Annotated in this window: 51 protein-coding genes (1 of these 51 only partly in view); 24 read left to right on the top strand and 27 right to left on the bottom strand. The window is 71.9% G+C overall.

The features are described 5' to 3' along the window. Positions 1 to 252: the 3' portion of a ribosomal maturation YjgA family protein gene (locus HAV39_RS32215; protein WP_191842949.1), read on the top strand. The gene continues 141 nt to the left of window position 1, outside the view; 252 of the gene's 393 nt are visible here — the last part of the coding sequence; the start codon falls outside the window, past its left edge; the stop codon is at positions 250 to 252. A gap of 118 nt (positions 253 to 370) precedes the next feature. Here HAV39_RS32215 and HAV39_RS32210 read toward each other — a convergent pair whose 3' ends face one another. The 4 genes from HAV39_RS32210 to HAV39_RS32195 all read right to left on the bottom strand — a co-directional run bounded on the left by HAV39_RS32210 (position 371) and on the right by HAV39_RS32195 (position 2209). Continuing rightward, positions 371 to 802: a PIN domain nuclease gene (locus HAV39_RS32210; RefSeq protein ID WP_191842948.1), complete on the bottom strand. Its 432-nt coding sequence runs from the start codon at positions 800 to 802 to the stop codon at positions 371 to 373. Next, positions 799 to 1005, bottom strand: coding sequence for a type II toxin-antitoxin system VapB family antitoxin (locus HAV39_RS32205; RefSeq protein ID WP_120315611.1), 207 nt, complete (start codon positions 1003 to 1005; stop codon positions 799 to 801). Before HAV39_RS32205 ends, HAV39_RS32210 begins: the two co-directional genes overlap by 4 nt. Positions 1006 to 1085: 80 nt before the next feature. Beyond that, positions 1086 to 2051 carry a golvesin C-terminal-like domain-containing protein gene (locus HAV39_RS32200; protein ID WP_191842947.1) on the bottom strand — a complete coding sequence of 322 codons (966 nt, stop codon included), beginning with the start codon at positions 2049 to 2051 and terminating at the stop codon, positions 1086 to 1088. Then, entirely contained in the window at positions 2051 to 2209 is a 159-nt protein-coding gene (locus HAV39_RS32195; RefSeq protein ID WP_170212938.1) for a hypothetical protein, read from the bottom strand. The genes HAV39_RS32200 and HAV39_RS32195 overlap by 1 nt, the downstream gene beginning before the upstream one ends. Positions 2210 to 2485: 276 nt before the next feature. On the opposite strand from HAV39_RS32195, the gene HAV39_RS32190 reads away from it, so the two are divergent. After that, a complete protein-coding gene (locus HAV39_RS32190) occupies positions 2486 to 2887 on the top strand; it encodes a YunG family protein (protein WP_191842946.1) in 402 nt (133 codons plus the stop codon). Positions 2888 to 2909: 22 nt separating this feature from the next. Here the strand turns inward: HAV39_RS32190 and HAV39_RS32185 are convergent, their stop codons facing one another. After that, positions 2910 to 4343: a pectate lyase family protein gene (locus HAV39_RS32185; RefSeq protein WP_191842945.1), complete on the bottom strand. Its 1434-nt coding sequence runs from the start codon at positions 4341 to 4343 to the stop codon at positions 2910 to 2912. Between the two features lie 384 nt (positions 4344 to 4727). On the opposite strand from HAV39_RS32185, the gene HAV39_RS32180 reads away from it, so the two are divergent. Both HAV39_RS32180 and HAV39_RS32175 read left to right on the top strand, forming a co-directional pair. Continuing rightward, positions 4728 to 5813, top strand: a complete 1086-nt coding sequence (locus tag HAV39_RS32180; RefSeq protein WP_191843003.1) for an S-(hydroxymethyl)mycothiol dehydrogenase — start codon at positions 4728 to 4730, stop codon at positions 5811 to 5813. After that, entirely contained in the window at positions 5810 to 6445 is a 636-nt protein-coding gene (locus tag HAV39_RS32175) for an MBL fold metallo-hydrolase (protein WP_191842944.1), read from the top strand. The genes HAV39_RS32180 and HAV39_RS32175 overlap by 4 nt, the downstream gene beginning before the upstream one ends. Before the next feature lie 50 nt (positions 6446 to 6495). Here HAV39_RS32175 and HAV39_RS32170 read toward each other — a convergent pair whose 3' ends face one another. From HAV39_RS32170 to HAV39_RS32155, 4 genes are all read right to left on the bottom strand, one after another. Then, positions 6496 to 7791 carry a cellulose-binding domain-containing protein gene (locus HAV39_RS32170; RefSeq protein ID WP_239121064.1) on the bottom strand — a complete coding sequence of 432 codons (1296 nt, stop codon included), beginning with the start codon at positions 7789 to 7791 and terminating at the stop codon, positions 6496 to 6498. 218 nt (positions 7792 to 8009) lie between these two features. Beyond that, a complete protein-coding gene (locus tag HAV39_RS32165; RefSeq protein WP_191842943.1) occupies positions 8010 to 9647 on the bottom strand; it encodes an ABC-F family ATP-binding cassette domain-containing protein in 1638 nt (545 codons plus the stop codon). A 43-nt stretch (positions 9648 to 9690) separates the two neighbouring features. Next, positions 9691 to 9942: a UBP-type zinc finger domain-containing protein gene (locus tag HAV39_RS32160; RefSeq protein WP_191842942.1), complete on the bottom strand. Its 252-nt coding sequence runs from the start codon at positions 9940 to 9942 to the stop codon at positions 9691 to 9693. Positions 9943 to 9994: 52 nt separating this feature from the next. Continuing rightward, positions 9995 to 11560 (bottom strand): Na+/H+ antiporter, encoded by a 1566-nt coding sequence (locus HAV39_RS32155; RefSeq protein WP_191842941.1) that lies wholly within the window; start codon positions 11558 to 11560, stop codon positions 9995 to 9997. Between the two features lie 421 nt (positions 11561 to 11981). On the opposite strand from HAV39_RS32155, the gene HAV39_RS32150 reads away from it, so the two are divergent. The 3 genes from HAV39_RS32150 to HAV39_RS32140 all read left to right on the top strand — a co-directional run bounded on the left by HAV39_RS32150 (position 11982) and on the right by HAV39_RS32140 (position 14527). Next, positions 11982 to 12329 carry a hypothetical protein gene (locus HAV39_RS32150; protein WP_191842940.1) on the top strand — a complete coding sequence of 116 codons (348 nt, stop codon included), beginning with the start codon at positions 11982 to 11984 and terminating at the stop codon, positions 12327 to 12329. 82 nt (positions 12330 to 12411) lie between these two features. Continuing rightward, positions 12412 to 13791, top strand: a complete 1380-nt coding sequence (locus tag HAV39_RS32145) for a serine hydrolase domain-containing protein (protein ID WP_191842939.1) — start codon at positions 12412 to 12414, stop codon at positions 13789 to 13791. A 10-nt stretch (positions 13792 to 13801) separates the two neighbouring features. Next, positions 13802 to 14527 (top strand): PIG-L deacetylase family protein, encoded by a 726-nt coding sequence (locus HAV39_RS32140; protein ID WP_191842938.1) that lies wholly within the window; start codon positions 13802 to 13804, stop codon positions 14525 to 14527. Positions 14528 to 14644: 117 nt separating this feature from the next. On the opposite strand, the gene HAV39_RS32135 is transcribed toward HAV39_RS32140, so the two are convergent. Continuing rightward, positions 14645 to 15448 carry a hypothetical protein gene (locus HAV39_RS32135; RefSeq protein WP_191842937.1) on the bottom strand — a complete coding sequence of 268 codons (804 nt, stop codon included), beginning with the start codon at positions 15446 to 15448 and terminating at the stop codon, positions 14645 to 14647. Between the two features lie 189 nt (positions 15449 to 15637). On the opposite strand from HAV39_RS32135, the gene HAV39_RS32130 reads away from it, so the two are divergent. Both HAV39_RS32130 and HAV39_RS32125 read left to right on the top strand, forming a co-directional pair. Then, positions 15638 to 15832, top strand: coding sequence for a helix-turn-helix transcriptional regulator (locus tag HAV39_RS32130; RefSeq protein ID WP_191842936.1), 195 nt, complete (start codon positions 15638 to 15640; stop codon positions 15830 to 15832). Further along, positions 15819 to 16214, top strand: coding sequence for a hypothetical protein (locus tag HAV39_RS32125; protein ID WP_191842935.1), 396 nt, complete (start codon positions 15819 to 15821; stop codon positions 16212 to 16214). The genes HAV39_RS32130 and HAV39_RS32125 overlap by 14 nt, the downstream gene beginning before the upstream one ends. Positions 16215 to 16278: 64 nt before the next feature. Here the strand turns inward: HAV39_RS32125 and HAV39_RS32120 are convergent, their stop codons facing one another. The 4 genes from HAV39_RS32120 to HAV39_RS32105 form a co-directional block, all read right to left on the bottom strand. Then, a complete protein-coding gene (locus tag HAV39_RS32120) occupies positions 16279 to 17676 on the bottom strand; it encodes a GH1 family beta-glucosidase (RefSeq protein ID WP_191842934.1) in 1398 nt (465 codons plus the stop codon). Then, entirely contained in the window at positions 17673 to 18494 is an 822-nt protein-coding gene (locus HAV39_RS32115) for a carbohydrate ABC transporter permease (protein WP_191843001.1), read from the bottom strand. The genes HAV39_RS32120 and HAV39_RS32115 overlap by 4 nt, the downstream gene beginning before the upstream one ends. 95 nt (positions 18495 to 18589) lie before the next feature. Then, positions 18590 to 19489, bottom strand: a complete 900-nt coding sequence (locus tag HAV39_RS32110) for a carbohydrate ABC transporter permease (protein ID WP_120315624.1) — start codon at positions 19487 to 19489, stop codon at positions 18590 to 18592. 122 nt (positions 19490 to 19611) lie between these two features. Continuing rightward, the gene (locus HAV39_RS32105; RefSeq protein ID WP_120315625.1) at positions 19612 to 20910 is read right to left on the bottom strand and encodes an ABC transporter substrate-binding protein; all 1299 of its coding nucleotides are present in this window, start codon (positions 20908 to 20910) and stop codon (positions 19612 to 19614) included. 701 nt (positions 20911 to 21611) lie between these two features. Here HAV39_RS32105 and HAV39_RS32100 point away from each other — a divergent pair. From HAV39_RS32100 to HAV39_RS32090, 3 genes are all read left to right on the top strand, one after another. After that, on the top strand, positions 21612 to 23822 hold the full coding sequence (locus tag HAV39_RS32100; protein ID WP_191842933.1) for a discoidin domain-containing protein: 2211 nt from the start codon (positions 21612 to 21614) through the stop codon (positions 23820 to 23822). 179 nt (positions 23823 to 24001) lie between these two features. Beyond that, positions 24002 to 25204: a DUF1996 domain-containing protein gene (locus HAV39_RS32095; RefSeq protein ID WP_239121017.1), complete on the top strand. Its 1203-nt coding sequence runs from the start codon at positions 24002 to 24004 to the stop codon at positions 25202 to 25204. Positions 25205 to 25385: 181 nt separating this feature from the next. Then, positions 25386 to 25946, top strand: coding sequence for a DUF305 domain-containing protein (locus HAV39_RS32090; protein WP_191842931.1), 561 nt, complete (start codon positions 25386 to 25388; stop codon positions 25944 to 25946). A 114-nt stretch (positions 25947 to 26060) separates the two neighbouring features. Here the strand turns inward: HAV39_RS32090 and HAV39_RS32085 are convergent, their stop codons facing one another. Further along, positions 26061 to 27113, bottom strand: coding sequence for a LacI family DNA-binding transcriptional regulator (locus HAV39_RS32085; protein WP_191842930.1), 1053 nt, complete (start codon positions 27111 to 27113; stop codon positions 26061 to 26063). Between the two features lie 230 nt (positions 27114 to 27343). Between HAV39_RS32085 and HAV39_RS32080 the strand changes: the two genes are divergently transcribed. Continuing rightward, positions 27344 to 27859, top strand: coding sequence for a DUF2199 domain-containing protein (locus tag HAV39_RS32080; protein ID WP_191842929.1), 516 nt, complete (start codon positions 27344 to 27346; stop codon positions 27857 to 27859). Positions 27860 to 27981: 122 nt separating this feature from the next. Beyond that, entirely contained in the window at positions 27982 to 32877 is a 4896-nt protein-coding gene (locus tag HAV39_RS43420; protein WP_191842928.1) for a diguanylate cyclase domain-containing protein, read from the top strand. Between the two features lie 6 nt (positions 32878 to 32883). Here the strand turns inward: HAV39_RS43420 and HAV39_RS32070 are convergent, their stop codons facing one another. Together HAV39_RS32070 and HAV39_RS32065 are read right to left on the bottom strand one after the other, a co-directional pair. Then, on the bottom strand, positions 32884 to 34209 hold the full coding sequence (locus HAV39_RS32070) for a lactate 2-monooxygenase (RefSeq protein WP_191842927.1): 1326 nt from the start codon (positions 34207 to 34209) through the stop codon (positions 32884 to 32886). Positions 34210 to 34294: 85 nt separating this feature from the next. After that, positions 34295 to 35119, bottom strand: a complete 825-nt coding sequence (locus HAV39_RS32065; protein WP_191842926.1) for a hypothetical protein — start codon at positions 35117 to 35119, stop codon at positions 34295 to 34297. A gap of 123 nt (positions 35120 to 35242) precedes the next feature. Here HAV39_RS32065 and HAV39_RS32060 point away from each other — a divergent pair, with 123 nt between their 5' ends. From HAV39_RS32060 to HAV39_RS32030, 7 genes are all read left to right on the top strand, one after another. Continuing rightward, complete coding sequence (locus tag HAV39_RS32060) at positions 35243 to 35665, top strand: hypothetical protein (protein ID WP_191842925.1); 423 nt, start codon at positions 35243 to 35245, stop codon at positions 35663 to 35665. Between the two features lie 182 nt (positions 35666 to 35847). After that, on the top strand, positions 35848 to 37473 hold the full coding sequence (gene atzF, locus HAV39_RS32055) for an allophanate hydrolase (protein WP_191842924.1): 1626 nt from the start codon (positions 35848 to 35850) through the stop codon (positions 37471 to 37473). A gap of 53 nt (positions 37474 to 37526) precedes the next feature. Next, positions 37527 to 38177: a GntR family transcriptional regulator gene (locus tag HAV39_RS32050; RefSeq protein WP_191842923.1), complete on the top strand. Its 651-nt coding sequence runs from the start codon at positions 37527 to 37529 to the stop codon at positions 38175 to 38177. A gap of 84 nt (positions 38178 to 38261) precedes the next feature. Further along, positions 38262 to 38987 carry a biuret amidohydrolase gene (gene biuH / locus HAV39_RS32045; RefSeq protein ID WP_191842922.1) on the top strand — a complete coding sequence of 242 codons (726 nt, stop codon included), beginning with the start codon at positions 38262 to 38264 and terminating at the stop codon, positions 38985 to 38987. A 35-nt stretch (positions 38988 to 39022) separates the two neighbouring features. Further along, a complete protein-coding gene (locus HAV39_RS32040; RefSeq protein ID WP_239121019.1) occupies positions 39023 to 39721 on the top strand; it encodes a cysteine hydrolase family protein in 699 nt (232 codons plus the stop codon). 25 nt (positions 39722 to 39746) lie between these two features. Next, positions 39747 to 41396, top strand: a complete 1650-nt coding sequence (locus HAV39_RS32035; protein WP_191842921.1) for a regulator — start codon at positions 39747 to 39749, stop codon at positions 41394 to 41396. Positions 41397 to 41473: 77 nt separating this feature from the next. Then, positions 41474 to 41854 (top strand): AtzH-like domain-containing protein, encoded by a 381-nt coding sequence (locus HAV39_RS32030; protein WP_191842920.1) that lies wholly within the window; start codon positions 41474 to 41476, stop codon positions 41852 to 41854. A gap of 47 nt (positions 41855 to 41901) precedes the next feature. Here the strand turns inward: HAV39_RS32030 and HAV39_RS32025 are convergent, their stop codons facing one another. Continuing rightward, positions 41902 to 44772, bottom strand: a complete 2871-nt coding sequence (locus HAV39_RS32025; RefSeq protein ID WP_191842919.1) for a hypothetical protein — start codon at positions 44770 to 44772, stop codon at positions 41902 to 41904. Next, complete coding sequence (locus HAV39_RS32020; RefSeq protein ID WP_191842918.1) at positions 44759 to 46543, bottom strand: HSP90 family protein; 1785 nt, start codon at positions 46541 to 46543, stop codon at positions 44759 to 44761. Before HAV39_RS32020 ends, HAV39_RS32025 begins: the two co-directional genes overlap by 14 nt. 132 nt (positions 46544 to 46675) lie before the next feature. On the opposite strand from HAV39_RS32020, the gene HAV39_RS32015 reads away from it, so the two are divergent. Continuing rightward, positions 46676 to 47830 carry a pyridoxal phosphate-dependent aminotransferase gene (locus tag HAV39_RS32015; RefSeq protein WP_191842917.1) on the top strand — a complete coding sequence of 385 codons (1155 nt, stop codon included), beginning with the start codon at positions 46676 to 46678 and terminating at the stop codon, positions 47828 to 47830. A 37-nt stretch (positions 47831 to 47867) separates the two neighbouring features. On the opposite strand, the gene HAV39_RS32010 is transcribed toward HAV39_RS32015, so the two are convergent. From HAV39_RS32010 to HAV39_RS32000, 3 genes are all read right to left on the bottom strand, one after another. Then, a complete protein-coding gene (locus HAV39_RS32010) occupies positions 47868 to 48383 on the bottom strand; it encodes a mycothiol transferase (protein WP_191842916.1) in 516 nt (171 codons plus the stop codon). A 132-nt stretch (positions 48384 to 48515) separates the two neighbouring features. Further along, positions 48516 to 49979 (bottom strand): Re/Si-specific NAD(P)(+) transhydrogenase subunit beta, encoded by a 1464-nt coding sequence (gene pntB, locus HAV39_RS32005; protein ID WP_191842915.1) that lies wholly within the window; start codon positions 49977 to 49979, stop codon positions 48516 to 48518. Between the two features lie 4 nt (positions 49980 to 49983). Then, positions 49984 to 51582, bottom strand: coding sequence for a Re/Si-specific NAD(P)(+) transhydrogenase subunit alpha (locus HAV39_RS32000; protein WP_275413985.1), 1599 nt, complete (start codon positions 51580 to 51582; stop codon positions 49984 to 49986). A 284-nt stretch (positions 51583 to 51866) separates the two neighbouring features. On the opposite strand from HAV39_RS32000, the gene HAV39_RS31995 reads away from it, so the two are divergent. Then, entirely contained in the window at positions 51867 to 52781 is a 915-nt protein-coding gene (locus tag HAV39_RS31995; protein ID WP_191842913.1) for a DMT family transporter, read from the top strand. A gap of 139 nt (positions 52782 to 52920) precedes the next feature. Then, positions 52921 to 53181, top strand: a complete 261-nt coding sequence (locus HAV39_RS31990; RefSeq protein ID WP_191842912.1) for a hypothetical protein — start codon at positions 52921 to 52923, stop codon at positions 53179 to 53181. Here the strand turns inward: HAV39_RS31990 and HAV39_RS42995 are convergent. The 5 genes from HAV39_RS42995 to HAV39_RS31970 all read right to left on the bottom strand — a co-directional run. Beyond that, positions 53148 to 53531, bottom strand: coding sequence for a hypothetical protein (locus HAV39_RS42995; RefSeq protein ID WP_239121094.1), 384 nt, complete (start codon positions 53529 to 53531; stop codon positions 53148 to 53150). The two genes, HAV39_RS31990 and HAV39_RS42995, sit on opposite strands and share 34 nt — an antisense overlap. Next, positions 53522 to 54115 carry a hypothetical protein gene (locus HAV39_RS42990; RefSeq protein WP_239121093.1) on the bottom strand — a complete coding sequence of 198 codons (594 nt, stop codon included), beginning with the start codon at positions 54113 to 54115 and terminating at the stop codon, positions 53522 to 53524. Before HAV39_RS42990 ends, HAV39_RS42995 begins: the two co-directional genes overlap by 10 nt. A 92-nt stretch (positions 54116 to 54207) precedes the next feature. Continuing rightward, positions 54208 to 55209, bottom strand: a complete 1002-nt coding sequence (locus HAV39_RS31980) for a TIGR03842 family LLM class F420-dependent oxidoreductase (RefSeq protein ID WP_191842911.1) — start codon at positions 55207 to 55209, stop codon at positions 54208 to 54210. Between the two features lie 9 nt (positions 55210 to 55218). After that, the gene (gene hydA / locus HAV39_RS31975) at positions 55219 to 56625 is read right to left on the bottom strand and encodes a dihydropyrimidinase (RefSeq protein WP_191842910.1); all 1407 of its coding nucleotides are present in this window, start codon (positions 56623 to 56625) and stop codon (positions 55219 to 55221) included. Positions 56626 to 56639: 14 nt separating this feature from the next. Next, the coding region (locus HAV39_RS31970; RefSeq protein ID WP_280528754.1) for a nitrilase-related carbon-nitrogen hydrolase at positions 56640 to 57090 on the bottom strand (451 nt) is incomplete at its 5' end.

Below are 57090 nucleotides of genomic sequence, written 5' to 3'. Positions count from 1 at the left end.
TACGCCGGCGTGTTCCTCCTGTGGCCGCGCGCGACTCCCCCGGTCGCGGGTGCGGTCGCGATCGCGTTCTGCTGGCTGGTCGAGCTGTCGCAGCTGACCGGCGTGCCCGCGTACCTGTCGGAGCGCAGCCTGCTGGCCCGGCTGGCGCTCGGCGTCGCGTACGACCCGCTCGACATGCTCTGGTATCCGGTCGGAGTGCTGCCACTGGTCGCGGCGCACCTGCTGCTGCGCCGGCGGCGAGCGACCGCGTGACCCCGCCGGCCCGTGCCGCCCGGCCCTTTTTCATAGACGCTGGCCTATCTCATCGAAAAATCGTAGATCGTTCTCGATGAGATAGGCCAGCGTCCATTCGGGGGAGGCCTGCCTCGCGTCAGGACACCGAGCCGCGGGGCACCACCCAGCGCGTCTGCAGGCCGGACACCGCGGCGATGTGGTCGAAGTCGGAGTCGTAGTGCAGCACGATGGCGCCGTAGTGCTCGGCGATCGCCGCGGTCAGGATGTCGGGGCAGCCCGCGGCCCGGTGCTGGCTGCGCCGGGCCAGCATCGCCTGGATCTCCCGGGCCCGCCGGGCGATCTCCGGGGTCGGCGGCAGGTCGACGAAGCCCGCCGCGCGCAGCGCCGCGGTCCGCGCGTACTCGGCGGGGGTCCGGGCGGAGTAGAGGACTTCGAGGTCGACGACGACACAGGTGGCCAGCAGCCCGGCCTTGCCGAGCCGGGTCAGCTCGGCGCGCACCGGCTCGTGCCGCACGCGCGCGATGGCGCTGGTGTCGGCCAGGTAGAGCCCGGCGGGGACCCCGGTCACCGGCGGGCGCTCGCCCGGATCTCCGGGTCGGCCAGGTCGGGACTGCCCCACACCAGCGGGTCGTCGAAGACCTCGGCCCGGCGGCGGCGCTCGGCCACGAAGGCCAGCGCGGCGTTCACCGTCTCGACCTTGGTCTTGGTGCCCAGCTCCCGGGCCGCGGCGTCGAGCTTCTCGTCGTCGATGTCGATGACAGTACGTGACATGATATCAAGTATGCCGCGCTAGATATCAAGATCGCCACACGCGGCCGGTGGCGGCCGATCGACCGCCACCGGATCCCAGGTCAGACCCGGGTCACCCGGATCGCGTCGGCGATGACGTATCCGGTGCCATTGGTCCAGCGGCTGACGCCGACCTTGTTGGCGTCGCCCGCGGTGAGGTTGAAGGTGCCCAGGACGCGCCACTGCCCACCGGTCACCCGCTGGTCGACGGTCACGGTCTGGTTGCCGCCGCTGGTGACGACCACGTACGGTGCGGCGCTGTTGTAGCCCGGGTCGGCCGGCCACCACGCCTCCACGCGGTAGTTGCCCGTCTCCGGGATGGCGAACTTGTACCAGGCGGCGTCGCTGGCCGCGACCGGGTTGGCGAACCGGTAGTTCTCCCCGAACCGCTGCCCCGAGAACGCCGAGGTGCCCCAGTTGGTGCTGGCGGTGAACCGCCCCGCGGTGGTGTTGTCCACGGTGGACGTCCAGCCGCCGGTCGGCGGGTTCATCGCCCGCGCCACGTCGGCGCGCATCACGTTGAGGTCGATGGCGTACGGGTCGATCTTGCCGGTGGTGCTGGTCTCCCGGTGGCCGCGGGCGTAGCTGGAGTCGCGGCCCAGCCGCTTGAGCACCGCCGCGGTCGCCGCGATCGAGGCGTTGTACTGCGCCGCGGTCATCTGCTGGTTCACGCCGTTGTAGTCGATCTCCCAGCCGATCATCAGGGTGTTGCCGTCACCGGCCGGGATGGGGCCGCTGCCCCCCGACGCGCCCGCGTGGTTGCAGCGTCCGGCCGAGATGACGTGGAACACGCCGTGGTAGTCCACGAGCGCCTGGCACAGCGGCCCGGCCAGGTCGGACCGGCCGTTGATGCAGACGTTCAACGCCGGATGCGGGTTGCTCGCGCTCGACGTGGCTGCGGTGTGGTGCCACAGCACGCCGATCGGGTCGAAGGAACCGGGGCGCATCCGGTTGCGCCAGTCGCCCTCCTCGACGACCTGCACACCGGCCGAGCGCAGCACGTCGGCCAGCCAGGGAACGGTGGCCATCACGCCCCCTCGATCAGGTCGGCGACGCACTCGGGCGCCGGGGCGGGCTCCTCGGCGGCGTGAGCGGGACGGGCCACCAGCGCGACGGCGGCGGCGACGAGCGCGGGCACGCCGAGCAGCCGTCGGCGGCGGGCACGCAGGGATCGGATTCTGGTCACGGCACTCCTCGGGGGGTACGGAGGGACACGAGCCCAAGCTCGCGCGCACCCGGTCAGGCCTGCGTCATGCCTGGCCAGGCGGCGTGACGGCACCATATATCGGCATCACTGTCTATGTCGATACCTTGCGACATGCCATATGTTTTCGAAATTTTCCTTCACATCCGGCGCACGCGGCGACTCGCCCGCCCACAGTGGACGGCCGGGAAACCGTGCGATGGCGGAAGAGGCCGCGCGGGACGGGTGCGCGCCGGCGGGTGTGCGAGGCTGTGCCGCATGGCGATCTTCACCCTGACGCAGCTGGAGCAGGCGATACGCGCCGGTTGGGGCGTCGACACGTGCGCGCCCGAGGACGTGCCCGACTGGCACGCCGGCAATCCCGCGCGCGGTCAGTGCGGCGTCACCGCGCTGGTGGTACACGACCTGCTCGGCGGCGACCTGATGTGCGGCGAGGTCCACGTCGACGGCGTGCGCACCGACTACCACTGGTGGAACCGGCTGTCCGGCGGGCTGGAGGTCGACCTCACCCGGGAGCAGTTCCGCCCCGAGGAGATCGTGACGGCCGGCACGGCCGTCGTGCGGCCCCCGGCGATCAACCGCCTCCGCGATGAGTACGAGCTGCTGCGCAGCAGGGTTCTGGCCGCCCTGCCGGCGCCTGATCCGGGCGGGCCGGTGTAGGGCCGGCCCGCCCGGACGGGTGTCAGACCGTGATCCGGCCCGCGCCCGCACCCGCGCTCACGCCGGCCTTGACGCCACTGGCGCTGTCCAGGGTGTACGCGTACGGGATGCTCGACACGCTGCCCCCACCGCTCTCCGGGGACCCGGAGCCGGTGAAGTAGTTGTTGCGCTGCACGATCGCGCCGTCGGCGGAGTCGGCGTAACCGACCAGGGTCGGCTCGTCGACGCTCTCGAAGTAGTTGCCCTCGACGAGCACGCCGGCGCCCATGGTGGACGCGACGCCGTACTCGTTGCCCCGGTAGTAGTTGTTGTACACGTGTACCGGGTTGCCGAAGCGGACCCGTGGGTGGCGGGTGCCGGAGCCGTCGAACCAGTTGTGGTGGTAGGTCACCCGCAGGTGGCCCCGGTCCTCACTGGCGTTGTCGTCGCTGTGGCCGAGCAGCATGGACTTGTCGTGGCCGTAGACGCGGTTCCAGGAGACGGTGACGTAGTCGGAGGCCCGCTTGACGTCGACCGCGCCGTCGTACCCGTTGGTGAAGCTGTTGTGGTCGATCCAGACCCGGGTGGAGTACTGGACGTTGACCGCGTCGTCGTTCCAGTCCCGGAACGAGATGTTGCGGATGATCACGTTGCTGGCGTTGGACACGTTGAGTCCGCAGCCCGCGATGGTCGCGCCGGAGTTGCCGAGGATGGTCTTGTTCGACCCGACGGTGATCATGCCGGAGCAGGAGATCGTGCCGGAGATCCGCACCACCCGGGCGGTGCTGCCGGAGACGGCGCTGGACAGGGCCGAGGAGCTGGTGACCGTGGTGGCCGAGGCGCTGCCGCCGCCGGTGGTGCCGCCGCCCTGGGTGGCCCAGCCGACGAGCCCGGTCTGCGAGCCGCCACCGCCACCGCCGGAGCCGACCGCGACGAGCTGCCAGTGCTGGTTCCAGCCGTTGAGGTCGGCGAACTGGCTGATGATGCCGCCGTCGGCGGTGGACCACTCCCACACGTCGAGGGCTTTGCCGCTGTGCCGGTTGAGGAACTTCACGTAGCCGCTGTCGGTGTCACGCACCGCGAAGTGCTGGCGCGTGGTGCCGTTGTCGGGGTTCTGCACCAGGGGAGTGCCGTCGTTGGCGTTGGGCAGTTCCAGGAACTTGCCGCTCTGCCGCGAGCGCAGCTTGTAGTAGCCGCTGCCGGCGTCGACGAACTGCCACTGCTGCTGGTAGCCGTCGTTGCGGGCCCACTGGACGATCGGGGCGCCGTCGGCGGTGCTGAAGTTGTACAGGTCGACGGCCTTGCCGCTGTGCCGGGACACGATGACGTACCAGGCGCCAGTGTCGATGGTGACGGCCTGCGCGGGCGCCGCGACGACCGCGCCGACCGCCGCGAGCGCGAGGGTCAGCGCCGCGACGAGCGCACTTCGCAGGCGCCACGAGCGGCGGGGTGTGGTCCGTGGAGTGAGTGGGGACATCGGATGAACCTCCGAGTGTGGGGCCACGGGCGGCGTGGGCGCGCCGCTCCGCGGTTCGGTGAGCGGACACGGAAAGCGCTTTCCGTTCTCGAAGATTAGTCGCGACGTCAAACTATGTCAATCTATATGGCATGCCAGCCTGGCCGATCACATCGGACTTCTCCGATGCATACCCGTCACCGACGTGCGTCGCAGGACGGCAGCGCGGCGTGGTCGGCGGCCGGTCTCGGCCGTGATCGCATAGTCCATGATCGCGAACCTGGGAGCGGGCGCACCCGACCGCAACGGGTTTCCGAACGCCCAGGCCGGGCACGATGTCCCTGGCGTACGGGTGGCGCACGGGTAACATCCTTGCGTCTGTCCAACGTGCGCAAGGAGGCCACGGTGGTGCACGAGGTCCGCGGAGTCGTCGCCCGCTCTAAGAACGCGCCGGTGAGCATCGAAACGGTGCTGGTGCCCGATCCGGGGCCCGGGGAGGCGCTGGTGAAGGTGCAGGCCTGCGGCGTCTGCCACACCGACCTGCATTACCGGGAGGGCGGCATCAACGACGACTTCCCGTTCCTGCTCGGCCACGAGGCCGCCGGGGTGGTGGAGGCGGTCGGCGAGGGCGTGACCGAGGTCGCCCCGGGCGACTACGTCGTGCTGAACTGGCGGGCCGTGTGCGGCCAGTGCCGCGCGTGCGCGAAGGGCAAGCCGTGGTACTGCTTCGCCACGCACAACGCCAAGCAGAAGATGACGCTCGCCGACGGCACACCGCTGTCACCCGCGCTGGGCATCGGCGCCTTCATCGAGAAGACGCTGGTCGCCGCAGGGCAGTGCACCAAGGTGGACCCGGCCGCGCCGCCGGAGGTCGCGGGCCTGCTGGGCTGCGGCGTGATGGCCGGGCTGGGCGCGGTGCTGAACACGGGCGCGGTCACCCGCGGCGACACCGTCGCGGTGATCGGCTGCGGCGGCGTGGGCAACGCGGCCATCGCCGGGGCGCAGCTGGCGGGCGCGACCACGATCATCGGCGTCGACCTCGACGACCGCAAGCTGGCCTGGGCCAAGCAGCTCGGCGCGACGCACACCGTCAACGGCGGGCAGACCGACGTGGTCGAGGCCATCCGTGAACTGACCGGCGGCTTCGGCGCGGACGTGGTGGTCGACGCGGTCGGCCGCCCGGAGACCTACCGGCAGGCCTTCTACGCCCGCGACCTCGCGGGCACGGTGGTGCTGGTCGGCGTGCCCACCCCGGACATGAAGCTGGAGCTGCCGCTGCTGGACGTGTTCGGCCGCGGTGGCGCGCTCAAGTCGTCCTGGTACGGCGACTGCCTGCCCTCCCGTGACTTCCCCACCCTGCTCGCGCTGTACCTGCAGGGGCGGCTCGACCTGGCGGCGTTCGTGTCCGAGCGGATCGGGCTCGACGACGTCGAGGAGGCGTTCGCCAGGATGGGCCGCGGCGAGGTGCTGCGCTCGGTGGTGATGCTGTGACGGGCCCGGCGCGCATCGAGCGGGTGGTCACCTCCGGCACGTTCAGCCTGGACGGCGGCACGTGGGAGGTCGACAACAACGTCTGGCTGATCGGCAACGACAGCGACGTGCTGGTCGTCGACGCGGCGCACGACGCGGCCGCGATCATGGCGGCGGCCGGCGAGCGGCGCGTCGTCGCGATCGTCTGCACCCACGCGCACAACGACCACATCGACGCCGCGCCGGAGCTGGCCCGCCTGTCCGGTGCGCCGATCATGCTGCACCCCGACGACCGCAAGCTGTGGGACATGACGCATCCGGGCGTGGTGCCCGACCGGGACCTGACCGACGGCGACTGCCTGTCCGTGGCCGGGGTCGAGCTGTGGGTGCACCACACCCCCGGGCACGCGCCGGGTGCCGTGTGCCTGTACGCGCCGTCGCTGTCGGCACTGTTCTCCGGAGACACCCTGTTCCAGGGTGGGCCGGGCGCGACCGGCCGGTCCTACAGCGACTTCGGCACCATCATCGGCTCGATCCGGGACCGGCTGCTCACCCTGCCGGCGGACACCGTGGTGTACACCGGGCACGGCGACACCACCACGATCGGCGCGGAGGCCCCGCACCTGGACGAGTGGCTGGCCCGCGGCCACTGAGCGACCGCGAGACGGGGCCCGGCGGTTCGTCCGCCGGGCCCCGTTCCCGGTCAGTAACCCCAGCGGTTCTTCAGGTGCCGCCAGAAGTCGCGCAGCATCCACCGGTCGAACTCGGTGATGCTGGTGGCGCTGCCCGCCTTCATGATGAAGCAGCACTGGCCGGTGGGCGTCCAGTCGTAGAAGTCGTCCAGGCCGAAGGTGTGCCCGACTTCGTGCAGGTAGATGTGGATGTTCTCGGAGTTCACCGCGCCGGTGAAGTATTCGCTGCTCATCCGCTGGCCCCAGTCGCCGCCGGCGCCGCCGCCGAAGCCCGAGGTCAGCCAGAGCGACATGTCGTAGTGGTGCGACGCGCCGCCGGGGCAGCCGGTGTAGTTGCCGTCCTGGTGGAAGAACCGGCCGCACGGCTCCGCGCACTGCGGCGCGTTCTCCCGGATGTTGTTGACGTAGATGTCGACCGAGTCGTCGGTCCAGTCGAGGGTCGCGCGGTCGCGTACGGCCCAGCCGACCACCTTCACCGGCACCTCGGCGTACGGCCAGCCGTTGTGCCCGGCCATCACGTCCATCCACTTCTTGAACTGGCGTTGCAGCGCCGCGTGGATCTGATCGCGCATCGTCGCGCTCACCCGCGCGCTGGAGTCCCAGCGCACGCAGTAATTGATCTTTCCGCCGCCGGCCATGACCTGGTCCCAGCCGTAGTTGCGGAACGTGAGCAACTGCGGATACGTGGACTGGTAGTGCGACCACACCTCGTTGAGCGGCGTGACCAGATTGCTCGGCGGGTTCCAGCCGCTGGTGGGCGGGCTCGACGGCGACGCCGAGGGGGACGTCGACGGCCGGGGCGACGCCGAGGGTGAGACCGACGGCCGCGGGGACGCCGACGGCGACGACGGGCCGCCCGGGGTGGGCGACGCGGTGGACGGCGTGCCCGTGCAGGCGACGTTGTTCAGCGTGAACGCGGTCGGGATCGGATTGGCGGTCGTCCACGCGCCGTTGAAACCGATCGTGGTGCTCGCGTTCGTGCCGAGGCTGCCGTTGTAACCCATGTTGACGGCGGTGACCTGGCTGCCGCTCTGCGTGTACGTGGCGCTCCAGCCCTGGGTGACGGCCTGGCCGGTGGCGGGGAAGGTCCACCGCAGCGTCCACGAGGTGAGCGGGTCGCCGAGGTTCTTGATGGCGATGTCGCCGGTGAAGCCGCCGCCCCACTGGGACGGCACGGTGTAGGTGATCTGGCAGCCGGTGACGGCGGCCCTCGCCGCGGTGGCGACGAGGGTCCAGGCGGCCACCGCGGTCACCGCGATCAGGGCGACGGCTGAGGTCAGGGCATGGCGATGTCTGATGTAGCGCACGGGAATCTCCGAGGGTGCGGGCGCGTGACGCGCCGACTCTGCAGACACGTGCCGCGGATGCCCGTCGGCGGCACGTATGGACGCGGACGAGGTCCGCTCCGGCTCCCGGACACCACGATGCAGCCCGAAAAGGTTTTCGGCAACTGATGCCGGACCTATCCGGACAGTCCTTGGGTCAGGTCAGGTCGCAGGGCACCGTGACCCAGCTGCCAGGTTCGTCAGCTCGTGGTGACGCGGCCGGCCTCGACGGTGAGCATCCGGTTGGTCTGCACGGCCTGCAGCATCTGCCGGTCGTGGGTGACCAGCAGCAGCGTGCCCGTGTACGACTCCAGGGCCTGCTCCAGCTGCTCGATCGCGGCCAGGTCGAGGTGGTTGGTGGGCTCGTCGAGCACCAGCAGGTTGACCCCCGACGCCTGCAGCAGCGCCAGCGCGGCGCGGGTGCGCTCGCCCGGCGACAGGGTCGCGGCCGGGCGCAGCACGTGCGCCGCGCGCAGCCCGAACTTGGCCAGCAGGGTGCGCACGTCGCCGGGAGCCAGCGCGGGCACCGCCGACTGGAACGCGTCGACCAGCGGCTGATGACCCAGGAAACGCCCGCGGGCCTGGTCGATCTCACCGACGACGACGCCCGGCCCGAGCGAGGCGGTGCCCGCGGCGAGCGCGGCCCGGCCGAGCATGGCGCGCAGCAGGGTGGACTTGCCGGAGCCGTTGGGGCCGGTCACGGCCACTCGGTCGGCCCAGTCGATGCGCAGGTCGACCGGCCCGAGCGTGAAGTCGCCCTGGCGTACGACGGCGCTGTTGAGGGTGGCCACCACGGCGCCGGCGCGCGGCGCGGCGGCGATCTGCATGCGCAGCTCCCACTCCTTGCGCGGCTCCTCCACCTCGTCCAGCCGCTCGATCAGGCGCTCGGTCTGGCGGGCCTTGGCGGCCTGCTTCTCGGTGGACTCGGTGCGGAACGCCCGGCCCATCTTGTCGTTGTCGGGCGACTTGCGGCGCGCGTTCTTGACGCCCTTCTCCATCCAGGCGCGCTGCATGCGGGCGCGGGCGAGCAGGTCGTCCTTCTTGTCGGCGAACTCGTCGTAGGCCTCGCGGGCGTGCTGGCGGGCGACCTCGCGCTCGGCGAGGTAGGCCCGGTAGCCGCCGCCGTACTGGCGCACCTGCTGCTGGATCAGGTCCAGCTCGACGACGCGGGTGACGGTGCGGGTCAGGAACTCGCGGTCGTGGCTGACCAGCACGGTGCCCGCGCGCAGCTCGCCGAGGAAGCGTTCCAGCCGGTCCAGCCCGGCCAGGTCGAGGTCGTTGGTCGGCTCGTCCAGCAGGAAGATGTCATACCGGCTGAGCAGCAGTGACGCCATGCCCGCGCGGGCCGCCTGCCCGCCGGACAGCGCGGTCATCGGGTGGTCCAGGTCGACGTCGAGGCCCAGCTCGGCGGCGACGGCGGCGGCCCGCTCGGGCAGGTCGGCCCCGCCGAGTTCGAGCCAGCGCTCCAGGGCTTCGCCGTAGCGGTCGTCAGCCCCGTCCGCGCCTTCGGCCAGGGCCATCGCCGCGTCGTCCATCTCCTGCTGGGCCCGTGCCACGCCGGTGCGGCGGGCGAGGAAGTCGCGCACGTTCTCGGCGGGCCGCCGCTCGGGCTCCTGCGGCAGCAGGCCGACGTTGGCCGTCGGCGGGTTGAGGGTGACGGCGCCCTGTTCCGGGGCGGCCAGGCCGGCGAGCAGGCGCAGCAGGGTGGACTTGCCGGCCCCGTTCACGCCGACCAGGCCGACGACCTCACCGGGCGCGACGACCAGGTCGAGGTCGCTGAACAGGGTCCGCTCGCCGTGCCCGGCGGAAAGACCCCGGGCCACCATCGTCGCGCTCATGCCGCCGAGCGTATCCGCCGCCCCGCTCACCGCCTCGCGGACCTCAGCCCACGACCTCGTGCAGGTAGCACCAGCGCCAGCCCTCGCCCGGTTCGAACGACTGGATGACCGGGTGCCCGACCTCGTGGAAGTGGGCGGTGGCGTGCTTGTGCGGCGAGGAGTCGCAGCAGCCGATGTGCCCGCAGGTCAGGCAGCGGCGCAGGTGCACCCAGGTGGTGCCGTCGCGCAGGCACTCCTCGCATCCGTCGGCGCGGGCCGCCGGGTCGTCGGCGTTCTTCAGGTCCTCACAACTCATACCTGCTCCTCATGTCACTCGTCGAACACGTGCGCCCGCTTCGGCCCACGCGTCAGTCCATCCGTTCCAGCATCGACTCTTCCAGGTCCATGTCGCGTTGCGCCCGCACGAGCACGTCCTCCGGGATCCGGCCCGCATCCCGGGCCGAGCGGAACACGGCCCGCTCGGCCTCCAGCATCTCCCGGCGCAGCCGCACGTAGACAGCGGTTGGCGTTTCCCGGTCGGCGCCCAGCCGCTCCCACACCGCGTTGGAGCGGCGCTCGGTGAGGGCACGCAGCTTGTCCACGACGTCCGGCGAGGCGGTGTGGGCGAGGCTCTCCAGCCGCTCGCGGGCGGCCTTGCTGGCCTGCTGCTGCGCCTGCGCCTCGGCGAGGATGTCGCCGGTCCGGTCGTCGGCCTGCACCTTCAGCATCCGGGCCACCATCGGCAGGGTCATGCCCTGCAGGACCAGGGTGCCGACGATGACGGCGAACGCCAGCCATACGAACAGCGCCCGCGGGTAGGGCATGCCGCCGGCGAGCATGGTCGGCAGCGCCAGCGCGGTGGCCAGGGTGACCACGCCGCGCATGCCCGCCCAGGAGATGACGGTCGCTCCGGTGAAGTCCAGGCCGGTGCCGTGGCGGCGCACGATGGGCAGCAGCCGGACCAGGTACGCGACCGGATACATCCAGGCGAACCGGGTGACGATCACGGTCGCGAGCACCGCCAGGGTCAACCCGACCACCTGGGCGACAGGAGTGTTCAGGCCGGTCAGCACCTCCCGCAGCTGCAGCCCGACGAGCAGGAACACCAGGCCTTCCAGCATGAAGGTGATCATGCGCCAGAACGCGCCCATCTGCAGGCGCGACGCGGCCGACATCAGCGTGGGCATCCGGTGGCCCAGGTACAGACCGGCCACCACGACCGCGACCACGGCCGAGGCATGGATGAGCTCCGCCGCCACGGTCACCGTGAAGGGGGTCAGCAGCGAGATCGAGTTGTCGATCAGGGGATCGCGGGTGCGCCGGTGCAGGAACGCGGCGGTCAACGCGCCCAGCGCGCCGACCAGGATGCCGCCGCCGGCCGCCAGCATGACCTGCTCGGCCACGGCCATCGGGCCGACCGCCGTGCCGACGGCGACCACCACCGCGACCCGGAAGATCACCAGCGCGGTGGCGTCGTTGAGCAGGCTCTCGCCCTCGAGGATGGTCACCAGCCGGCGGGGCAGTCCGATGCGTTTGGCGATGGCGGTGGCCGCGACGGCGTCGGGCGGGGCCACCACCGCGCCGAGCGCGAGGCAGGCGGCCAGCGGCACCTGCGGCAGCAGCGCGTGCACGAGCAGGCCGACCGCGACAGCGGTGAACAGGACGAGGCCGATGGCGAGCAGCAGGATCGAGCGGATGTTGTGCCGGAACGCCGGCACGGAGGTCTCCAGCGCGGCGACGTACAGCAGCGGCGGCAGGACGCCGATGAGCACGACCTCGGGATCGAGCACGACGATCGGGAACCCGGGCACCAGCGCCAGGCAGAGCCCGACCACCACCAGCACGATCGGATTGAGCAGGTTGTACCGGCGCGACAGCGCGGACACCGCGACGACGACCACGGTCAGCACGACCGCCACCACGAGGGCATTCACGTGTCAGAGCCTATGGCGTGGCACGCCCGTCGACGCACATGTGTACGGTCACCGCGCCCATCGGGCGCGGCCGGGCACGAATCTCCGCTGCTGGCGGCCATGTACCGCGCACTGACCGGCCGGTAGGTAAGATTTCCCTCCCGCCAGATGGGAAACATGCGCGATCGGGCATGGGTTCACTCGATGTTCATCTTTGCTTGCCGACCGGTCAGGCGCCCCCGCGCACCGCCCGGTTACCGCCCCCGATGGGCGTTCTACCTGCCGGTCGGTAGGCGGGCTAAATGAACTCCCGGTGAAAGCACCCCTGACCTGCCGCCCGGCAAGGCGTTTGCCCAGTTCACGGCGTTGACCATGTCACCGGTGCGGAGGTTTGATCGGCAGGTTCCGCTTGATCAGCCATCTTTTGGGAGGAGGGTGTTCGATGCAGGAGACCGCTCGTGCCATCGGCCACCGGCTGCGGATCACCACCACGATGTTCAGCCTGATGCTGTTCCTGATCGCCGGGCTCACCGTCATGGCGCAACCGCAGCGGGCGTCGGCCGCGCCGCTCACCGAACCGGTTTCGGTGTCCACGCAGGAACCGGCCGCGTCCGCACTGGACGGTGGTAAGCGCTGCTGGAAGCAGACCCACCACCGCAACCACCACCGTTACGTCACGTGGAAGTGCCGACACGACAACCACCACCGCTACCACCACAAGAACAACCACCACAACAACTGGAACAACCACCACGGCAACAACCACCACGGGTACAACAACCACCGCTGAGGTGCGCCCGTCCCGGGCCGGCGGCCCCGACCGCCGGCCCACCCGTGCCCCGCGAACCCGGTCACGATGGCACGATGGCCTGATGCCTGAGATCGACCTGCTGCCGGCCACCCGCCGCGCCCTGCTGCACCGCATCGCCACCGCCCAGACCGACGGCCGCGCGCCGTCCCTGGTCGGCGCCGTCGTCCGCGACGGCGCACCGGTGTGGACGCACGGCCTGGGCCTGGTCGGCGGGCGACCCCCGACCGCCGACACGCAGTACCGCATCGGCTCGCTGACCAAGACCTTCGTCGCCGTACTGGTGCTGCGCCTGCGCGACGAGGGCCGGCTCGACCTGGCCGACGCGCTCGGCGCGCACCTGCCGACGGCCCCCGCGGACACCGCCGGGCTGACCGTCGCCCAGCTGCTCGCGCACACCGCGGGGCTGGCCTCGGAGACCCCCGCGCCGTGGTGGGAGCGCACCGACGGCAGCGTGCGCCCCGAGCTGGCCGACATCCTCGACGCCGACGGGATCAAGCACCCGGCCGGGCGGGTCTTCCACTACTCGAACCCGGGCTTCGCGCTGCTCGGCGCGCTCGTCGAGCAGCTGCGCGGCAAGCCGCTGGAGCAGGTGCTCGCCGAGGAGATCCTCGGGCCGTTGGGCATGACCCGCACCTCGCTGCTGCCGCGGGCCCCGCACGCCGACGGCTGGGCCGTGCACCCGTGGGCCGACGTGCTGCTGCCCGAGCCCGCCACCGACACCGGCCGGATGGCCCCGGCCGGCCAGCTCTGGTCCACCGCCGCGGACCTGTGCCGCTTTGCCGCGTTCCTGGCCAAGGGCGACCCGGCCGTGCTGGCCGAGGCGAGCCTGGCCCAGATGCGCACCCCGGCGTCCCCGCTCGAGGGCCCCGTCTGGGACCTGACGTACGGGCTGGGCATGCAGCTCAAGAACGACGGCGGCCGGCTGCTGGCGGGGCACACCGGCTCTCTGCCCGGGTTCCTGTGCACGCTGTGGGTCTCCCCCGCCGACGGCCTGGGCGGTGTCGTGCTGGTCAACGCCACGTCGGGGATCTCCATCGGGGCGCTGGGCGCCGATCTGGTGCGCATCACCGCCGAGCACGAGCCGCACATCCCGGACACGTGGACCCCGCTGGAGTCCTACGACCCGGCGCTGCTGGAGCTGACCGGCCCCTGGTACGTGGGACCGACCCCGGCCCTGATCCGGCTGCGCGCCGACGGCGACCTGGAGTTCGGGCCGCTGACCGGCGCCGGACGCAGCTCCCGGATGAAGGCGCAGGCCGACGGCACCTGGCTCGGGCTGGAGGGCTACTACGCGGGCGAGACGCTGCGCATCGTGCGCGACACCGCCGGCGCGGTGACCCATCTGGACCTGGGCAGCTTCGTGCTCACCCGGCAGCCGTACGGTTCGGACACGGTCCCGGGCGGCGTCGATCCACTGGGCTGGCGCGGCGGGCCCGCGTAGGGTCGGGGACATGGATCAGCTGGAGCCGATGCCGCAGGACTGGACCCGTGCGCTCGCCATCGCCGCACACCCGGACGATCTCGAATACGGGGTGTCCGGGGCGGTGGCCGGGTGGACCGCGGCAGGCAAGGACGTGCGCTACACCCTGGTCACCCGCGGCGAGGCCGGCATCGACACCATCCCGCCGGCCGAGTGCGGGCCGCTGCGCGAGGCCGAGCAGCGCGCGGCGTGCGCCGAGGTCGGCGTGTCCGAGCTGGAGTTCCTCGGCCATGCTGACGGCGTCGTCGAGTACGGCCTGGGCCTGCGCCGGGACCTGGCCGCGGCCATCCGCCGCCACACGCCCGACCTGGTGATCACGGCGAACTTCCAGGACACCTGGCCCGGCGGCGGCTGGAACTCCCCCGACCACCGCAACGTGGGCAGGGCCGTGCTGGACGCGATCGGCGACGCGGGCAACCGGTGGATCTTCCCGGAGCTGGTGGCGCAGGGGCTGGCCCCGTGGGGCGGCGTGCGCTACGTCGCCGTCGGCGGCTCGCCGCAGGCCACCCACGCCGTCGACATCACCGGCACGCTGGACCGGGCGGTCGCCTCCCTCGACGCGCACCACGCCTACCTGGCCGGGCTCGGCGACAACCCGATGGCCGACACGCGCGCCTTCCTGGAGTGGATGGCCGACCTGAACGCGCCCCGCTTCGGCGGCCGCCGCGCCGCGGCGTTCGAGCTCTATCGCATGTGACCACCCGCCCCGGACCCCGGTCAGGGATACCGCCCGCAATAGACGTCGGCCTGTCTGAACGACAATTCGGCGATCGAACTCGTCCAGACAGGCCGACGTTCATGCAAGGGGGGCGGGTCAGCGGGCTGCGGTGTCGCTGTGCCGGCCGGCGCTCGTGGGGACCGGTTGGCGGCGGGCCCGCGCCGCGGCCAGCTGCACCGGCGCGCCGGGTGCGGCCGCCAGGTCCTGCTGCTGACGGTCGTACAGGTAGACCGACATCGCGTAGCAGAACGTGATCACGCCGAGCATCTCGCACAACTCCTCGACGGACGCCGCGAGCAGATACTCCATGTACCCGGCACCCGGCGCGACGTTGCCGCTGACGTCCCGGCCGACGAACGCCCCGACGACCTCCATGCCGACCGCACCGAGCACGAACAGCACCCCGCCGCCGGCCACCAGCAGTCGCGTGCGCACCGGCAGGTGGAAGAGGAACTTCAGGTAGGAGACGCAGAAGACCAGCACGAACGGCGCGGCGACCACGATCCAGGACAGGTAGGAGGCCTTGCCCAGCTGCACCAGGCCCATCTTGCGGCTCATCTCGTGCATCTGCGTGATCTCGTCCATGGACAGGAACGCGAAGACGACCGACAGGATCCGCCAGTGCTTGGCGTACTTCTCCCCGCGCCCGCGGACGCTGTTCGCGATCTCCCACAGCACGTACGCGGTGAGCAGGAGCAGGGCGCCGGAGAACCAGGTGGGGAGGTTCTTCTCCTTGTCCACGTTGAAGAACGTGGTCCACCAGGCGAACGCGGGGATCACGTTGTGGTAACCGAGCCCGTGATAGAGGTAGTTGCCGCCGAGGCTCAGCACGTGCAGTCCGGCAACGAAGCACAGCAGGAAGCGCACGAGCGTGCGAGGAGTCGGCAGGTTGATTCTCATCACGGGCCCTATTCGACGGTGGGCCGCCCGGCGCGAGCCGGGAGGCATGGTTGCCGAATATAACGGTCCAAATCACCCAAACGACTCTTGACTTCGCAGAATTCCTGCCCTGGAACTCACGCACCGCGTCGAGAGATCAAAGTGTCAGGGGCTCTTTACAACCCGACCTGTAAAGCGTACTTTACAGCCGTGCGCAACGACATGCGCGCGCTTCGTACCGCGTGCGGGCTCTCGCAGGGCGAGCTCGGCGAGGCGCTGGGCGTGTCGCGGCAGACGGTCAACGCCATCGAGACGGGCCGCTACAACCCGACCCTCCCGCTCGCCATCTCCATCGCCAGATTCTTCGCCCGACCGGTTGAGGAGATCTTTCATGTGGACGACTAGACAGGCCAACCGCACCGCACACGCGATGGACGCCCTCAGTGTGCTGTTCCCCCTCGCCATGGGCGCCTCCGCCGCCTCGCATCAGGACTGGCTGGGGGTCGCGGTATGGACCGCGATGCTCGGTTTCATGGCGCGACGCCTGTGGCGCAGGTGGAGCAGCGGAGCCGAGGCGTCGATGCTCAGCGGCGGGGCCGCCGACGAACGCGATGCCTACATACAGCTGCGGGCCTGGGCCAACGTCGGCCAGGTCGCGCTCGGCGGTGCGTCCGTGCTGGCCCTGCTCGCGGTGCTGCGCACGGGAATGGCCTGGACGCTGTGGCCGTTGGTGGGCTTCGGAGTGGTCCAGACCGGAAGCGTGCTGTGGCTGCGGGCGCGGTCCTGAGAAACAGCACCGCCCCTGCCGCGGACCTGGTGGCGGATCGCGGCAGGGGCGGAGACGGACGCCGTCAGGTCAGGCCGTTGCGGCCGATGACCTCGGCATACCAGTGGGCGCTGTCCTTGGGCAGGCGGCGCTGGGTGTCGTAGTCGACGTGCACCAGGCCGAAGCGCTGGCCGTAGCCATACCCCCACTCGTAGTTGTCCAGCAGCGACCAGGCGAGGTATCCGCGCAGGTCGGCCCCGCCCTCGATGGCCGCATGCGCGGCCCGCAGGTGCCCGTCGAGGTACGCGATGCGCTCGCCGTCGGCCACCCGGTCGCCCTCCACCACGTCGGTGTAGGCCGCACCGTTCTCGGTGACCATCAGCGGCACGCCCGGATAGTCCGCGGCCAGGCGCAGCAGCAGCGCGGACAGGCCGGTCGGGTCCACCGGCCAGTCCATCGCCGTGACCGGCATGTTCTGGGCCAGGAACTCGATGCCCTCGCTGCCGGGGTGCGCCGGCCCGCTGTGCGCGCCGACCTGGGCCCGCACCAGCGCCGGCTGGTAGTAGTTCACGCCCAGCAGGTCGAGCGGGGCGGCGATGAGCGCCTCGTCGCCGGAGTGGATCACCTCTGCCGCGCCGAACCGCTCGAACAGCGCCAGCATGTCCTGCGGGTAGCCGCCGCGCAGCGCCGGGTCCAGGAACAGCCGGTTCTGCAACCCGTCGATGAGCCGCGCCGCCGCCTGGTCGTGCGGGTCGGCGGGGTTGCCGGGCCGTACGTCGGTCAGGTTGAGCGTCAGCGACACCTCCTGCGCCCCGGCCGCCCGCAGCGCCCGCGCCGCCAGGCCGTGCCCGAGCATCAGGTGGTGCACCGCCTCGAACGCCGCCCGGGGGTCCTGGCGGCCCGGCGCGTGCACGCCGCTGCCGTAGCCCAGGAAGGACGAGCACCACGGCTCGTTGAGCGTGGTCCAGGTGCGCACCCGGTCGCCGAGCCGCCCGATGGTCGCGGCGGCCAGGTCGGCGAGGTAGTAGGCGGTGTCGCGGTTGGTCCAGCCGCCCCGGTCCTCCAGGACCTGCGGCAGGTCCCAGTGGTAGAGGGTCACCATCGGGTCGATGCCGTGGCCGAGCAGCTCGTCGACGAGCCGGTCGTAGAAGTCCAGGCCGCGGGTGTTCGCCGGGCCGGAGCCGTCGGGCTTGATGCGCGGCCAGGCCACGGAGAACCGGTAGGTGCCCAGGCCGAGCTGCTTCATCAGCGCGACGTCGTCGCGGTAGCGGTGGTAGTGCTCGCAGGCCACGTCCCCGGAGTGGCCCTCGAACACCTTGCCCGGTGTACGCGCGAAGGTGTCCCAGATCGACGGGGTCCGCCCGTCCTCGGTCGCCGCGCCCTCGATCTGGTAGGACGCGGTGGCCGCGCCCCAGCGGAACCCGGCCGGGAAGCGCACGGGCGCGGCTCCGGTCAGCTGCGCCTGCGTGGTGGTCAGCGTCATGACTTCACCGCTCCCTGCATGATGCCGCCGATGATGTACTTGCCGAGCAGGGCGAACACGACCAGCAGCGGCACGGTCGCGATCGCGGTGCCGGTCAGCGACAGCGAGTAGTCCTGGATGTAGCCGCTGGCCAGCGTCGACAGCGCGGTCTGCACCGTCGGGTCCTCCGGAGTGAGGACCACCAGCGGCCAGAAGAAGTCGTTCCACGCCGTCATGAACGTCAGCATGCCCAGCACCGCCGCGGCCGGCTTGGAGGCCGGCAGGACCACATGCCAGAAGATCCGCAGCGTATGGCAGCCGTCGACGCGCGCGGCCTCGATCAGTTCGCTGGGCACCGCCTCGCGCAGGAACTGGGTCATGAAGAACACGCCGAACGCGGTGACCAGGCCGGGCGCGACGACGGCGTACATGGTGCCGGTCCACTCGATCTTGGCCATGAGCAGGTACAGCGGGATGATGCCGAGCTGCGTCGGGACCATCATCGTCGCGATGAGCATGACCAGCATGGCGTTGCGGCCCCGGAAGGTCAGTTTCGCGAAGGAGAACCCGGCCAGCGTCGAGAACAGCACCACGCTGATGGTGATCGAGATCGAGACGAGGAACGAGTTGGTCAGCGCCTTGGCGAAGTCGACCGTCCCGAATGCCCGTTCCAGGTTGGCGAACAGGTTCGGGCCGAGGCCGAACGGTGGCGGGACCTGGCCCAGGATGCCGTTGTCGTGCGAGGCCACGACCAGCGACCAGTACAGCGGGAAGCCGGAGAACAGGGCCAGTCCGGCCAGCGCCAGATAGGCGAGCTTGCCGGGACGCCGGTCGGCCATGAACGACCTGCGGCGACGCCGGTTCACCTGCGGCTCGGCCGCGGCGGTGGCGGCCGCACGGGCGGACGTGGTGGTCAGGGGGGACGTCGTGGCCATCAGGACCTCCGCAGGCGGCTGGTCAGGAAGTAGTTGATCGCCGCGACGATCACGATGATGCCGAACATCGCCCACGCCGCGGTCGAGGCGTAACCGAAGTCGAACCTGCTGAACGCCACCTCATAGAGGTAGAGGGAGAGCGTCTGGAACTGCCGGTCCGAACCGCCCGTGACGGACGCGCCGCCGAACAGCAGCGGCTCGGCCAGGACCTGCATGCCGCCGATCGTGGACACGATGACCGTGAAGATGATCGTCGGGCGGATCGCCGGGACCGTGATCCGGGTCAGCTGCTGGAAGCTGCTGGCTCCGTCGAGGGACGCGGCGTCGTAGAGGTCCTTGTTCACGGCCTGCATCGCGGCCAGGTAGATCAGCGCGTTGTAACCCGTCCACCGCCAGATGATCATCACGGAGATCGCGATCTGAGAGCTGGCGGTGCCGGCCTGCCAGTCGATGCGACCCAGGCCCAGCGTTTCGAGGAGCCAGTTGACCAGGCCGTAGTCCTTGCCGAAGATCTGCCCGAAGATGATCGCCACCGCGGCCACCGACGTGATGTTGGGCAGCACCGCCGTCATCCGCCAGAACGTCGGCGCCCGCAACCGCTGGTTCAGCACATGCGCCAACACCAGGGCCATCAGCAACTGGGGAACGGTCGACAGCACCCAGATCTGGGCGGTGTTACGCAACGCGTTCCAGAAGTACTCGTCGGCGAACAGATCCCGGTAGTTCTGCAGACCGAGGAACGTGTGCGTCTCCGACAGCAGGCTCCACTCGTGCAGCGACACCCACGCGGTGTACGCCAGCGGGAAGATCCCGAACGCGGCGAAAAGGAGAAAGAAGGGCACGATGTACAGGTAGGGCGAGCCCTTGACGTCCAAGCGATAGAGGAGGTTCTTCATCATCGGCACATCACTGTTCGAGTCGGCTAACGCGGATGCGTGCGAATGCGGTGAAAGGGGCCGGTTCCCCGCCAACCGCGCCCTGAAGCGGCTGTTGACGGCGGGGAACCGGCCGAGGTGTCAGGTCACAGGAGGGCGTTGACGTCCTTGACGGACTGCGTCCAGGCCTCGTCAGGCTTCTGCTTGCCCTGCTCCACACGGGTCAGACCATTCTGAATCGCCGTGTTGATGTCACCGGACTTCGGACCCATGTACTGCGGCACCATCGTCTTCACCGAGTTCGAGAAGATCTGACCCACCGGCGCGTTGTTGAAGAACGGGTTCTTGAAGTCCTTGATCACCGCGTCCTCGTACAGCGACACCGTCGACGGGAAGTTACCCAGCGCCCGGAACACCTTCGCCTGCTGCTCCGGTGCCACCAGCCACTTCGCCAGCTTCGCAGCCTCCTGCACGTTCTTGCCCTGCTTGGGCAGCGTCAGGAACGAACCACCCCAGTTACCGCCACCACCAGGAACCGCAGCGATGTCCCACTTACCCGAGGAGTCCTTGGCCTGGCTCTGGATGTAGGCCATCATCCACGACGGGCACGCGAGAGTGACGAACGAACCCTTGGCCATACCGGCGTTCCAGTCCGCCGACCACGGCGCGATCTTCGCCGACAGACCCTTGTTGATCGCGTCGATCGTCAGGTCCCACGCCTTCTTGACGCCGGGGTTGGTCTCCACGACGACCTTGTCGGCGTCGTAGATACCCACCGGCTGCTGGCCCAGGATCGAACGGTAGATGATCGTCGGCCCGTCCATCCACGAAGAGCCCTTGATGTTGGCGTTCTTGAACTTCACACCCGTGGCGATGTAGTCCTCCCACGTCGGCCACAACTTGCTCACGGCCTCACGATCGGTCGGCAGACCCGCCTTCTCGAAGATGTCCCGGCGGTAGCACATCGCCATGCCACCGACATCCGTGCCCAGACCGACGACCTCGCCCTTGGCCGAGGAACCCTGCTGCCACTTCCACGCCGGCCACTGCGACTTGATGTCCCCGCCGCCGTAATCCATCCAGTTGTAGAACTTGCCCGGATTCGCCGTGAACTGACCCGCCCAGCCCTCCTCGATCGCCTCGATGTCCGCGGCACCCGTATTCGTCGCCAGGTGCGCGGCGAGGTTCTTGTGGTGGTCCTCGGCCTTGGTGATCCGCTCCACGATCTCCACATTCGGGTTCGCGGCCATGTACTCCTTGTACAGGTCCTTGTACCCGAACTCACCGAACGTCGCGATCGTGAGCTTGACCTTCTCACCCGGCTTCGCCGGGTCGTCACTGCCACCGCAGGCCGCGGTGCCCAGCACCAGCGCGGCGGCGAGCAGCGGAGCGGCCACGGCCGCGAGACGGCGCCGTGGGCCGGCGCCGGATAGTGCTGAACGCATCGGAGCTCCTCCAGGAACAGGTATTCGGGCACGAGCACGAGCAGAAGCGCTGGTCACCTACAGTTGATCATCCAGAGAGCGCTCCCTGGTATGGCCTCTGAATTTCGTCTCATGCTGCTCGGCTGTCAAGATGCCGTTGCCGTCTCGTTACAAAGCGCGACCGCGCATCCGATCGCGACACGCCGTCCCGCCTGCGCACCCGCTGGCGCGGCCGACACGCCGAGAAGTGTCGTGACCAGGCAGTCGGAGCGGCGTTTCCGTTACCTACCATCGATCGTGCCGATTTGGCACCGGCGCCCGGACTCGCGGCAAGGTCTCCTAGCTGCCCGTCCTGACATCACCGGACGATTTCCGGAACGTTAACGGCGTTCGCCGCCGCGGCCCGTCCAGTGACCGCCATTGACATCCGAGCGGTCCTGGACGATTCTGCTCAGAGAGCGCTCCCCCACATTGTTTGTCCGACTTGACGCCCATTCGGGCACAGGTCGTTGCACGCGGCGACCCGCCGCTCAACACGGTGTCGCCATGCCGCGCAGGACCGGGCTCAGCCCCGACGCTCCGGTCCCGCCGGCGGGCGGCCGCCGCGTGCGTACCGGAAGCGCTGCCGCGGGTCACTCCGATTCGCGATCGGCGGGAGCGCCTCCGGGCCTTCCGCGAGGAGCACGGCCCTCGCGGTCTCGAGCCATCCCACAGGAGATGACATGAGATCCGTCCCGAACGCGGCAGCCCCGCCGCGCTCCGTCCCCACTCGCAGGCGCTGGTACGCCGTTCTCGCCACCCTCGGCGCGGTGCTCGCCTCGTCCTACCTGGCCGTGGTCGCCGGCTCGGCCAGCGCGGCCGATCCGCTGATCTCCCAGGGCAAGCCGGTCACCGCCTCGTCGGTCGAGAACGCCGTTTTCCCGGCCACCGCGGCGGTCGACGGCGACAACGGCACGCGCTGGTCCAGCGCGTTCTCCGACCCGCAGTGGATCCAGGTCGACCTGGGCGCGACCGCCACCGTCAGCCAGGTCGTCCTGCGCTGGGAGGCGGCGTACGCCACCGCGTTCCAGGTCCAGGTCTCGGCCACCGGCACCGGCGGCTGGACCAACATCTACAGCACCACCACCGGCACCGGCAGCGTGCAGACCCTCGCGGTCAGCGGCTCCGGCCGGTACGTGCGCGTCAACGGCACCGCCCGCGCCACCATCCACGGCTACTCGCTCTACGAGTTCCAGGTGTACGGCATCATCGGCGGCGGCGGTGGCTGCGGCACGGCCAACGCGGCTCTGGGCCGCCCGGCCAGCTCCTCCTCGCAGGAGGGCGCGTTCGCCGCGGCCAACGCCTTCGACGGCAGCACCGGCACCCGCTGGTCGAGCGCGTTCAGCGACCCGCAGTGGGTCCAGGTGGACCTGGGCAGCAGCCAGAACATCTGCGGCGTGACGCTGAACTGGGAGGGCGCCTACGCGACCGCGTTCGGGATCCAGGTCTCGAACGCGGCCACCGGCCCGTGGACGAACATCTACAGCACCACCACCGGCACCGGCGGCACGCAGACGCTGACCGTCTCCGGCACCGGCCGCTACGTGCGCATGAACGGCACCGCGCGGGCCACCGCGTGGGGCTACTCGCTCTGGGAGTTCGCGGTGCGCACCGGTGGCACGCCGAGCAACCCGCCGTCGTCGCCCCCGCCGGCATCGCCGTCGGCGTCGCCGTCGCCGTCGGCCTCTCCGCCCACCTCGCCGTCGCCCAACCCGGGCGGGGAGGTGCTGCTGTCGTACAACAAGCCTGGTTTCGCCTCCTCCTCGCAGGACGACGGCGCGTGCTGGCAGTGCTTCCCGGTGCGGGCCTTCGACCTGGACCCGGCCTCGCGCTGGGCCACCCAGGCCTGGACCGACCCGGGCTGGATCTACGTCGACCTGGGCGCGACCGCCCAGATCAAGCGGGTCGTGCTGCAGTGGGACCCGGCGTACGCCACCTCCTACCAGCTGCAGACCTCGGCTGACGCGGTGAACTGGACGACCGTCTACAGCACCACCACCAGCGCCGGGTTCAAGCAGAACATCACCGTCAACGGCACCGGCCGCTACGTGCGCATGTACGGCACGGCCCGGTCCAACGGCTACGGCTACTCGCTCTGGGAGTTCCAGGTCTACGGCACCGGCGGCGCCCCGACGACGCCCCCGGCGCAGCCGGCCAACCCGACGTTCCCGGCCACCAACCTGGTCTTCTCGGACGAGTTCAACGGCCCGGCGGGCAGCAAGCCGGACGCGTCCAAGTGGACCATCGACACCGGCACCGGCCAGAACGCCGAGCTGCAGTACTACACCAACAACAACAACGCGAACATGAACGGCTCCGGGCAGCTGGTGATGGAGGCCCGCCGCGAGGCGGCCGGCGGCATGCAGTACACGTCGCACCGGATGAACACGGGCAACAAGTTCCACTTCCAGTACGGCCGGGTCGAGGCCCGGGTGAAGGTGCCCAAGGGCAACGGCTTCTGGCCGGCGTTCTGGATGATGGGCGCCGACTTCCTGCCGCCCACGAGCCGCCCGTGGCCCTACAACGGCGAGATCGACATCATGGAGATCCTCGGCCGCGACACCACCCGCAGCTACACCACGCTGCACGCCCCCGCCTACAACGGTGGCGCCGGCTACGGCTTCGAGAAGGTGTGGGGCATCGACCTGTCGGCCGATTACCACGTCTACGCCGCGCAGTGGGACAGCAACGGGATCCGGTTCTTCGTCGACAGCACGGAGGTGTTCTACGCGAGCAAGGCAACCGTGGAGGCGACCCGCGGCCCGTGGGTCTACGACCACCCGCACTACATGATCCTGAACCTCGCCGTGGGCGGTGACTGGCCCGGCTCGCCCGACGCCAGCACGCCGTTCCCGGCTCAGATGCTGGTCGACTACGTCCGCGTCTACAAGTAGGCAGACCGCCGGCAGGGGGCCCCGCAGCCCCGCAGGGCCCCCTGCCCCCAACGGAAACCCGTCCGTCCCATTCCCGTAGGGAGCTCACCATGAATCGTCTCGCACCGATTCCTGGCCGCCGGCGGCTACGTGCCGTCGGGCTCATCGCCACTGTCACGGCCGTCCTCGCAACTTACCTGGTGACAACCACCGGTGGTGCGGCCGCCGCCGAGATCTCACTTTCCCAGGGCAAGCCGGTCACGGTCTCCTCGACCGAGAACGGCGGCACGCCCGGCTCGGCAGCGGTCGACGGCAACGCCGGCACCCGCTGGTCCAGCGCATTCTCCGACCCGCAATGGATCCGCATCGATCTCGGCAGCAGCCAGGCGATCACCCGGATCCTCCTGGACTGGGAGGGCGCGTACGCGCGCAACTTCCAGCTGCAGAGCTCCGCCGACGGCAACAACTGGAGCACGTTCCACACCACGACCAACCACAACGGGGCAGACCAGTCCCTCACCGTCAACGTGACGACGCGCTACGTCCGCCTGTACGCGACCGCGCGGGCCACCCAGTGGGGTGTCTCGCTGTGGGAGTTCCAGGTGTTCGGGGAGTCCAGCGGCGGCGGGGGCGGCGGGGGCGGCCCGATCGTCCGGGTGTCGGAGTTCCTCGCCGACTGCCCGTTCACGCACCGCCTGCCGGACGACCCGATCGTCTTCCCCGGCCTGCCCGGCGGGTCGCACATGCACGACTTCATGGGCAACACGTCCACCAACGCGTTCTCGACGTACACGAGCCTCGCCGCGGCGGGCACCAACTGCAACCCGATCGAGGACCTGTCGTCGTACTGGGTGCCCACCATGTACGTCGACAACGTGGCGGTCGCCCCGACCGGCACGACCTTCTACTACCTGGGTGAGGGCGTGCGCGACGACATCATCGCGCAGATCCAGTCCCTGCCCGTCGGCCTGCGCATCGTGGCCGGCAACGCCCAGGCCACCAGCGGCGACCAGAGCATCGCACGCTGGTCCTGCCTGCACCACAACGAGATCCCACCGGGCAAGGACTTCGTGAACTGCCCGGCCGGCTCGATGCTGGAGTCGTACCTCGACTTCCCGCAGTGCTGGGACGGCGTCAACCTCGACTCCGCCAACCACAAGAGCCACATGGCGTACCCCGTCGCCGGAGCCTGCCCGTCCACCCACCCCGTCCCGGTGCCGAAGCTGCGCCAGGTGCTCCGCTACCCGGTGACCGGCGATCCCGCCCGGATCCGCCTGTCCTCGGGCCGCGGATACACCATGCACGGCGACTTCTTCAACGCCTGGCCCGCCGCAGAGATGGACCGCCGCGTCCGCGACTGCATCCGCCCCATCATCAAGTGCGGCGCCAACGGTCGCCCCTGACCTGACCCCCCGCACCTGAAAACGACACCGGCCGGGACGGCCCCCCTCTCCCGTCCCGGCCGGTGCCGCCCCCACCCCCGCCATGCGACGATCTTGCACGGACGGTGGGGACGACACACTCCCCACAGACATTTCGACAACAGTTCGCGCAAGATCGCCGCCGGCAGCCGGGAGGTCCGCGATGAGATCAAGGGTGTACGCGTGCGCGGTGGTGTTGCTGCTCGCGGGTTGTGGCGGGGAGTCGCCGGCGCCGGTCGCGCCGGTCAGCCCGCCGGTGGTCGCCGAGGCGGGGGCGATCAGCACGGACGTCGCCTGGACGCAGCTGATGATCGCGCTGGATCAGCGCATGCTGGCGGCGCTGGAGCTGGCCCCGCAGCGCGCCGCGGACAGGGAACTGAACGCGTTCGCCGCCGACGTGGCCCGGCGGCACGAGGCGGAGGTGGTCCGGCTGCGGGAGCTGTTGCAGGCGACCGGCGCGCCGGAGACCAACCCGCACGAGGGCCACGACATGCCCGGCATGATCACCAAGGAGAACCTGGCCCTGCTCGCCGCCAAATCGGGCGCGGCGTTCGACACCATGCTGGCCGACAGCCTGCGCGCGCACTTCGAACAGTGCCGCATGCTGGCCGGCTCCGAGCAGTCCGCCGGCGCAGACCCGGCCGTCAAGGCGCTGGCCGCCTCGGTCGAGTCCACCCGCCAGACCGACCTCGACCGCCTGACCGCCCTGACCAGCCCTCGATGAACCGCCCCGGCCCGGCGATGCGCGCCGACGTCAACCGCCGCCCGGTGCCCGCCAAGGTCCTTCGCCGGGCGGTGCCCGCACGCTTCGTGGGCCGGGCTCGGCGGGGCGGGGCGGTCAGGCGGATTCGCGCTTGACCAGGCGGGGGTGGAAGATCACCGAACGCGGCTTGGGGTCGGCCTTGCCGATGCGGGCCAGCAGCAGCCGCGCCATCTCCGCCGCCATCTCCTCCAGCGGCTGGTGGATGGTGGTCAGCTGGGGCCGGCACTGCAGCGCGGCGATGCTGTTGTCGAAACCCACCACCGCCACGTCCTCCGGCACCCGGCGGCCCAGGTCGCGCAGCGCCTGCAGGGCCCCCTCGGCCATCAGGTCGTTGGCCACGAACAGCCCGTCGATCTCCGGGTGCGCCGCGAACAGCTCGCGCGCGGCCTGCTCGCCGCTGGCGCGGGTGAAGTTGCCGGCCGCCGACGGCACGTACGCATGCCCGTGCACGGCCAGCGCGGCCCGGAATCCGGCGAGGCGGTCCTGGCTCGACGGCATGTCCAGCGGACCGGAGATGGTGGCCAGGTGATGACGCCCGACCGCCAGCAGGTGCTCGGCCGCGAGCTTCGCGCCGACCTGCTGCTCGACGTCGACGTAGCTCATCGGCAGCGGCTTGCCCGGCCGGGCCGACAGCACGGCCGGGATGCCCAGGTCGCACAGCTGCTGCGGCAGCGGATCCTCGTCGCTGCTGGAGATGAGCAGGACCCCGTCGACGTGCCCCTGACGCAGGTAGCGCAACACGTGGTGGTGCGCGGGGGACTCCGCCGGCATGATCACCAGGTGGATGCCCTCGGGCCGCAGCACCTCCAGCGCCCCGGCGGTGATCCGGCCCAGGAACGGGTCCGTGAAGATCCGGTTGAGGAAGGGCTCGGCCTGCTCGGTGCGGTCGTCCGGTTCGGACACCACCAGCGCGACCGAATCGGTGCGCCGGGTGACCAGCGACCGCGCCGCGAGGTTCGGCACGTAGCCGGTGGCGTCGATCGCGCGCTGAACCAGTTCACGCAACTCGGGATCGACGGTGGACACACCATTGATCACCCGGGAGACCGTGGAGCGCGAGACCCCCGCCCATTCGGCGACCTCTTCCAGCGTCGGGGACCGCTGGCCGTCGGGTCGGCTACTCGTCATGACGTCATTTATAGCAGGTATTCCAGGGAGCGCTCTCTCCAAGGTCGTTTGTAATTCCTTTGCAGGTCAGGGATGAAATGTGCGGCATGCGCATTGGGCTGCACTAAACCGGTTGACCTTGATCACGGCAAACTGTTCCGTGGCAACCTTTTCGGCGCTCTGACGGGAAACGCGGATCCGACCGTGCGCCATGAAGGCCTTCGCGGTGCGGCACCGCCTAAAGTCGCCGAATGCGGAACATCACGGGCCACACCTGCGGATCGTGCGGCCGGCGACACGAGGACCTGCCACTGTCGTACCGCACGGCGGCGCCGGCGCACTGGACGGACATCCTGGACGACGACCCGAACAGCGAGCTGACCCCCGACCTGTGCGTCATCTCGGGCCGGCACTTCTTCATCCAGGGCAACCTCGAGATCCCGATCCTCGGCAGCGACGAGGTGTTCGCCTGGGGCGTGTGGGTGTCGCTGAGCCCGGCCAGCTTCGCCCGCACCACCGACCTGTGGGACGAGCCGGGCCGCGAAGCCGAGCCGCCGCACTTCGGCTGGCTGTCGACCGAGCTGGCCGGATATCAGGTGAGCACGCTGAACCTGAAGACGAACGTGCACACCCGGCCGGTGGGCCACAAGCCGTATGTCGAGGTCGAGCCCACCGATCACCCGCTCGCCGTGGACCAGCGCGCCGGCATCACCGTGGCCCGCGTCCAGCAGCTCGCCGAACTGCTGTGGCACGGCGGGCGGGGCTGACCGCCCGGCCGGGCGGGCCGCATGATCGTGACAAAAGCTCTATTCTGGTATCCGAGGACAATTCAGGTTATCCGGCTACTTCTCGGCGGGTCTGGGGTGTTTGACTGATTCCGGGGCGGACGATGGACATCAGCGGCGAGCATCCGGCGGGAGGCCCGCCGGTCGACGCCGATCAGGTCGAGCTGCTGTACGAAAGCGACCGGATGCGGGCGTACCGGCTGCGCCTGCCCGGACGCCGCACGGTCGTGGTCAAGCAGCCGCTCGGGCCTGACGCGCTCAAGCGGCTCAAGCACGAGACGGCGATCCTGCGCCGGCTGCGCGGGGCAGAGGGCGTCGTGCAGGTCGAGCCGACGCCGGTGATCCCGGGAGCGCTGGTGCTGCGCGACGCCGGCGGCACGACGATGGACCGCCGGCCGATGCCCATGCCGACGGCCGAGGTGCTCAGCGTCGCCTCGGGGCTCGCCGATGCCCTCGCCGCCGTGCACCGCCGCCACGTCGTGCACCGCGACGTCTGCCCCGGCAAGATCGTGCTGACCGCGGCCGGCGGCGTGCTCCTGATCGAGTTCGAGCTGGCGTCCACGTTCGCCGAGATCAGGCCCGAGTTCGCGCACCACAACGAGATCGTCGGCACGCTGCCCTACCTCGCGCCCGAGCAGACCGGCCGCACCGGCCGCCCCGTCGACCAGCGCGCCGACCTCTACTCCCTCGGCGCGACCATGTACGAGATGGTCACCGGCGAGCCGCCGTTCGGCACCGGCGATCCGCTCCGGCTCAGCCACGCGCACCTGGCCCGGATGCCCGTGCCGCCGGCCGAGGCCGATCCGGACGTGCCCGTCGCGCTGTCCGATGTGATCATGCATCTGCTGGAGAAGGAGCCCGACAACCGCTACCAGACCGCCGAGGGGCTGGCGTACGACCTCGCGCTGCTGCGCGCCGCCGCGCCGGGTGAGACGGTGGCGCTGCGCGTCGGCGCGGGCGACGTGCCGCTGCGGCTGCTCCCCCAGTCGCGCATCATCGGCCGGGACCCGGAGATCCGCGCGCTGGGCGCGGCGTTCGCCGACGCGATGACCGGGCTCAGCCACGGCCTGCTGGTCAGCGGCCCGGCCGGGGTCGGCAAGACCTCGCTGGTCGACGAGCTGCGCCCGATCGCCTCCGGCAGCAGCGGCTGGTTCGTGTCCGGCAAGTACGACCAGCACCGCCGCGACCTCGAATTCGACGGGACCCGCCAGGCGATGCGCGCGCTGGGCCGGCTGCTGCTGGCCGAGCCCGAGGAGGAGGTGGCCGAGCTGCGGCGGCGGTTGCGGCAGGTGCTGGGCCGCAACGCCGGGCTGCTGGCCGCGGTGCAACCGGAGTTGGGGCTGCTGATGGGCGTCGAACCGGACCCCACCATCGGCGACGCGCTCTACGCGCAGGCCCGCATGCAGCGGATCGGCGTCGACGTGCTGACCACCGTCGCGTCGCCGAAACGCCCGATCGTCATGTTCGTCGACGACCTGCAGTGGGCCACCCGCACCCCGCTCGGCTATCTCGACATGCTGGTGTCCGAGGGCCCGCCGGACGGCCTGCTGCTGGTGCTGGCGTACCGCGACGACGAGGTCGACGCGACCCATCCCCTCACCGCCATGATCACGCGCTGGCGGCAGCAGGGCGTCGAGCCGCAGCGGATCACGCTGGGCAACCTGCCCCCGGCGAGCACCGCCGAACTCGTCGGCGACCTGCTGCAGCTCGACGCGACCGACGCCGAGGCGCTGGCCGAACCCGTCGCCCAGCGCACCCGGGGCAACCCGTACGACACCGTCGAGCTGATCAACTCGCTGCGCCGCAGCGGCGTGCTGGTGCTCGACGAGGGCGGCTGGAACTGGGACGCCGGCAACCTGTCCCGGCATCTGCGCCAGGCCAACGTCGTCGACCCGTGGACCACGCGGCTGCGCGGCCTGCCGACCCGTACCCGGCTGCTGGTCGAGATCATGGCCTGCCTCGGCGGGCGGGCGGACATGGACCTGCTGTCGATCGCCGACGGGCACCCCGGCACCGAGACCGAGGACTTGCTCGCGCCGGCCCTCGACGAGGGCCTGCTGGTGCTGGAGCCCGGCGAGCCCGCCGACGCCGTCCGGTTCCGCCACGACCGCGTCCACCAGGCGATCCTCGACGGCCTCACCCCCGCCGCGACGTCGGCCCTGCACCTCGGCCTGGCCCGCCGGCTGGCCCCGTACCCCGAGTACGCCGAGGTCGCCGCGCACCAGTACTACGCGGTCGCCGAGCACGTGCACGAGCCGGACGAACGCCGTCTGGTCAGCGACCTGCTCGCGTACGCCGCCGACCAGGCGCTGGTGGTGAGCAACCACACCATGGCCGAGCGCTACCTGGCCGTCGCGGTGGACTACGCCGACCCGGCCGACCGGCACAACCTGATCAGGTTGCAGACCCTGCGGCACGCCTCGCTCTACAGCCTGGGCCGGCTCGACGAGGCCGACGACGTGTACGCGGCCATCGACCGGCTGTGCCACCATCCCGCCCAGCACGCCGACGCCACCCTGGTCCAGGTGAGCGGCCTGACCAACCAGGGCCGCGCCGCCGAGGCGGTCGCGCTGGGCCTGGAGATGCTGGGCCACCTCGGTTTCGCCGCGCCGCCGCCGGAGCGGGTGCAGGCCGAGATCGACGAAGGGCTCGACCTGCTGCACCGCTGGCTGGACGGCGACGCCGCCGACGACCTGCGCCGCCCCGAGGTGACCGAGCCGGACCTGCTGGCCACCGCCGCGCTGATCAACCGCATGATGGCCCCGGCGTTCTTCAGCAACCAGGACACCCTCGCCTGGCTCACGCTGCAGGCGCTGCGTTTGTGGGTGCGGCACGGTCCGATCTCGACCCTGGTCGGGCCGGTCGCCCACCTCACCTTCGTCACCGTCGGCCGGTGCGGCGACTACCGCACGGGGCATCGGGCCCTGCTGCGGGTGATCGCCGTCGGCGAGGCCCGCGGTTACGAACCCGACACCTCGCAGGCCCGCTTCCTGTACGCGCTGAGCACCGGCCACTGGTACGAGTCGCTGGAGGACACCGTGCAGCAGGCGCAGCTGGCCCGTGAAGGCCTGCTGCACGGCGGCGACCTGCAGAAGGCCTGCCACACCTTCTACGTCTCCGTGTACGAGCTGCTCGACTACGCCCCCACCCTGGACGTTTACCTCACCGAGGTCGACGCCGGGCTGGCGTTCGCCACCCGCACCGGCAACGACCAGTCCACGGACGTCTACCTGCCCTACCGCCAGCTGGCCGGCATGCTGCGCGGCGAGCCCGTCGAGCCGGGCGCCGGCGCGGAACCGCTGCCCGAAGCGCTCGCGGGCAACCCGGTGGCCGTGTCTAACGTGCACGTCACCAGGGCGCTCGCGGCAGCGCTGCTCGACGACATGCCCGCCCTGCACCACCACATCGAGGCCGCCACGGCGCTGCTGCCGGTGAACCCGTCGGTGTACCCCGTCGCCCAGGCCCGCCTGCTGCGCGGACTCGACCTGGCCGAGCAGGCCCGGACCGGGGCACCCGGCGAGCGGGCGGCCCGGCTGTCCGAACTCGACAGGACCGTGGACTGGTTCGCCGCCCGGGCCGCGGACGCCCCGGTCAACTTCTCCCACACCCTGCTGCTCCTGCAGGCCGAACGCGCCTGGGCCCGCGGCGACTTCCAGACCGCCGCGCAGTCCTACGACGCGGCCCAGCACGAGGTCGCCGGTCGGGGGCGGCCGTGGCACCAGGCCCTGGCCCTGGAACGGGCCGCCCGGTTCTACCTGGCCCACGGCATGGAGGTGGCCGGGACCAGCATCCTCAACTCGGCCCGGCACGCGTACCTCACCTGGGGCGCCCGGGCGAAGGTCGCCCAGCTCGACCGCACCCATCCGACCGCACCGTGGCTGTCCGGCCTGCGCCCGCCGACCAGCGGGCAGCCGGCCGACGTCGGCCCGCAGGCACCCGTGCTGTCGGGCACCATCGACCTGCTGGCCATCCTCGCCGCCTCCCAGGCGCTGAGCTCGCAGACCACCTTCGAGGGCGTACGCGCCCGCGTCGTCGACGTGCTCAGCGAGATGACCGGCGCGACCGCCGTCCACCTGCTGCTGTGGGACGACGACCGGCAGCGCTGGTCGGTGCCCGAGGCGCTCCCGGACGACGGGCGGCCCGCTGTGCCCGCCTCGGTGATCCGCTACGTCGAGCGCACCCGCGAGCCGCTCGTCGTCGGCGACGCCACCCGTGACGACCGCTTCTCCCGCGACCCCTACTTCGCCGAGCTGGACTGCTGCTCGCTGCTGGTCGTGCCGATCGCCAGCCGGGGCGAACGGCAGGCCCTGCTGGTGCTGGAGAACCATCTCATCCGGGAGGCGTTCTCCGCCGAGCGCCTCGACGCGGTCCGGCTGGTCGCGGGGCAGCTCGCGGTGTCGCTGGACAACGCCTCGGTGTACGCGTCGCTGGAGCGCAAGGTCGCCCAGCGCACCGAGGAGCTGACCGCGGCCAACCGGCGGCTCGAACTGCTCAGCACCACCGACGCGCTCACCGCGCTGGCCAACCGGCGGCGGCTGGAGGACATCCTGCACGCCGAGTGGGACAGCGCGCTGCACAGCGGCCGGTCGCTGGCGCTGGCGATGGTCGACATCGACCACTTCAAGCTCTACAACGACCACTACGGCCACCCCGCGGGCGACGACTGCCTGCAGCGCGTCGCCGCCGAGCTGACCCGCAACCTGCGCGCCGGTGACCTGGTCGCCCGCTACGGCGGCGAGGAGTTCGCGGTGGTCATGCCCGGCCTCGGCACCGAGGCCGCCCGCGGGGCCGCCGAGCGGCTGCGCATCGCGATCTCCGACCTCGCCGAGCCGCACGTGCTCGCCCGCTCGGGCATCGTCACGGTCAGCATCGGCGTGGCCGCGATGACGCCGCGCCCCGACCGCGACCCCGACGACCTGGTCGGTCTCGCCGACGTCGAGCTGTACCGCGCCAAGCGCAACGGCCGCGACCAGGTCCGCGCCGCCGCCGTTGCGCCCTGATCGGGGCTAGGCCGGCGCGAGCAGGTCCGGTGTGAGGTCGGCGAGGCTCGCGCAGCCGGTCAGGGCCATCGTCAGGTCCAGCTCGGCGCGCAGGTTCTGGATCACCTGGCGTACGCCGTCCGCGCCCGCCAGGGCCAGGCCGTAGCAGTAGGGACGGCCCACGCAGACCGCCCGCGCGCCCAGGGCCAGCGCCTTGAACACGTCCGCGCCGCCGCGCACGCCGCTGTCGAACAGCACCGGCACCCGTCCGCCGACCGCCTCGACGATGCCCGGCAGCGCGTCCAGCGAGCCGGTCGCGCCGTCGACCTGGCGGCCGCCGTGGTTGGACACGATCACCCCGTCCACCCCGGCGGCCAGTGCCCGGCGCGCGTCGTCGGCGTGCTGCAGGCCCTTGAGCAGGATCGGCAGCCGGGTCATCGAGCGCAGCCGGGCCAGGTCGCCCCAGGTGAGGTCCTGCCGGGAGAAGATGTCGAGGAACGTCTCGACCGCGGCACGCGGCAGCGGCGAGCGCAGGTTGCGCAGCATCGGCCCGGGGTGGGTGCGCGCGATCGAGAACAGCGAGCGCACCGCCGCGGGCGTGACCTTCGGCTTCGGCCCGGTCTTCGGCTGCCCGGCCCGTTCGGCTGCCAGCCGCCGGAACACCGGGTCGCTGGTGTACTGCGCGATGCCCTGGCCCTGGCTGAACGGCAGCGACCCGAGGTCCAGGTCGCGGGCGCGCCAGCCGAGCACGGTCGTGTCGAGGGTGACCACGAGCGCCTCGCAGCCGGCCGCCTCCGCCCGGGCCAGAAAGCTCGCCACCAGCTCCTCGGACTTGCTCCAGTACAGCTGGAACCAGCGCGGGGCGTCGCCCATCGCGGCCGCGCACTGCTCCATCGGCCGGGACGCCTGCGTGGACAGGATGTACGGCACGCCCTCCGCCGCCGCGGCCCGCGCCACGGCCACGTCGGCCTCGGGGTGGACCAGTTCGAGCACGCCGATCGGGGCCAGCAGCAGCGGCGACGCCAGGCGGCGGCCGAACAGCTCGACGGAGAGGTCGCGCGCCGACACGTCGCGCAGCATCCGGGGCACGATGTGGTGGCGGTCCAGGGCGCGGCGGTTGGCGTCGGCGGTGCTCTCCAGGCCGGCGCTGCCCGCGACGTAGGCGTACGCCTTGGCCGACAGCACCCGGGCGGCACGGCGCTCCAGCTCGGGGAACGCCGTCGGCACGGTCGGGCGGACGCCGCTGACCCCGTCGCGGTAGATCACGCCCTGCCGCAGCCTGCCCCAGCCGCCGGCGGCGCGCACGGCCGGGTCGGTGTCGTCGGCGGGCGGCAGGTGACCGGGGTCGCTCATCGGGTCCTCGCTGGGGTGCGTCGGCTGGTCCGCCGCGCCCGGCGGGCTCGCGGCGGTCCGCAGATCATGCCATCCCGGCGCGCGGTCAGGCAGCGCGGTGCCGGGCGAGCACGGCGAGCGCACCGCGGGCCGCCTGGACGGTCTCCGGACCGGCGTCGCCGGGCAGTTTGGGCAGGCCGGACGTGATGGTGACCTGGTGCCGGAGCACCGGATGGAGCGCGGTGGTGGCCACGAACAGGGTCGCCAGGCCGTCGTGCGCGGAGCCCTCGTCCAGCCGGAACACGTACGCCGGGGGCACCACCGGGGTGCCGTGGGTCGCGTGGGCGGCCAGGTCGTCGGCGATGCACCACCACGGCTGCGGCTCGCGGCCGGACCAGTGGTGGTCGCCGAACAGCCCGTGCACCGCCAGCCGGTACCGGTGGCAGACCGTCACCGCCTCGCGCAGCCGCTGCTCCAGCTGTCCCAGCGTCTCGCCGGGCGGGGGCGGGGCCAGCAGGTCGTCCAGCCGTGCGGACAGCCACCCGGCCAGCACCTCGTGCAGCACGAACCGCCAGGCGTCGGTGGCCGCGCCGGTGGCGAACGTCAGCGCCTCGCGCAGCAGCCGCAGCCGCTCCGCGCAGTCGGGCCACAGCTCCAGTGGCGGCGGGCCGGTGCACGGCACGGTCGTCGCGTGGCGGCGGGCGGTGAAGTCGACGACGGCCCGCAGCGGGCCGCCCGCGATCAGGTCCACGTCCTGCCGGTCGTCCGACCACTCCCACTTCGACTGGCCGTCGAGCAGGCTCGTGTACAGGGGATCGGTCAGGCCCTCCTCGTAGAGCCAGCCGCCCGGCGACCGGGTCGCGGCCCGGGTGACCTCCGTGACGAACAGCAGCGCGTCGGCGTAGCGGCGGGGCGCGTCGCGCACGTCCATCCGTGCTCCCTCCCTGGCGGCCCACCCACACCGTACCCGCCGTCCGATCCCGACACCGTCCCGCGCGGATCGCCGGGTGTCGGCGGGCTCCCGCGCCGTCGGGGTCTGCCCTACCCTGACGCGGTGACCTTGACGTGGCAGTCCTTCGGGCGGTGGCTCGCAGTGCTGATGCTGCTCGGCGGTTGCGCGTGCTGCTGCGGCAACGCGGGCCCGATCGGCTTCGCGCCCGACCTCGCCGACGGCGACGTCGTCGGCACCTGGGTGAGCGAGGCAGGCGCGCGGCTGGTGCTGCGCGCCGATCACACGTTCAGCACCCACTCCCTGGGCGACTGCGCCGACGGCGACGGCGACCACGCGTCCGGCGCGGACGGCGAGGGCCTCTGGACACTGGACGAGCCCGAGCTCCTGGACCCCTACCAGCGGCTGAACCTGGCGTACCACCCGTACGGCGAGATGCTGCAGGACTGGGGCGCGCAGGACGACGAGATCGTCTACGTGTTCGGCGACACCGACTCCGGCGGCGTCTGCTTCTTCACCCGCGAGTGAACCGGGTCGCGGTGAGCGGTTCTTAACGGGTACGCAACGCGGCCGTCCTGCCGCTGTCACAGCCCGATCGTGTGCTTCTTGGACCCGCGGACCGCAGCCCTCCCACGGCGCGGCGTGGACCGGCGCACGGCCACCCGTCGAGGTGGCAGGCGCGGCCGCCCGACTCCGATCGGAGCCACGCCATGGGACAACCTCTCTGGATCACCAGACTCCCCGACGCCGCCGTCGCCGCGTACCGGCGGGACAGCCCCGGCGGCCCGCTGGCCGGGGCCCGGCTGGCGATCAAGGACAACCTCGACCTGGCCGGGGTGCCGACCACGGCCGCCTGCCCCGCGCTGGACGCCCCGGCCGCGTCGTCCGCGGTCGCGGTGACCCGGCTGATCGACGCGGGCGCGATCCCCGTCGGCAAGACCAACATGGACCAGTTCGCCACCGGCCTGGTCGGCACCCGCACCCCGTACGGGGCCTGCCACAGCGTGGCCGATCCGGCGCACGTCAGCGGCGGCAGCAGTTCCGGCAGCGCGATCGCCGTCGCGACAGGCGAGGCCGAGCTCGCCCTCGGCACCGACACCGCCGGTTCCGGCCGGGTGCCGGCGGCCTTCAACGGCCTCGTCGGGCTCAAACCGACCCGTGGGCTGGTCTCCACCACCGGCCTGCTGCCCGCCTGCCGCTCGCTGGACTGCGTGACCACGTTCACCCGGACCGTCGCCGAGGCACGGACGGCCCTGGCCGCGCTGGCCGCCTACGACGTCGACGATCCGTGGTCGCGGCCGCGGCCGCCGCTGCCGCCGCCGGGGGTCGCCGCGCGGATGCGCGTCGTCGGCGTACCGGCCGGGGATCTCGATCTCGACCCCGCGCACGCCGCGGCCTGGCAGCGGGCCCTGGCGCAGGCCCGCGGCGTCGCCGCGCACGTGGTGCCGGTGGACGTGTCGGCGTTCCTGGCGGCGGCGCGGCTGCTGTACGAGGGCCCGTGGGTCGCCGAGCGCTGGGCCGCGTTCGGCGGCCTGCTCGAACCCGACGGGCCGCACCTGGACCCGACCGTGCGCGGCATCGTGCTGCCCGGACGGGACCTGCGCGCCGCGGACGCGTTCGCCGCCGCCGACCGGCTCGCGGCGCTGCGCCGGGCGACCGAGCACGTCTGGTACGACATCGACGCGCTGCTGCTGCCGGTCACGCCGGGGCATCCGACGTTCGACGAGGTGGCGGCCGCGCCGGTCGCGGTGAACTCGCGGCTGGGCACGTACACCAACTTCGTGAACCTGCTCGACCTGTGCGCCGTGGCGGTGCCCGCCGGGGAACGGGACGACGGCCTGCCGTTCGGCGTGCAGCTGATCGCGCCCGCATTCGCCGACGAGCCGCTGCTCGACCTGGCCGAACGCTGGACCGGCGGGCGGCCGCCGGAGCGGGCCGCGGCGGGGGCGCGGGTCGCGGTGGTGGGCGCGCACCTGACCGGGATGCCGCTGCACCCGCAGCTGGTCGGGCTGGGCGCGCGGCTGGCCTACCGGGCTCGCACGGCGGGCGGCTACCGGCTCTACCACCTGTCCGGACCGGGGGTGCACCGTCCGGCGCTGGTGCACACCGGGGACGGGCCTGCGGCAGGCATCGCGGTCGAGGTGTACGACCTGCCCGAGCAGGGTCTCGGGACGCTGCTGGGCAGCGTGCCCGCGCCGCTCGGACTGGGCCGGGTGGTGCTCGACGACGGCAGCGAGGTCACCGGCTTCATCGCCGAGGCCCCGCGGCTGGGCGGCGCGGCCGACATCACCCACTTCGGCGGTTGGCGGGCGGCCAACAGCCCGGTCGCGCCGTGACGGCACCCGGCCGCGTGATCGCCGGACGGCAGGGTGCTGGCGCACTCGGTGCCGTGACGGACACGGCCCCCGCGAACGGCGAGATCGAGAGCTACAGCCTGGTCGAGCTCGCGGTGACCCGGCTGCGCCGCGAGATCCTCAGCGGACGCTCCGAGCCGGGCGAGCGCCTGGTCGAGGAGCAGCTGACCCGCCGGCTGGGCATCAGCCGGGCGCCGCTGCGCGAAGCGCTGCGCCTGCTGGGGCAGCAGGGCCTGGTCGAGCACGTGCCTCGGCGCGGGGCTCGGGTGGCCACCCTGTCCGACCGGGACGTGCAGGAGCTGTACGCCGTCCGCGACATGCTGGAACGCCACGCGGTCGAGCAGGCGCCGCGTGCTCCCGTCAAGCTCGACGGGCTGCGCGCGACCGTGGACCGGATGCGGGACGCCGCCGCGACCGGCGACCAGCTGGAGGTCGCCAACGCGCACCGGGCCTTCCACGTCAGCCTGGTCGCGCTGTCGGGCAACGGGCAGCTCACCGCGATCTACGAGTCGATCCTGGTGAAGCTCCAGCTGTACATGGCGATCAACCTGCGCCGCGAGGCCGAGCTGGCGCACGCCGACGACGGGGTGCACCGGCACGAACGCCTGCTGGAGGCGGTCGCGACCGGCGACCCGGCCGCGGTCCTCACCGCGCTCGCGGGGCACGGCGCGAGGTCCTATCTGTAGCCACTCGTCCCATCGGGGCACCAGGTCATGCAAGCGTTACCGAGGCGACCAGACTCCGAAACAGTTCGGTCGACAATCGACAGTATGCAAACCCTGGTGCCCCAACCTGATCCGCCGACCGGCGTACGCATCGGGCCGGTGCAGGCCGAGCCGTACCGGTGGCCGTACGACGGCTCGGTGCCCGTCGCACGGACGGCGCTGCTGTGCATCGACTGGCAGACCGACTTCTGCGGGCCGGGCGGCTACGTCGACGCGATGGGCTACGACATCGCGCTGACCCGCGCCGGGCTGCCCGCCACCGCCAAGCTGCTCGACCACGTGCGCTCGCTGGGCATGCTGGTCGTGCACACCCGCGAGGGCCACGACCCGGACCTGTCCGACCTGCCCGCCAACAAGCGCTGGCGCTCGGCGCGGATCGGCGCGGAGATCGGCGGGCCCGGCCCGTGCGGGCGCATCCTGATCAAAGGCGAGCCGGGCTGGGAGATCGTGCCCGAGGTCGCCCCGGCGCGCGGCGAGGTGGTCGTCGACAAGCCCGGCAAGGGCGCGTTCTACGCCACCAACCTGGACCTGGTGCTGCGCACCCGCGGCATCACGCACCTGATCCTGACCGGCATCACCACCGACGTCTGCGTGCACACCACCATGCGCGAGGCCAACGACCGCGGCTACGAGTGCCTGATCCTGTCCGACTGCACCGGCGCCACCGACCCCGGCAACCACGCCGCGGCCCTGCACATGGTCACCATGCAGGGCGGCGTCTTCGGCTGCGTGGCGACGTCCGACGACGTCATCGCGGCCACCACCTCCTGACGCACCGTTCCGCCTCACAGAAGGCGAGCACCCCTTTGAGCACCCACGCCACGGTCGACGCGATGCCGTCGCCGTACACCTTCGACCCTTCGACCACCGCGCTGCTGGTCATCGACATGCAGCGCGACTTCCTGGAACCCGGCGGCTTCGGGGAGACGCTGGGCAACGACGTGAATCAGCTCCGCTCGGCCATCGCGCCGACCGAGGCCCTGCTCGGCGCGTGCCGCGCGGTCGGCCTGACGATCATCCACACCCGCGAGGGGCACCTGCCGGACCTGTCGGACTGCCCGCCCGCGAAGCTGCACCGTGGCGCGCCCTCGATGCGCATCGGCGATCCGGGTCCCAAGGGCCGCATCCTGATCCGCGGCGAGTACGGCCACGACATCGTCGACGAGCTCGCCCCGCTGCCCGGCGAGCCGGTCATCGACAAACCGGGCAAGGGCGCGTTCTACGCCACCGAACTCGGCGAGCTGCTGGCGAGCCGGGGCGTCCGCAGCCTGATAGTCACCGGGGTCACCACCGAGGTCTGCGTGCACACCACCGTGCGCGAGGCCAACGACCGCGGCTACGAGTGCCTGGTGCTGTCGGACTGCGTGGGCTCGTACTTCCCTGAGTTCCAGCGCGTCGGGCTCCAGATGATCGCCGCCCAGGGCGGGATCTTCGGCTGGGTGGCGAAGTCACCGGCCTTCATCGGGGCGTTGCAGCGCAGCGCCGCCCTGCCGCAAGCCGCCTGATCCCCGCCTCGAAAGCAGGACACCCATGACCACACCCGCCCCCGCGGCTCCCGCCGTGAAACTGCCGCACTGGGTCCGCGGCGACACCAACGCCTTCTTCGGTTTCGGCGTGAACGTGCTCGTCAACGTGCTGACGCTGACCACGCTGTGCCTGTTCGTGATCAACCTGGCCGAGGGCGACGTGTTCGGCACGATCCTGCCCGCGCTGGGCATCGCCCTGGTCTTCGGCAACGTGTACTACACGATCCTGGCCCGCCGGCTGGCCGCCCGCGAGGGCCGCACCGACGTCACGGCGCTGCCCTACGGGCCCAGCGTGCCGCACATGTTCATCGTCATCTTCGTGATCATGCTGCCGATCTACCTGAAGACCAAGGACCCGATGCTGGCCTGGCAGGCCGGGGTCGCCTGGGCGTTCATCATCGGCATCATCGTGCTGATCGGCGCGTTCGTCGGGCCGTACATCCGCAGGTACACCCCGCGCGCCGCGCTGCTGGGCACGCTGGCCGGCATCTCCATCACGTTCATCTCGATGAACCCGGCCGGGCGCATGTGGGACCTGGCCTGGGTGGCGCTGCCCGTGTTCGCGCTGCTGCTGATCGGCCTGATGACCGACGTCCGGCTGCCGTTCAACTTCCCCATCGGCCTGGCCGCGCTGCTGCTGGGCACCGCGATCGGCTGGATCGGCGGGGTCATGTCGGTGCCCGACGTCACCGCCGCCGCGAAGACCATCGCGTTCGCCGTGCCGGACCTGAAGTTCGGGCTGCTGTTCGACGGGCTCAACGAGATGGCGCCACTGCTGGCCACCGCGATCCCGCTGGGCGTCTACAACTTCACCGAGGCGATGACCAACGTGGAGAGCGCCGCCACCGCCGGCGACAACTACAACCTGCGCAGCGTGCTGCTGGCCGACGGCATCGGCGCGGTCATCGGCTCCCTGCTCGGCTCGCCGTTCCCGCCCGCCGTGTATGTCGGGCACCCCGGCTGGAAGGCCGCGGGCGGCCGCACCGGCTACTCCATGGCCACCGGCATCGTCATCGCGCTGCTCTGCTTCCTGGGCATGTTCGGCCTGCTCGCGGCGATCTTCCCGACCGCGGCGATCGTGCCGATCCTGCTCTACATCGGCCTGCTCATCGGCGCCCAGGCCTTCCAGGCGACACCACGCGCCCACGCCGCCGCGGTGGTCGCCGCGCTCATCCCGAACCTGGCCTCCTGGGCCACCGGGCAGATCGACAACGCGCTCGCCGCGGCGGGCACCTCGGCCGCCGCGGTCGGCGACCAGGCCCTGGCCGGTGCGGGCGTGGTCTACCACGGCCTGCTGGTGCTCGGGCAGGGCGCGATCCTGGCGGGCCTGGTGTTCGGCGCGATCGTGGTGTTCATCATCGACCGGAAGTTCCTGCACGCCGGGATCTTCGCCCTGGTCGGCGCGCTGCTCACCTTCGTCGGGCTGATCCACGGCGAGAAGGTCGAGTGGAACGCCAACGGTCCGGTGTCGCTGGGCTACCTGTTCGTCGCGGTCGTCTGCGCGATCTTCTACTTCGGCAGGCACGCTCCGCGCGAACCCGACGCCGAGGAGCTCGCCCTCGACCGGCTGCACGGCGGCGCGGACGCACCCGCGCCGGTCTCGCCGGCACCGGTCGCAGCGGCGGAGCCGGACCGGGCCGCGGCTGCGGCCTGATCCGTCTCACCGGCCGCCTTCCGGCACGGGAGCCGCGCCCGTGCCGGAAGGCGGCACCTTCGAGTCAGGGAGAACCCATGGACCTGGACCGGCCCGACGTGGTCGCCGAGGTGGCCGCCGTGTTCGCCGCCTACGAGAAGGCGCTGCTGGTCAACGACCCGGACGAGATCATGTCGTTCTTCCACGACAGCCCCGCCACGGTGCGCTTCGGCATCGCCGACCGGCAGACCGGCTGGGCACGGCAGCACGCGTGGCGCGCGGCCCAGCCGCCGCTGCCACCCGGCCGGACCCTGCACGACACCTTGATCAGCACGTTCGGTGACGGCTTCGCGGTGGTCACCGCCTGTTTCGGGTACGCGGGCGGCCAGGTCACCGGGCGGCAGTCGCAGACCTGGGTGCGGCTGCCCGAGGGCTGGCGCATCGTGCACGCGCACGTGTCACAGCTGCCCGTGCGCTAGCGCGGACGCCGGCGGGCGGCCCGCACGGCCGCCCGCAGTCGGCGTCGTCATTCGGGTTCGGGCAGGCCGTGTTCCTCGCGCAGCTTGCGGGCCTGGCGGGTCTCGCCCTGGTCGTCGAGCGCCCGAGCCAGCCAGGCGGCCGCCTCCCGGCGGGCGCCGTGGTCGGCGGGCAGCGCGTCGAGCGCCCGGCGCAGTTCGGCCGCCCCGGCCGCGGCCCGGCCGGACACGACCAGCACCTGCCCGTGGCGCAGCTCGGCGAGTGCGGCCTCCCCGAACGCGCCGATGGAGCGGAACAGCCCGGCCGCAGGCGCGACCCGGTCCACCGCCGCGTCGTGGTCCGGGTCGTCGTTGTTGGACAGCACCTGCGCCGCCTCGTACCCGGCCATGGCCCGCTCCCACGTGAGCCCCTGCTGCTGGTCGGCGGGCACCTCGGTGACCGCCATCAGCTCCGCGAGCTGCTTCGAGAGGGTGACCGCGTCGTCCTTGCGCCCGGCGTGGAACAGCGCCATCACCTGCCGCCGGCGGGCGTGCACCGTGGCCAGGGCCAGGTCGGCCTGACCGTACGCCTGCGCGGCCGCGTCGAACCGGTCGGCGGCCTCGGCGTCGCGGTCGACCTGCCACAGCAGCTCGCCCGCGCGCTCCAGCACGTCGCCCCGGTAGGGCAGCCGCTCCACCCCGCCGACCAGCTCCAGCAGCGTGTCGAGCTGCCCGATCGCGACGTGCACCTCGCCGAGCTGCGCGTACACGCGCGACAGGAGGTCGCGCAGCTCCACGACCATGTCGACGTGCTCTGCGTCGCGCTGGGCGAGGAACCAGGACAGCGCCTCCTCGCCCACCTCGGCGGCTTCGGTGAACCGGCCCGTGGTCGCCAGTGCCAGCGCCAGCCGGTGCCGGGTGTACGCGGCCGCGCCGGCCGCACCCCGCGCCTCCATCAGGCACACGTGCTCGACGATGTCGTCGACGAACTCGCCCGCCCGCTCGGTCGTGACCAGCATGAACCCCGCGTCGGCGCGGGAGCCGCGGCGCAGCTCGGGGTCCTGCGCCACGGCGGCGGCCTCCTCGAACGCGGCGATCGCGCCGCTGTTGTCGCCGAGGCGGCCGAGCAGGTCGGCGAGCGCCCGCAGCAGGTTCGCGAGCTGGTCGCGGTGGTCGGTCCCGCGCAGCAGCGTCGCCGCCGCGCGGATCCGCTGGGCGGCCTCCTCGATGCGTTCCTGCGCCTGCAGCACGCCCGCGCGCAGGTGCAGCAGGCTCGCGTGGCGGGCCGGCGGCAGCGCGCCGGGCTCGGCGTCGGCCCGGTCCAGCAGTGACGTCGCCCGGTCCAGCTCGCCGGACGCGGCAGCCACCCAGGCCGCCCGCACCAGCGCGGCGCGGCGCTGCTTCGGGTCGGTGTTCGCGGCCACCGCCAACTCCGCCGCCTCGAACACGGCGGGCACGAGCGAGCCGTCACCGGTCAGCTGCAGCATCGCGATCTGCCACTGCAGCCGTGCGGCATGCTCCCGGGCGGTGTCACCGGCTCGCTCGAATGCCGCCACGGCCTCGGCGAACGCGTCCGCGGTCGCCTGCAGCTCCTCGTCGGGCAGCGCGACCGCCCGGAGCCGGGCCAGCCGCCCGCGCTGCTGGTCGGTGAGCGGCCCGGCGGTGTGCTCGGCGAGCAGCCGCGCGGTCAGGGCCTTCGCCTTGGCCTGCTCCTCGGCGTGGAACAGCTCGTCGACCAGGTCGAGGCGACCGTCCAGGGACAGGTCGGCGGGCACCTCGGCCAGGTCGGCCGGCGGCTGCGCGTCGGCGCTCGGCGCGGCTGGCGCGGCGGACGCGGCGCGGGCGGCGGTCACCGACAGCGGCAGGTACGCCACCAGCGGCTTCGACTCGATCAGCGCGGCTATGCGGGTGCTCTGGTAGGTGTTGCCGTTGCGCTCGTCGAAGCGCAGCGACAGCGCGACCGCTCGTTCGCGCAAGCGCCGCCCCAGCTCGGCGACGGTGCTCTCGCCCGCCACGCGGCGGACCACCAGGTCGCCCTGCCCGGCCTCGGTGAGCCGGCGCAGCACCAGCGCCGCGGCGGCCGCGAACTCCATCTCCGTCTTCGGGGTCGGCGCCTGGTCCAGCCACGGCAGGTGCCGCTCGATCAGCTCCAGGCCGCGCAGCTCGTTGCCGGTCACGCCGCAGAACTCGACGTGCCTGGCGACCCGGCCCAGCTCCGCCTTGTTGTCGTCCAGCGCCCGGTAGGCGCGCCGGTGCGCGTCGCGCGCCTCGTCGAGGCGGCCCGTACGCAGGTACGGGAACAGCAGCGTGGTCAGGATGCCGTGCGGCTGCTCGGAGCAGGTCAGCCGCCCGCTCAGCGCGTCCTGGGCCAGCACGATCGCGTCCTCGTCACGGCCGCGCCAGGCCAGGTGGTGCGCCTTCGACGACGGGTCGCAGCCCGCGCAGTCCGACAGCGCGTCACGCGGCGCGCTGTCCCACAGCCGGTACCAGTGGTCGGCCTGCTCCTCGTCGCCCAGGTGCGCGGCGACGTCGTGGCGGTACGCGTACACGGCCTGCAGGCTGTGCCCGCCGGCCTGGTAGCGGCGCTGCATGTCGTCCAGCACCGCCATCGTGCGGGCCAGCGCCAGCTGCGGGAACAGCGTCATCGACGACACCACGTGCTTGAAGTGCCACAGCAGCAGGTGCTCGTCGTGGTGGCTGCGCCGCCCCGGGTCGGCGTCGTAGTCGGTCAGGCAGCGCGCGAAGGTCATCATCGCCTTCATCGGCTCGCCGCTCTGGTGGTAGCCGCTGGTCGCCGCCGCGTGCGCCGCGTACAGCAGGTCGGGGTCGCCCAGTGCCTCGGCCTTGGCCAGCACCTGCTCCACGATCGCGACCCGGGCCGGCCCGTCGGGGGTGTCCCAGGAGCGGTGGATCAGGTCGTGGACCTCGTCATACGTCGTCATGAGTGCTCCCGGGGGCGGCGTTCGGCAGGGCCAGGTCGATCAGGTCGAGGAACGAGCGGTTCAGCAGCGCCATGTCCGCGGGGCGCAGCGGGTGGTGGCCGTAGAGCAGCGCCTGCCCGTACAGCGAGGAGACCGTGACGGCGACCAGCTCCGGGGTCGGCAGCGTGCTCATCCGGCGTACCAGCGGGTTGCGGTGGTTGAGCACCAGCTGCGGGCGCACCCGCGCCTCAGCCTGCTCGAACGTGGACAGGACCCCCGCCCACAGGTCGTCGGCGACCTGCGCGGTCTCGCGCAGCCGCCGCTGGAACGTGGCGTGCCGGTCGGTCAGGTACAGCGCCGGCATGCTCGGCGGGTCGAACGCGCGGACCACCACCTCGCAGCCCAGCGGGTCCATGGCCCGCTGCGCGGCGGCCACGAACGGGCGCAGGCCCAGGTCGGCGGCCGGGTCGAGGGTGTCGAAGCGGGTGGACAGGTCGCTCGGGTCGAGCCGGTCCACCATGATCGTGCTGTCGAGCAGCGGCAGGCGCTCGATCAGCTCCGCGTCGAAGACGTGGCCGCCGTTGACCACGGCCAGCCCCTGCGCCGCGGCGACGGCTGCGAGCTGCCGGAACTCGTCGTTGTTCGCGCTGTAGCGAACGGTGCCGTGCCGGCGGCGGAACTCCTCCAGCGGCATCCGCCCCATGTTGGTCTCCATCGGCCACCACTGGTCGACGACACGCAGCATCTCCTCGTCGTGCATCGCCAACGCCTTGACGCCGAGGTGGTGCACCGCCAGGAAGCGGTGCATCCGGTCGGCGTCCTGCCGGGCCAGGTTGACCAGCCAGCCGCGCAGCTGCGCGCCCAGCTGCTCGCGCACCGACTCCAGCAGGCCGTCGGAGTACAGGGCCTCGCGGCTCGCGGTGGGACGCAGCTCGGACGCGTCGACGATGCAGCGGGCGAAGAACGCCCACTCGGGCAGCAGGTCCTCGGCGCCCTCGGCCAGCAGCATGCGCTTGAGGTAGACGCGGTGGCCCGACTTCGCCGCCGGGTTCGCGGGCGTGGGCAGCACCAGGGCGACGCCGGTCAGGCCCGCCTCGGGCACGTTCAGCTCGATCGTGTCGAACGGGGTGAAGCCGAACGTCTGCTCGGCCGTCCGCATCAGCTCGGCGCGCCCCGCCTGCCAGGGCAGCGTCTCAGCGATGATCAGGTCACCGTCCACGCGTACCGGGTAGGGCAGCATCTCGCCGAACAGCGCGGCGAGGTCGCGCACCCGCTCGGCGTCGAGCCAGTCGGCGGCGTCGCGGCGCGGGACCAGGGTGACGGTCGTGCCGACCTCCTGCCGGTCCGGGCCGGGCCTGGTCTCGTAGCGGCCGTCGGCGAAGCCGGTCCAGTACACCGTGGGGTGGCCCTCGTGGCGGGTCTGCACCCGGATCTCGTCGGCGACCAGGAAGCAGGACAGCAGGCCGATGCCGAACTGGCCGAGGAACTCGTGCCGGGAGAAGCCCAGCTCGTCGCGCTTGCCGCTGCGGCCGATGGTGGCCAGCAGCTCGTGCACCTGCTGCTCGGTCAGGCCCAGGCCGGTGTCGTGGACGCGCAGGGTGCCGTCGCCGGTGGTCTTCGGCGACTCCAGCCAGACCGAGGCGGGGGCGGTCGGGGCGAGCGCGCGGCGGGCGGTGATCGCGTCCACGGCGTTCTGCATCAGCTCGCGCACGTACACCCGCGGGCTGCTGTAGAGGTGGTGGCTGAGCAGGTCGACGATGCCGCGCAGGTCGACCTGGAAGGACTGGTTCACCCGGCAGAGGCTACCGGCGCGGGTCCACCTGCGGGAACCGGCCGTCCGTGGTCTGCCCGCGCCCGGGAACACGAGCCACCGGTCGCGTATTGGTCCTGTCTGCCGTGCCCACCGGCAGGGATCATCGAGTTCATGACCGTCTCCCCCGGCCCCGTGTCCACCCGTCCGGCGCGGTTCCCCGCGGCGTCGATGTCGGACCTGGTGGACCGGCCCGTCCGGTACGACCTGGCCGAGAGCACCTGCCCGCCGCTGCGGCTGGGCGAGTTGCTCGACGGCGACACCGCCGCCCGGCTCGCCACCCTCGACATCGGCTACGGCACGAGCCAGGGCGATGCCGAACTGCGTGCCCTCATCGCCTCGGGTGCGGGCGTGGCGCCGGGCGAGGTGCTCGTCACCGCAGGCGGCAGCACGGGGATGTTCCTGCTGGCGTTCACGCTCTGCCGGCCGGAGGACCACGCGGTCGTCGTGACGCCGTGCTTCCCGCCCGCGCGGGCCGCCCTGGACGCGATCGGCTGCCGGGTGACGCCGGTCGCGCTGAGCTTCGACGCCGGATACCGCCTCGACGTGGACGCGGTCGCGGCCGCGCTCACGCCGGACACCCGGCTGGTGTCCCTGGCCTCGCCGCAGAACCCGTCCGGCGTGCGCTTCACCGAGCCGGAACTGCGCGATCTGCTCGATCGGATGGAGGCGCTGGCCCCGCAGGCGGTGCTGCTGGTCGACGAGACCTACCGGCAGGCCGGCTACGGCGCGGCGGCGGTGCCCCGCTCGGCCGCGCGCCTGGCGCCGAGGGTGGTGACCTGTTCCTCGGTGTCCAAGGCCCACGGAGCGCCCGGCATCCGGGTCGGCTGGCTGACCGCCACCGATCCTGCGCTGTACGAGTCGTTGCGGTCAGCGAAGTTCCACACCCTGATCACCGGTTCCGGAGTGGACGAGCTGCTGGCCGTCGAGGTGCTGCGCCGGGAGGAGCAGATCCTCGGCGACCGCAGGCAGGCGCTGGCCGCCGCGCTGGACACCCTCGACCGGTGGGCGACCGGCCACGCGGACGCGGTGGAGTTCGTGCGCCCGGACGGCGGCGCGCTGTGCTGCCTGCGGCTGCGCCCTGACCGCTTCGACGACCACGCGGTACGGCGCTTCTACGACGCGCTCGCCGAGCGGGAGACGAGGGTCGGGCTCGGCGGTTGGTTCGGCGAGCCGGACCGGGTGTTCCGGCTCGGCTTCGGCCACCTGCCCGCCGCGGACTTCCGGACCGCCCTGGACCGGGTGGCCGAGGCGCTGTCCGCCGCCTGAGCGCACACCGATGTCGCGGGGGTGTGCCCGCGCGCCGTCAGCGCTTGGACGCCCGCATGAGGCCGCGCAGGTAGGCGGCCTGCGCGACGTGCGCGACGTCGTCGTTGGCGACACTGACCAGCCGCGCGCCCATCGTCACCGGCGGGTCCCAGCGCTCGTCGACGATCCGGTCGAGGTCCTTGGGCTTGAGCCCGGCCAGCAGGTCCCGGGTGCGGGCGGCGACCGCGTCGAAGTACTCGATCAGCAGCTCCGGGCTGTCCGGGCGGACGGCCGCGACCTGCTTGGCGGTGTGCCCGTAGCCGGTGTCGCCGGGATTGGCGCGCAACCCGAACCGCTGCGCCCACGGGCCCGTGGCCCAGAGCTGGTCCTCGCCGAGCAGGTCGGCGATGTGGTCGTCCTGGATGCGGGTGAGGTGCCAGACGAGCCAGCCGATGGTGTTGGTGCCCGGCGCCGGGGCCCAGTGCAGCTGTTCGGCGGTCAGGCCGTCGACCGCCTCGTGGACCATCTCGGGGATCCGGTCGTACAGCTCGACGAGCAGGCCGTCCACATTCACCCGAGTCAGCCCTTCCCGACGCCCGCGGCCGCCGATCGGACACCCGCCGTGTGGATTGTCCGTGAAGTCCGGTCCGCCACCTTCGCACAGTATCGCGAAGGTGGCGGACGCAGACCGTGAAGCGCGAAGGTCCTACCGGCCCGCCGCCACCGGCACCCGGCGGGCGTCGCCCGGCTCGCGCTGCGCGCCGACCACCGGGCCGAGCGCGCCGACGATGTCCTCGACCCGCGCCTTGGCGTCGCCGAACAGCATCCGGGTGTTGTCCCGGTAGAACAGCGGGTTCTGCACCCCGGCGTAGCCCGCGGCCATGGACCGCTTGAAGACGATCACGTGCTCGGCCTCCCACACCCGCAGCACCGGCATGCCGGCGATCGGGCTGCCGGGATCGGCGGCCGCCGGGTTGACGGTGTCGTTGGCGCCGATCACCAGGACCACGGAGGTGCCCGCGAAGTCGTCGTTGATCTCGTCCATCTCCAGCACGATGTCGTACGGCACGTCCGCCTCGGCCAGCAGCACGTTCATGTGCCCCGGCAGCCGCCCGGCCACCGGGTGGATGCCGAACCTGACCTGCACGCCCCGCGCCCGCAGCCGCCGGGTCAGCTCGGCCACCGGCGCCTGGGCCTGCGCCACGGCCATGCCGTAACCCGGCGTGATGATCACCGAGGTGGCGTCGCGCAGCAGGGCGGCGACGTCGGCGGCCGAGGTCTCCCGGTGCTCGCCGAGGTCGACGGCCTCCCCGGCGGCCTGCTCCGTGCCGAACCCGCCCGCGATCACCGACACGAACGAGCGGTTCATCGCCTGGCACATGATGTACGACAGGTACGCGCCCGACGAGCCGACCAGCGCGCCGGTCACGATCAGCAGGTCGTTGTCCAGCAGGAAGCCCGACGCCGCGGCCGCCCAGCCGGAGTAGCTGTTCAGCATCGACACCACCACCGGCATGTCGCCGCCGCCGATGGAGGCGACCAGGTGCCAGCCGAGCGCGAGCGCGATCACGGTGACCGCGATCAGCAGCCCCAGCTGAGGCTGGACGACGAACCACACGGTCAGCGCGACGAACGCGACCAGCGCGCCGAGGTTCAGCACGTGCCGGCCGGGCAGCATGAGCGGCCGGGACGCGATGCGCGCGGACAGCTTCAGGTACGCCACGATCGAGCCGGTGAAGGTGACCGCGCCGATGAAGACGCCGACGAACACCTCCGCGTGGTGGATGTGCAGCAGGGTGCCGGTGAGCCCGGCCGGGGCGGCGTGCGCGACCTCCAGGTAGCCGTTCCAGCCGACGAGCACGGCGGCCAGCCCGACGAGGCTGTGCAGCACGGCGATCAGCTCCGGCATCCCGGTCATCTGCACGACCCGGGCCCGCCACAGCCCGATCCCGCCACCGATCAGCATGGCGAGCACCAGCAGCGCGGCGGCCGCGGCGGTCATGTCGCGGGTGGCGAGCGCGATGGTCGCGCCGAGCGCGACGGTCATGCCGGCGATGCCGTACACGACACCGGCGCGGGCCGTCTCGTGCTTGGACAGCCCGGCCAGGCTGAGGACGAACAGCAGCGCCGCGACGATGTACGCGGCCTGCACGGCGGTCATGGCGGTCATGGGATCAGCCCTTCGAGAACATGCCGAGCATGCGCCGGGTGACGGCGAACCCGCCGATGATGTTGACGGTGGCCAGCAGGATCGCCGCGGCGGCGAGCACGGTCACGGCGAGGCTGCCGCCCTGCCCGAGCTGCAGCAGCGCGCCGACCACGATGATCCCGGAGATCGCGTTGGTGACCGACATCAGCGGCGTGTGCAACGCGTGGTGCACCTTGCCGACGACGTAGTAGCCGATGACGACGGCCAGCGCGAACACGGTGAAGTTGCCGACGAACTCCTTCGGCGCGAACGCGGTCAGCCCGAACAGCACCGCCGCGCCCAGGCCGACGTACGCGAAGGTCCGCCCTGGCGACGCCGGCTTCTTCACCGGAGCGGCCACGGGCGCGGGTGCGGCGGCCTGCGGCGCGGCCGACACCTGCACCGGCGGCGGGGGCCAGGTCACCGCGCCGTCGCGGGCCACCGTCATGGACCGCTGCACGACGTCGTCGAAGTCGAGCACCAGCCGGCCGTCCCGGCCCGGGGTGAGCAGCTTCATCAGGTTGAGCAGGTTCGTCGCGTACAGCTGCGAGGCCTGGGCCGGCAGCCGCGCGGGCAGGTCGGTGTACCCGATGATGGACACCCCGTTGCCGGTGACGACCAGCTCGCCGGGGACCGTGCCCTCGACGTTGCCGCCCTGCGCCGCGCCCATGTCGACGATGACGCTGCCGGGGCGCATGCTCGCCACGTGCTCGGCGGTCAGCAGCCGCGGCGCCGGGCGGCCCGGGATCAGCGCCGTCGTGATGATGATGTCGACCTCGGCGGCCTGCTCGGCGTAGAGCTCCGCGGCGCGGCGGTCGTAGTCGGCCGAGGTCTGCTTGGCGTACCCGTCGCCGCCGCCCTGCTGCTCGACGGCCACGGCCAGGAACTCGCCGCCCATCGAGCGCACCTGCTCGGCGACCTCCGGCCGGGGGTCGGTGGCCCGCACGATCGCGCCGAGGCTCTTCGCCGCGCCGATCGCGGCCAGCCCGGCCACCCCGGCTCCGGCGACGAGCACCTTCGCCGGCGGGACCTTGCCCGCGGCGGTGACCTGCCCGGCGAAGAACCGGCCGAAGGTGTGCGCGGCCTCGACCACCGCGCGGTAGCCGGCGATGTTCGCCATCGAGCTGAGCACGTCCATGGACTGGGCGCGGGAGATGCGCGGCACCGCGTCCATCGCCAGCACGCTGACCTCCCGGCGGGCCAGCGCGTCGACCAGCTCCGGGTTGACGGCCGGTCCGATCAGGCTGATCAGCGTCGTGCCCGCGCGCAGCGCGTCGACCTCGGCCGGCGACGGCGGATTGACCTTGAGCAGGACGTCGGCCTGCCAGCAGTCGTCGCGGCTGCAGATCTTCGCGCCCGCGGCCTCGTATGCGTCGTCGGAGAAGCTCGAACGCAGGCCCGCGCCGGACTCGACCTCGACCTCGTAACCGAGCTCCACCAGTTGCCGCACCACCGCCGGCGTCACCGCCACCCGGGTCTCCCCCGCGGCCGACTCGGCGGCGACACCGAGCCGCTGCGTCGTGGCCGGACCTTCTCTGGTACCCGTGAGCCCGTCCGGCTCCCCCAGGTCATGCTGCTGCCCCACCACGACTCCCGTCGACATTGACTAGATCAATCGAGATGACAGTCATGGTGTGGCCACGACACAGCGGACGTCAATGAACGCACCCAGTAATCGAAACCACACTTGCGCGGTCACCCCACACGGCGAGCACCGATGCCCGCCCCGAGTTACCAACTCCACACGGCGGTCGCGGTGACCGCTCGGCGAACGCCGAACCGACCCGGGCATACCGTTCGGCGAACGCCGAACCGACCCGGGCATACCGTTCGGCGAACGCCGAACCGACCCGGGCATACCGTCGTGCCATGACGATCAAGACTGCTCCGCGCACCGGCGACCGGCTGCTGCCGCTCGCCGCGGCACTGGTGACCGTGCTGCTGTGGGCCTCGGCGTTCGTGGCGATCCGCTATGTCGGACGGGAGCTGTCCGCCGGCGCGCTGTCCCTGGGCCGGCTGGTCGTGGCCGCGGTGGTGCTGGGCCTGATGATGCTGGTCGACGACCGCCGTGCCGCCGTGCGCACCCCGTGGCCGGGCCGCCGGCACTGGCCGCGGCTGCTGACCGTCGGCGTGCTCTGGTTCGGGCTCTACAACATCGCGCTCAACCAGGCCGAGCGGCTGGTCGACGCGGGCACCGCCGCGATGCTGGTCAACGTCGGGCCGCTGCTGATCGCGATCCTGGCCGGCCTGCTGCTCGGCGAGGGCTTCCCGCGGTCGCTGATCACCGGCAGCCTCGTCGCGTTCGCCGGGGTCGTCCTGATCGGCACCGCCACGTCCACCACCGCGGGCGTCGACCTGTGGGGCGTGGTGCTGTGCCTGGTCGCCGCGGTGTCGTACGCGGTCGGCGTGGTCGCGCAGAAGCCGCTGCTCGCCGACCTGTCGGGGCTGCGGGTGACCTGGCTGGCGTGCGTGATCGGGGCGGTGTGCTGCCTGCCGTACGCCCCGGCGCTGGTCCGTGAACTCGGCGCGGCCCAGCCGTCGACGGTGGGCTGGCTGGTGTACCTCGGCGTGTTCCCGACCGCGCTGGGCTTCACGACCTGGGCGTACGCGCTCGCCCGCACCACCGCCGGCAAGCTCGGCGCGACGACGTACCTGGTCCCGGCGGTCGCCATCGTGCTGGCGTGGGCGCTGCTGGGCGAGGCGCCGCCGGTGCTCGCGCTCGCGGGCGGCGCGCTGTGCCTGGTCGGCGTCGCCGTCTCCCGGCGCACCGGCCGGGCGCGGTGACCCGGCTCGGCCACGGCTGCCGGCCGGGCCCCGTGCTTGCCGCCCGCGGCCCGGCCGGTTCAGCGCTCACGCATGGTCCGCGCAGCAGGGCGTCGGGTTCGGCACCTCGAACGGCGCGATCCGCCCGCCGGGCACCGGGGTGCTGCCGCAGCTCGGGTGCGACCGGCGGCAGCGCGGCCAGGAGTTCGGCCGCGACGGCTCCGCGGGGCACTGCCAGGCTGGCCGCGACGTGCGGCACCGGGCGGTGCGTCAGATGCGTGCAGGCCACCGCCCCGGCCGGGCGGCCGAGCTGCTGTACGAGGTCGTACAGCCAGTGCTCGGCCGCCCGCTCCGACTCGTGCCCGAGATCGAGTCCGAGGTGGATCATCAGCTCGGCAGCACCCAGCTCGGGTTGCCGTAGAACCACAGGTCCAGCCACGGGTCGGCGGCGCCGATCACGTCCGTGGCCGGCCCGGACGGGTCGACGCCCGCGCCCATCAGGCCCGGCGCGCTGCGGTTGCCGTCCGTGCCGCGGACCCGCAGGCAACACGGCTCGTCGACGCGGCCGAGCGCGTACGTGAACGACACCCGGCCGGTCCCCTTGCCGACCTCGAAGGACTTCACGACCTTCGCGGTCGGGGCGGTGAACGTGGCGCGGTCGGCGACCGGGCCGGTCACCAGGCCGGCGATCACGTCGACCCGGGCCAGCACCGGCACGAACTGCGACCAGTTCGGCGTGCCGGCCAGGTCGATGTCGATGGTCAGCTCCACGCTCGTGCCGCGCTTGACCCGCAGCACCCCGCCGAGCGGCGTGCCGGAGTCGCGCCGCCGGTCCCCGGCCACCCGCGCCCGCACGTCCAGGCCGCCGTGGTCGACCCAGACCCGCCCGGCGCGCAGGCCGTCCATGACCGCCCGGTAGCTGACCGAGCCCGCCCCCACGTGGGTCCGGCTGTACTGGCCGGCCAGTAGTCGCCCGCCTCGGTGAGCAGCGGCCCGTAGACCGGGTCGGGGTAGCGGCCGTCGGTGTTGAAGTCGCCGCCCGGGCCGCGCTGCGCGGTGTCCAGGTAGTTGACGTGCGAGTCGGAGTTCGCGCTGATCCACCAGGGCTTGCCCTCGGCGAGCAGGCTGTCCCACAGGCCGCCCACGGTGGCGGTCATCCAGTCGAACCCGCCCCAGGTGCGGTAGCTCTCCAGCGGGTAGCCGGGGAACGACGCGGCGGACGGGTTGTTGTCGTAGTAGCCGCGGGCCCGGCCCGGGGTCGCCCGGGGCAGGCCGGCGGCCTGGTGACCCGGGGCGCCCTCCATGCCGATCGCGACGCTGGGGTCGGCGTCGCGCCACCCGCGACCGGAAACCACCGCGACGCGGGCATACGGATGACCGCATGATCGGTGGCAGGGTTCCGGGAGGCGGGCCCGTCGGCAGCCGCCTCCCGGAACGCCGGATCTGGTCAGAGCGACTTGATCGCGGGGATGACCTGCTCGCCGTACGCGCGCAGGGTCTCCTCCTTCGCGTCGTGCTGCAGGTAGACCGCGAACTGGTCCACGCCCAGCTCCTTGAGCCGGGTCAGCTTCTCGACGTGCGCCTCGACGGGGCCGAGCACGCAGAACCGGTCCACGATCTCGTCGGGCACGAAGTCGGCGTGGCTGTTGCCGGCCCGCCCGTGCTCGGCGTAGTCGTATCCCTTGCGGCCCTTGATGTAGTCGGTGAGCGCCTGCGGCACCGCGCCGGTGTCGCCGTAGCGGGCCACGATGTCGGCGATGTGGTTGCCGACCATGCCGCCGAACCAGCGCGTCTGCGCCCGCTGGTAGGGCAGGTCGTCGCCGACGTAGGCCGGCGCCGCCACACAGAACCTCACGGCCATCGGGTCCCGCCCGGCGCGCTCGGCCGCGTCCCGCACCGCCTTGATCATCCAGGCGGCGATGTCGAGGTCGGCCAGCTGCAGGATGAAGCCGTCGGCGACCTCGCCGGTCAGCTTCAGCGCCTTCGGCCCGTACGCCGCGACCCACACCTCCAGCTGCGAGTCCGTGACCCACGGGAAGCGCAGCGGTGACCCGCGGTGCGCGATCTCCCGGCCGTTGCCGAGTTCGCGGATCACGTGCACCGACTCGCGCAGCTCGGCCAGGTTCATCGGCGGCAGGCCGAGGGTGCGGCGGGCGGAGTCGCCGCGGCCGATGCCGCAGACGGTGCGGTTGCCGTACATCTCGTTGAGGGTGGCGAAGGTGCTGGCGGTGACGGTGACGTCGCGGGTGCCGGGGTTGGTGACCATCGGCCCGACGATGACCTTCTCGGTGGCGGCGAGGATGGCGCTGTAGATGACGTACGGCTCCTGCCACAGCAGGTGTGAGTCGAACGACCACACGTGGCTGAACCCGGCCGCCTCGGCACGCTGCGACAGCTCCACGACCCGCCGCGCGGGCGGGTCCAGCTGGAACACGACCCCGATGTCCATGGTGCCCTCCTAGACCAGGTAGCTCGACAGGCCGCGCGGCAGGTAGCGGCCGTGGCCCTTGCGGCCGTGGTACTGCCCGCCGGACACCAGCACGCTGCCCCGGGAGATCACCGTGTCGACCTTGCCGGCGATCTCGTAGCCCTCGTAGGCGGAGTGGTCCATGTTCATGTGGTGCGTGTCCACGCTGATCCGGGTGCGGCCGTTCGGGTCGTAGACGACGATGTCGGCGTCGGAACCCGGCGCGATCGCGCCCTTGCGCGGGTACAGGCCGAACATGCGCGCCGGGGTCGCCGCGATCGTCTCCACCCAGCGCTCCAGCGACAGCTTGCCGTCGACGACGCCCTGGTAGAGCAGGTCGACGCGGTGCTCGACGCCGCCGATGCCGTTGGGGATCTTCGAGAAGTCGCCGAGGCCGAGTTCCTTCTGGTCCTTGAAGCAGAACGGGCAGTGATCCGTCGACACGATCGCGAGATCGTTGCTGCGCAGCCCGCGCCACAGATCCCGCTGGTGGCTCTCGTGCCTGGAGCGCAGCGGCGTCGAACAGACCCACTTAGCCCCCTCGAACCCCGGCGCGCCGAGCTGGTCCTCCAGGGTGAGGTAGAGGTATTGGGGGCAGGTCTCGGCGAAGACGTTGCGGCCGGTGTCGCGGGCTGCGGCGACGGCTTCGAGGGCCTGTGACGCCGACAGGTGCACGATGTAAAGGGGGGTGTCGCCGGCGACCTGGGCCAGGGAGATCGCGCGCCGGGTCGCTTCGGCTTCCAGTTCGGCAGGTCTGGTGAGGCCGTGGTTGACGGGGCCGGTTTCGCCTCGGGAGAGGGCTTGGCCGATGAGGACGTCGATGGCGATGCCGTTCTCGGCGTGCATCATGATCATGGAGCCGTTGTCGCGGGCTTTCTGCATGGCGCGCAGGATCTGGCCGTCGTCGCTGTAGAACACGCCGGGGTACGCCATGAACAGCTTGAAGCTGCTGATGCCCTCGGCGTCGACGAGGGAGTCCATGGCTTTCAGGGACTCGTCGTCGACCCCACCGATGATCATGTGGAAGCCGTAGTCGATGTGGCAGTTGCCGTCGGCCTTGGCGTGCCAGGCGGCGAGGCCCTCGTGCACGTTCTCGCCGGAACGCTGCACCGCGAAGTCGATGATCGTGGTGGTGCCGCCGAACGCCGCGGCCCGAGTGCCCGACTCGAACGTGTCGGACGCGAACGTGCCGCCGAACGGCAGCTCCATGTGGGTGTGCGCGTCCACGCCGCCCGGGATGACGTACTTGCCGGTCGCGTCGATGACCTCGACATCGGCGCCGACCGGCGCGAGACCGGGGGCGAACAGGGCGGCGATCGTCTCGCCGTCGACGAGCACGTCGGCGGCGTGGCGGCCGGTGGGCGTGACGACGGTGCCGCCGGTGATCAGGATGGCCATGGGGGTCTCCGCTCTCAGGCCTGGGTCAGCGGGCCGTAGGCGTCGGGCCGGCGGTCGCGGTAGAACGCCCACCGATCGCGCACCTCGGCCAGCAGACCGAGATCCAGATCCCGCACCACCAGCTCCGGCTGGTGCGCATCGGCGGGCTCGCCGACGAACTTGCCCTCGGGGTCGACGAAGTAGGAGGTGCCGTAGAAGTCGTCGTCGCCCAGGTCCTCGATCCCGACCCGGTTGATCGCCCCGATGAAGTACTCGTTCGCCACCGCGGACGCGGGCTGCTCCAGCTTCCAGAGGTACGAGGAGAGGCCGCGGCTAGTCGCGGACGGGTTGAACACGATCTGCGCGCCGTTGAGGCCGAGTGCCCGCCAGCCCTCGGGGAAGTGCCGGTCGTAGCAGATGTACACCCCGACCCTGCCCACCGCCGTGTCGAACACCGGGTAACCCAGGTTGCCAGGCCGGAAGTAG

This window comes from Catellatospora chokoriensis (assembly GCF_011297315.1).
Taxonomy (GTDB): Bacteria; Actinomycetota; Actinomycetes; order Mycobacteriales; family Micromonosporaceae; genus Catellatospora; species Catellatospora citrea.
The sequence above is the reverse complement of the archived record's forward strand: the minus strand, read 5'-3'. Positions and strand labels throughout refer to the sequence as shown.

Bases quoted from the DNA above. Each gene is read 5' to 3' on its own strand.
- HAV39_RS32205 (WP_120315611.1), bottom strand. From the start codon at position 1,005: ATGTCACGTACTGTCATCGACATCGACGACGAGAAGCTCGACGCCGCG.
- HAV39_RS32200 (WP_191842947.1), bottom strand. From the start codon at position 2,051: ATGGCCACCGTTCCCTGGCTGGCCGACGTGCTGCGCTCGGCCGGTGTG.
- HAV39_RS32190 (WP_191842946.1), top strand. From the start codon at position 2,486: ATGGCGATCTTCACCCTGACGCAGCTGGAGCAGGCGATACGCGCCGGT.
- HAV39_RS32185 (WP_191842945.1), bottom strand. From the start codon at position 4,343: ATGTCCCCACTCACTCCACGGACCACACCCCGCCGCTCGTGGCGCCTG.
- HAV39_RS32165 (WP_191842943.1), bottom strand. From the start codon at position 9,647: ATGAGCGCGACGATGGTGGCCCGGGGTCTTTCCGCCGGGCACGGCGAG.
- HAV39_RS32160 (WP_191842942.1), bottom strand. From the start codon at position 9,942: ATGAGTTGTGAGGACCTGAAGAACGCCGACGACCCGGCGGCCCGCGCC.
- HAV39_RS32150 (WP_191842940.1), top strand. From the start codon at position 11,982: ATGCAGGAGACCGCTCGTGCCATCGGCCACCGGCTGCGGATCACCACC.
- HAV39_RS32145 (WP_191842939.1), top strand. From the start codon at position 12,412: ATGCCTGAGATCGACCTGCTGCCGGCCACCCGCCGCGCCCTGCTGCAC.
- HAV39_RS32140 (WP_191842938.1), top strand. From the start codon at position 13,802: ATGGATCAGCTGGAGCCGATGCCGCAGGACTGGACCCGTGCGCTCGCC.
- HAV39_RS32135 (WP_191842937.1), bottom strand. From the start codon at position 15,448: ATGAGAATCAACCTGCCGACTCCTCGCACGCTCGTGCGCTTCCTGCTG.
- HAV39_RS32125 (WP_191842935.1), top strand. From the start codon at position 15,819: ATGTGGACGACTAGACAGGCCAACCGCACCGCACACGCGATGGACGCC.
- HAV39_RS32120 (WP_191842934.1), bottom strand. From the start codon at position 17,676: ATGACGCTGACCACCACGCAGGCGCAGCTGACCGGAGCCGCGCCCGTG.
- HAV39_RS32115 (WP_191843001.1), bottom strand. From the start codon at position 18,494: ATGGCCGACCGGCGTCCCGGCAAGCTCGCCTATCTGGCGCTGGCCGGA.
- HAV39_RS32110 (WP_120315624.1), bottom strand. From the start codon at position 19,489: ATGATGAAGAACCTCCTCTATCGCTTGGACGTCAAGGGCTCGCCCTAC.
- HAV39_RS32105 (WP_120315625.1), bottom strand. From the start codon at position 20,910: ATGCGTTCAGCACTATCCGGCGCCGGCCCACGGCGCCGTCTCGCGGCC.
- HAV39_RS32100 (WP_191842933.1), top strand. From the start codon at position 21,612: ATGAGATCCGTCCCGAACGCGGCAGCCCCGCCGCGCTCCGTCCCCACT.
- HAV39_RS32090 (WP_191842931.1), top strand. From the start codon at position 25,386: ATGAGATCAAGGGTGTACGCGTGCGCGGTGGTGTTGCTGCTCGCGGGT.
- HAV39_RS32085 (WP_191842930.1), bottom strand. From the start codon at position 27,113: ATGACGAGTAGCCGACCCGACGGCCAGCGGTCCCCGACGCTGGAAGAG.
- HAV39_RS32080 (WP_191842929.1), top strand. From the start codon at position 27,344: ATGCGGAACATCACGGGCCACACCTGCGGATCGTGCGGCCGGCGACAC.
- HAV39_RS43420 (WP_191842928.1), top strand. From the start codon at position 27,982: ATGGACATCAGCGGCGAGCATCCGGCGGGAGGCCCGCCGGTCGACGCC.
- HAV39_RS32070 (WP_191842927.1), bottom strand. From the start codon at position 34,209: ATGAGCGACCCCGGTCACCTGCCGCCCGCCGACGACACCGACCCGGCC.
- HAV39_RS32065 (WP_191842926.1), bottom strand. From the start codon at position 35,119: ATGGACGTGCGCGACGCGCCCCGCCGCTACGCCGACGCGCTGCTGTTC.
- atzF (WP_191842924.1), top strand. From the start codon at position 35,848: ATGGGACAACCTCTCTGGATCACCAGACTCCCCGACGCCGCCGTCGCC.
- biuH (WP_191842922.1), top strand. From the start codon at position 38,262: ATGCAAACCCTGGTGCCCCAACCTGATCCGCCGACCGGCGTACGCATC.
- HAV39_RS32035 (WP_191842921.1), top strand. From the start codon at position 39,747: ATGACCACACCCGCCCCCGCGGCTCCCGCCGTGAAACTGCCGCACTGG.
- HAV39_RS32030 (WP_191842920.1), top strand. From the start codon at position 41,474: ATGGACCTGGACCGGCCCGACGTGGTCGCCGAGGTGGCCGCCGTGTTC.
- HAV39_RS32025 (WP_191842919.1), bottom strand. From the start codon at position 44,772: ATGACGACGTATGACGAGGTCCACGACCTGATCCACCGCTCCTGGGAC.
- HAV39_RS32015 (WP_191842917.1), top strand. From the start codon at position 46,676: ATGACCGTCTCCCCCGGCCCCGTGTCCACCCGTCCGGCGCGGTTCCCC.
- pntB (WP_191842915.1), bottom strand. From the start codon at position 49,979: ATGACCGCCATGACCGCCGTGCAGGCCGCGTACATCGTCGCGGCGCTG.
- HAV39_RS31995 (WP_191842913.1), top strand. From the start codon at position 51,867: ATGACGATCAAGACTGCTCCGCGCACCGGCGACCGGCTGCTGCCGCTC.
- HAV39_RS31980 (WP_191842911.1), bottom strand. From the start codon at position 55,209: ATGGACATCGGGGTCGTGTTCCAGCTGGACCCGCCCGCGCGGCGGGTC.
- hydA (WP_191842910.1), bottom strand. From the start codon at position 56,625: ATGGCCATCCTGATCACCGGCGGCACCGTCGTCACGCCCACCGGCCGC.